Here is a 57,671-nt window from a genome sequence, read left to right as displayed (position 1 = left end):
AAAACAAGTTTACAAAGGACGCTCCGGACAAGCGCTTTAACCAGGTGCTGCTGGCCAAAAACAAAAACGGTTATCACAACATCGCCAAGCTCAGCTCGCTGGCGTTCCTGGAAGGTCTGTACGGGATCCACGCGCGGATCGACAAGGCGCTGATCGAAGAATATAAGCAGGACCTGATCGCTACCACGGGGGGCCTGTCAAGCGAGGTGCCCTACCTCATCCTGAACGTGGGTGAGAAGCAGGCCGAGGAGGCTTTCAAATGGTGGCACAACCTGTTTGGCGAGGACTTTTACATCGAGCTGAACCGGCACGGTATTCCGCAGGAAGATCACGTCAACAAAGTGCTGCTGCGCTTTGCGGAGAAGTATGGCGTGAAATACTTCGCGGCCAACGAGTCGTTCTACCTCGACAAAGAGGAGGCGAACGCCCACGATGTATTGCTGTGTATCAAGGAAGGCGAGTTCAAGTCGACGCCGATCGGTTACGGCCGGGGCACGCGCTACGGCCTGGCCAACAACGAATATTATCTGAAGTCGCAGGACGAGATGAAATCCATCTTCCGCGACCTGCCGCAAGCGGTCGAGACGATCAGCGAGATCCTTGACAAGATCGAGCCGTATACGCTCGAGCGCAGCGTGCTTCTGCCCAAGTTCGACATTCCACCGGAGTTCGAAAGCCAGGATGCTTACCTGCGCTATCTGACCTACAAGGGTGCTGAGAAGCGTTATCCCGAGATCACGCAGGAGATCCGTGAGCGCCTGGACTTTGAGTTGGATACGATCCAGAAGACGGGTTATCCGGGCTACTTCCTCATTGTACAGGACTTTACCTCGCGTGCGCGCGAAATGGGTGTATCGGTTGGGCCGGGCCGGGGTTCGGCCGCGGGGTCGGCGGTAGCGTACGCCATCGGTATCACTAACGTGGACCCGATCAAATACGATCTGCTGTTCGAGCGTTTTCTTAACCCGGATCGCGTATCACTGCCCGATATCGATATCGACTTTGACGACGAGGGTCGCGACCGCGTATTAAAATACGTGATCGATAAATATGGCAAGACGCAGGTTGCCCAGATCATTACGTATGGTACCATGGCGGCCAAGTCGTCCATTCGTGACTGCGCGCGCGTGATGGAGCTGCCGCTGGCGGATGCCAACCTGCTGGCGAAGATGATCCCGGAGAAACCGGGCACGTCGCTGGACATGGCGTTTGACGAAGTCAGGGAACTGGCAGACATCAAGAACGGCACCGACCTGCGCGCAGACGTTCTGAAGCAGGCGTTGATCCTCGAAGGCTCGGTGCGAAGCACGGGTACGCATGCGTGCGGTGTGATCATTACGCCCGACGATCTGACCAAGTTCGTGCCGGTGTCAACGGCCAAGGATTCTGAAATGCTTGTCACGCAGTTTGACAACAGCGTGGTGGAAAGCGCGGGGCTGCTGAAGATGGACTTCCTGGGGTTAACGACCCTCTCCATCATCAACACGGCCGTGCGGAACGTGAAGAAGAGCCGCGGCATCGACATCGTTGTCGACGAGATCCCGCTGGACGACCCGGCTACCTATCAGCTCTTTCAACGCGGCGAAACCACAGGTACGTTCCAGTTTGAAAGTGTGGGCATGCAGAAATACCTGCGTCAGCTCAAGCCCGACAAATTCGAAGATCTTATTGCCATGAACGCCCTGTATCGTCCGGGGCCGATGGAATATATTCCGGCGTTCGTTAACCGCAAGCACGGGCGCGAGCCGATCACCTACGACCTGGCCCCGATGGAGGAATACCTGGCAGAGACGTACGGTATCACGGTGTACCAGGAACAGGTTATGTTGTTGTCGCAGAGCCTGGCGGGCTTTAGCAAGGGTGATGCCGACGTACTGCGGAAAGCGATGGGTAAAAAGCAAAAGGCGGTACTGGACAAGATGAAAGACAAATTCATCAAGGGTGCCGGTGAACGCGGCCACGCCAAGGAGATCTGTGAAAAGGTTTGGACCGACTGGGAGGCTTTTGCGCAATACGCCTTTAACAAATCGCACTCTACCTGTTATTCGCTGGTTGCCTATCATACCGCTTACCTGAAAGCCAACTATCCGGCCGAGTATATGGCGGCGGTATTGACGCACTCGCAGAGCAACCTCGAGAACGTTACCTTCTTTATCGAAGAATGCCGCAGTTTGGGTATAAAAGTACTGGGCCCGCACGTGAACGAGTCGGGTATATTCTTTGAAGTAAACAAGGCCGGCGAGATCCGCTTCGGTCTGGGGGCTATCAAGGGTGCCGGCGAAGCAGCCGTGGATGCCATCATTCAGGAGCGCGACGCCCGTGGGCCCTTTGAAGACATTTTCGATCTGACCAAGCGCATGGCGCAACGGTCGGTTAACAAAAAGACGCTTGAATGCCTGGCGCTGTCGGGAGCGCTCGATTGTTTTGAAGGTGTACACCGCCGGCAGTATGTGTTTGCCAAAGACGGCGACATCAGCCTGCTGGAAAAGGCCATCAAGTTTGCCATCAAAACGCAGCAAGACGAGCAAAGCGCTCAAGCAAGCCTCTTCGGCGGCGGCAGCGGCACATCGATGCCCAAGCCGCGTATCGAGTACGTGGAGCCTTACAGCGAGATCGAAAAGCTCAACCTGGAAAAAGAGGTGGTCGGTATCTATATCTCCGGGCACCCGCTTGACAACTTCAAGTTTGAGATGGATCACTTCTGCACCATTACGTGTAATAAGCTGTCCGAGCTGGACCCGCTGCTGGGCCGGGAGCTGAAGCTCGGGGGCATTGTGTCGGTAGTCGAGCACCGCACGACCAAGACCGGCAAGCCTTTTGGCAAGTTTACGGTCGAGGATTACACCGGCAACTATTCGTTCGTGCTCTTTAGCGAAGATTACCTGAAGTTCAAGAACTTTATGAGCCTTGGCTGGTTTCTCTTTATAGAGGGGGCGGTGGTGAAAAACAACTGGGGCCAGCAGAACGTGGAGTTTAAGATACGCAACATCGACCTGTTGAACGAGATCGGTGTGAAGCGCAGCAAGGGGGTTAAGATCCGCATGAATACCCGGGAGCTGACCCGCGACCTGATCGGCAAGATCGAGACGGTTTGCCAGGAATTTTCGGGTAACACGCCGTTGTACCTGAAGCTGACGGACGACCAGGAAAGGATCAACCTGGAGCTGATGAGCCGAAAATTTCGTGTCAACCCGGTAAACGACATGGTCAAACAAATGAAAAAAGCGGGAGAAATAGACGTGGAAGTGGTTTTTTAACCGGTACGCAGGCAAGCCTGCCTGCCGGCAGGGGCAGGCACGAACTTTGAACTAAATAAATTACCTTTGTGTTGGGATAAGTGAATGTGAACCACCTTCTGATAACAAAAGAAGACGACACTTATTGAAAGAACATAATTTATAACACATAACTCTCATGGGAAAAGCAATTGAACTTACAGATGCTAACTTCGATCAGATCATAAATTCTGATAAGCCTGTATTGGTAGACTTCTGGGCCGAATGGTGTGGTCCCTGTAAGATGATCGGACCGGTGGTAGAAGAACTCGCCGGCGATTACGAAGGCAAAGCAGTTATCGGCAAATTGAATGTCGATGAAAACCCGACTGTAACGGCTCGTTTCGGTGTGCGGAGCATCCCGACCCTGCTGGTGTTCAAAGGCGGCCAGGTGGTTGACAAGCAAGTTGGTGCTGTGCCCAAGTCGGTGCTGAATCAAAAATTATCGGCTCAGGTGGCATAAGCTGCCGGCGGTGTATATATAGGAAGCCGTCCCAGTCGCTGGGGCGGCTTTTTTCGTTTCCCGTCTACCCTACCCATCCTGCGGCACATTAAACTTCTATTAACGTTTACGAGCTGGCTGCACGGGCCTGCCGGTTTTCCCTCGGGAAATGGTTTGCGGGGGATAACATTGGTTTAACACGCCGTGCGGCGTGGTTTGGGAGGTACGCAGGGCTGCAAGGATTGTTTATGTTTACCGCCAGGAAACCTCAACCGGGTATGATCGACAATGAAGTAGTGTCACGGATCGCTAAAAAGATACGGTCTGTACGGCTCGAAAAGAACTACACCATCCAACAACTCGCCCTGCGCTCGAACGTCAGCAAAGGGCTGCTCTCCAAAGTAGAGAATTCACGCACCATCCCTTCCCTGCCGGTCTTTATCATGATCCTGCAGTCGCTCGATATCTCCTTAAAGGAATTTTTTGAAGAAATGGTGCTGCTGAACGGGCGCGAATACCTGCTCGTGAAGAAGGGCGAATGCACGTCCATCGACCGCGAAGCCGGCGCCGGTTTTCACTATCAATATATTCTCTCGCAAAACATTCCCAACTGCGCCATGGAGGCGATGCTGCTGACGCTGGACCCCGGCGCGAAGGGTCGACCCACCACCACCGACGGCTATGCGTTTCAATATATCCTGTCGGGAAGCTGCGAGTATCAGATCAACCAGGAAACGATCCGCCTGGACGAAGGCGACTCGATCTACTTTAACACCTCTGCTCCTCACCTGCCGGTCAACCGATCGCGGCGCAAGGTGGTGATGCTGGTTGTGAGCTTCCTGCTGTCGAAATAGATTTTATCAAAAAATAGCCATATTGCACCAGGCGCCGGCGCGCCGGTATGTGTATGGCTTCTTCCCTTGTCGAACATCCGCTCACGCGCTGGCTCAAAAGCGCAAATACATTCTGGTTTACGCTCTACGCATCGGTAGCCGCGTTTTGTCTGTATACCTGCATCTTTGCATTTCGTAAGGCATTCACCGCCGCGACGTTTGAGGGGCTTGTCTTCGCGGGCGTCAGCTATAAGGTCTGGCTCGTCATCGCCCAGGTATTGGGTTATGCGCTCTCGAAGGTTATCGGCATCAAGGTTATCGCCGAGCTCAAGGCGCGTTCCCGCGCCTTTGGCATTCTGTTGATGACCGGGGTGGCCAGCCTCTCGTGGCTGCTCTTCGCCCTGGTGCCGCCGCCGTACAATATTCTCTTCATCTTTACCAACGGCTTCCCGCTCGGCATGGTGTGGGGCATGGTGTTCGGCTACCTGGAGGGGCGACGCACCACCGAAGTACTGACGGCGGCGTTGTCGGTGAGCTTTATCTTCTCGGGAGGTCTCTCGCGTTCCTCGGGGGCCTTTATCATGCGCGACTGGCACGTACCCGAGATGTGGATGCCCTTTGTGGCCTGTTTACTCTTTGCCATACCGATGCTCATCTTCTTGTGGCTTGTCGACAAGTTGCCGCCACCATCGCCCCTGGACGAGGCGTTGCGTACGCGCCGGCAACCGATGGATGGCGCCGAGCGCAGACGTTTTGTGCGCACCTTTCTGCCGGGCATTATTCTGTTTACGCTGACGTATATTTTATTGACGACGTTCCGCGATTTTCGCGATAACTTCTCGGCCGAGGTTTGGAAGACGCTGGGGTATGGGCAATCGGCCGGCATCTTCACGGCCACGGAAGTGCCGGTGTCCATTGCTGTGCTGATCATTATCGGCAGCATCATGCTGATCCGGAATAATGCGCGTGCGTTGATGATCAATCACCTCATCATTGCCGCAGGCATGATCCTGATCGGCGTGAGTACTTTTTTATTTGAACAGCATACCATCGGTGCGCCTGCGTGGATGATCCTGATCGGCCTGGGATTGTACCTGGGCTATGTGCCGTTCAACAGCATTTTTTTTGACCGTCTTATCGCCACGTTCCGTTACGCCGGTACGGTGGGATTTATCATGTACATGGCCGACTCCTTTGGTTACCTGGGCAGTATCAGTGTACTGTTCTTCAAGGAATTTGGCTACGCCGAAGTCAGTTGGGTACACGTGTTCATCCACTCCGGCTACATCGTATCCCTGCTGGGCGCAGTGCTCATCCTGGCGTCGATGCTCTACTTTCGTTCGAAGTATGCAGGTTGGGAGAACCGGTGATCTTTCCTATCTTGCCCACCTCCAAACGCCGCAGGAATGATTAGACGTGTTCATGGCTTCGTAAGCCGATTGATGTTGTACGTGCGTGAAAAACTCTCGGTACGACAGTTCTTTATACTTTCCAGCATCATTGTGGGACTTTCGTCGGGGCTGGCGGCCATCATTCTGAAATACTTCGTTCACTCCATCGAGCGGCTGGTGGTCTATTACTCGCACAACTATGAAGAGTTCTTTCTCTTCACGTTGTTTCCGATGATCGGCATTGGCCTGACTGTTTTTTACGTGCAGAAGGCGCTGAAGGGTGAATTCAAAAAAGGCACGGCCGAGATTGCTTATGCCATTGCCAAAAAATCAAGTGTGCTGCCTTCCAGCCAGATGTACACGCACCTGGTCACGGCTGCCCTCACGGTTGGCTTTGGTGGCTCGACGGGGTTGGAGTCGCCGATGGTAACAACCGGGTCGGCCATTGGCTCCAACTACGGGCGCACGTACCGGCTATCGTACAAGGAGCGCACGATCCTCCTGGCGTGTGGCGCGGCGTCTGGCATTGCCGCGGCCTTCAGCTCACCGATCGCGGGGGTGCTTTTTGCGATCGAGGTGTTGCTGACCGATGTGAGCGCCTCGGCGTTCATACCGCTGATCATCTCGGCGGCGTGTGGTGCTCTGCTCTCCAAGATCATCCTGGCACAAGGTGTTGTGCTTTCGTTCGCATTAACAGAACCGTTCAACTACTACAATGTGCCGTGGTACATCGCCCTGGGTGTTCTGACGGGGTTGCTCTCGCTATACTTTGCGCGCACGTTTGAGTGGGTGACCGGCAAGATGCGCGGTATCGGCAACAATACCGTGCGGGTCATCATCGGCGGTGTGTGTCTCATGCTCCTGTTGCTGATCTTTCCGCCGCTTTTTGGCGAAGGGTATGAAACGATCAAGGTATTGTCACAGCTGAAGCCGGCCGAGCTGGCTCAGAACAGTATCTTTCAAGATGCTATCTCGTCGGAATCTATCCTGTTGATCTTTCTGGGGGGCGCTGCGTTGCTGAAATGTGTGGCGGCCGCGCTCACGATCGGCAGCGGTGGCAACGGTGGCAGCTTCGGCCCTTCGTTGTTTATGGGGGCGTACCTGGGATTTATATTTGCCCGAGTGATTAACCTTTCAGGACTGACACATATTCCCGAGACTAACTTTGCGCTGGTCGGCATGGCGGGTTTGCTGGCCGGTGTGTTCTATGCGCCGCTGACGGCGGTGTTCCTTATTGCCGAGATCACCGGCGGCTATGAGCTGATGATCCCGCTGATGCTGGTAGCGGCTATCAGCACCGTGGTGACCCACTACGTCGAGCCGCTGTCGATGGAGGGCAAGAAGCTGTCGCTGAAGCTGCGGTCGCCGATCGAGGACCGTGACAAGTCGCTGCTGAGCCGCCTGGAGCTGATGGACCTGATCGAGAAAAACTTCTCGGTGATCCGTTCCAACGAGTCGTTACAAGACCTGGTGAAAGCCATCTCGATTTCTAAGCGCAACATCTTTCCGGTGCTGAACGATAACGAGCTGGTGGGCCTGGTCTATCTCGACAACGTGCGGAACATCATCTTCAAGCATGACCAGTATGAAAAGGTCTGGGTGCGTGACCTGATGAGCCCGCTGCCGGCAGTTATTTCGCCGCAGGATAACTTTCATACCATTCTCAAGAAGTTTGAAGAGACCAACCAGTGGAATTTACCGGTGGTCGACAACACGACGTACCTGGGGTTTGTATCGAAGTCCAGTATCCTGACCAAGTATCGTGAAGAGTTATTGCAATCTGTATAAGCCAACGACGTATGGAACCCGTAATGCCCCAGGCCACCGACCCCGATATATTAAAAAAGATCGTGACCATGCGGATGCCGTTCGGCAAATACAAGGACACGATCATCTGTGATTTGCCCGTGCACTATTTAGAGTGGTTTGCCCGCGAGGGTTTTCCCGCGGGCAAACTGGGCATGATCTTATCTACGATCTATGAGATCAAGATCAACGGGCTTGAGTACTTGCTGGTTCCGCTGAAGCGAGCGTTTCCCCCTACTTAGTAGCTGCCACCGACACTTCTGATTCTGCGTTCACCACTGGCTTGCCCTCGGTTTTAGACGAGTTTCGCTGAACGTAGCGATGCACCAAATACATCAGGGCGATCGTTATCAGCATGGAGATCGTTACCGCATAGCCCAGCCTGTTATAGTGTTCGAGGTAGCCATCCGGTCGCTTGACAATAATCTGTCCGGCGATGACCGCTGCAATCCCACCAGCGATGTACTGAACCGCTGAGTTTATACTCATGAAAGCACCCCGGTCTGCCGGCACAGGTACTGCCGAAATCAGTGCGGAAGACGAAATCATACGAGACGATACGCCCACAAACATGACCATGCTCAAGATGGTAACAACCCATAGAGGTGTAATGCCCAGGTTGCAATAGACGATGGCCATGATAATGCTCAGAATCGAACCGGCAACGAACACCGGGTATTTACCAACCGAGTCACTGAATTTTCCAATGAGTGGCCCTGTAATGATGGTACAGATACCTGTGAATATATATACCAGATAAATTATTTCTTTATCTATCTTCAGATTATGCTCCATGAATTCGGTTCCGAACGGCATCAGCATAAAACCGCCCGTGGCCAACAGCGTAGTCGCAGCAAATGTGCGTAGATAATGCGGCTTTTGTAGGGTTGAGACCAGGTGCCGGAAGGCGTTGACGCGCGCGCGTTCCTGTAGGTGATCCGCCACGGGTTTCAGATAAAGCGCGATGATGATACCGGCAACGATACTAATGCCTACAATCATGGTAAAGGGCACATGCCATTCAAACATGGTAGCCAGTTTTAATCCCGCGGGAATACCTAGTGCCTGGCTGGCGGCAAACGCCATTTGTACAAAGCCCATGACACGACCACGCACTTCCAGGCGAAAGAGGTCGGTAATGATGGCATATGTAATGGAACTGATTACACCACCGAATATACCGGTTACGATACGCGCCAGGAGCAGCGACGTGTAGTCTGTTGCCAGCGCACACAACGCTGTTCCGATCACAAAGCCTACATAAAAGAAAAGCAACATTTTTTTGCGATCGAACTTATCGGCAAAACTGGCCGTCACCAGGCCCGAGATGCCTGCACTTATGGCATAGCCTGCCACGACGCGGCTGAACTGGGCCGGACTCATTTGAAGCGCCGGCATCACGATGTTGCCCAGCGGCGACAACACCATAAAATCAAGAATAACGGTAAACTGGATGAACGCCAAGACGGCTATCACGAAGGATTCATATCGGGTGAAAAGTTTTTCTTTGGTCATAATTCTAGTCGAGTTTATACGGCCGGCTTAGTCGGGCAATTCTTCACACCACAGGCCGGCCTTTAAGACCATGTGGAAGATGTCTTCATACGTGAGCTCCTCGCACTCGATGCGCAACACATTGTCTATGTCCTGCTGGTCTACGTTCCACCGCAGAATGCGTTTGTCACCGCTCAACACGGGAGCAATTTTGTTGAGGCATGCCTGGTCGGCAATGTTGGTCTTCAACACCAGAATGGTCGGCGTCTCTTGCGGGTATCGTGTCATAGCAGAAGGGGTTAAGGATCTTACTCTCATGGCGTCAGCGCTTTAATCACAAGTTTGAGTGTTTGTTCCAACATCTTATCGTCGAGCGTAAACGGCTGACGACCTCCGAGTCCACGACCGGCCATGTGCATGCGCACCAGGTTATACAGGGGCGCGAATGCGACAGACCAGTATACTTCCATCGGCAGCTTCACGACCTCCTTGCGGCGAATGCCGTTGTGTACAAACCGTTGCATGGCGTCGAGGAACCGGGGATCCACCTTGTCGATGGAGACGTAATGATAGGGAGAATGTTTTATCTGTTCGAGAAATTCCGAGTTCAGGGGATTGTCGATGCTGTAGTGCGCCCGATTCATCCACTGTACGCGTAGTCCCTCGGCAAAGGGCGCATCGGGATCAAAATCTTTTAAGGTGGCGTCGATCATTTTATTCATTTCGTGCACCCACAGCTGCACGATCAGATCGTCGCGGTCCTTATAGTAGATATAGATAGTCGCCGGTGATACACCCGCGGCCTTTGCCAGCTTTTGCATGCTCAATCCATCGAACCCCTCTTCTACGATCATCTTGAGCGCTTCCTGCCGGATGGCCTCTTCCTTCTGTTCGTCGCGTGCTCGCATAACGGCACAAATATAAATGAATGTTCGTTCAGTTATATTTCCATATTCAATTATTTTCTTTCCGACCATTGCTCCTGCCTTTTCGCCGGTTGGTCACATCCCCTGAATTGCGTTATGAAAACGTTTGTTACCTTCGTTCGAACACAACCATCCGATTATGATGAAATTTTTCTCCTTCTTCTGTCTGCTGCTGGCCGGTCTGGCCACGTATGCCAGGACGGCTCCCAAGCGCGAATTCTATGAGATCCGCATCTACCATATCAACCAACCCGATCAGGCCGACCGCCTGCACCGGTTCCTGAAGGATGCCTACCTGCCTGCCCTGCACCGCGCCGGTATTGCCCGCGTAGGCGTTTTCACGCCCATCGCCACCGACACCGCTTATGCCGGCAAGCGCATTGTCGTGCTGATCCCCTACCAGACAGTAGAACAGTTCACGACCCTTAACGAAACCCTGGAAAAAGATAAACAATATCAAGCGGCAGGGCGCGACTACATCGATGCCCCCTACACCTCACCACCGTATAGCCGCATCGAGACGATCCTGCTGAAGGCGTTTGCCGACGCGCCGGTCATGACCTTGCCAAAGCTTACCGGTCCACAGTCTAACCGTGTTTACGAGTTGCGCAGCTATGAGGGGCATACGGAAAAAATCTCGCGTAACAAGATCCATATGTTTAACGAAGGGGGAGAGATCAAGCTCTTTCACCGTCTTGGCTTTAATGCAGTGTTCTATGCTGAAGTGCTGGCAGGCGCTAACCGGCCGAACTTCATGTATATGACCTCGTTTGATAACCGCGCTTCGCGCGAGGAGCATTGGAAGACGTTTACGGAGGACGCAGCGTGGAAGAAGTTGCTGGCGGCGCCGGAGTATAAGAATAACATGTTGAAGAATACGCAGTATCTGTTGAATGCTACGGCATATTCGGATATATAATAATTATACGGCAGGTGTGGACTAATGGCTGTTGCTTGTGGGGCTCGAAAACAATTTACCGGGCGGCCGGGGGTCGGAGACCCCCTCCATTGAGTGCACGAACTGTGCTGGGCACAAGTCGCCCTCCCTTCGGTCGGAAGACTTGCGCCAGGTCCCGTGTAGAGCTCCGCCCCTATCACCCCAAACTTTTTCGGTGCTCCGTAAAAATAAAGGCGGCCCTGAGAATTTCGGGACCGCCTTTATTACGTCTATACCTGAGTATTGTTAATAGTGCGGATAGGGTGCGCCCCAATACGTGTTTACGTCGTTGAAGTATGAGTGGTCGTTCGTGTCGGGCCAGTGGTTCTTGTCAAAGCCTGGGATCTGTTTCAGGTAGTCTTTGCTGCGCTTGAGGATGAACAGCTCGCGGTCTTCGTCGAGGAGCAGTTCGGAGAAAGGTATAGCAAAGAGCTTGCCGCCCATGCCGAGGAATGAGCCAAAGTCGATGACGGCGTATTCAATGCCTCCGTCTTCAAGGTTGACCATGAGGTTTTCGATCTTACCCAGGTTGTCGCCCTGTTCGTTTTCTACGCGGTCGCCGATAATAGACGTTGCCGTGAGACGGCGTACCGGCGTGTTTGCATCGCGTCCTTCGTGGTTTAACCCGGTGCGGTTATCCACTTCGTAATTTTTTTCTATCGTTGCCATAATGGTATCTTTTTAGTGTTATTTCCCGATGGGGGCTAAATTTCTGTGCCATCAAAAATGCCGTCCAAAGTACCTCCAAGTGCCTGTAAAACAATATCTTAAAAGCACCCCTCACATATTCCCCGTGGGGTCCGTATCCAATCTTCCACAGCTGGTGTCAGGCGAACCCAAATTATGTTTACTTTGGCTGTATTCGTCAACACCCTGTATATGTCTATCTTCAAAAAAATAAAAGCCACGGTAGGACTATTCCAGCAGCTCGACCTCGACAAGATCGGTGTGCTGGCCGAAAAGGTAGACCTGAATAAAATGGTCGGGCTGGTCAGCTCGATGAAGCAGGAAGACCTGCAAAAGCTCATGAAGTTCATGGAAGGCGGGAAGAAGAAACACGCCTTTCCGGAAATAGACGGCGACTTCTACGACCTGCACCAGTGGCTTACGCCCGAAGAACGGGCCATCCAGCTCCAGGTGCGGGAGTTTATGCGCGAGCATATCGCGCCCATTGCCAACGAGTACTGGCTCAAGGATGAATTTCCGCATCACATCATTCCCGAGATGGCCAAGCTCAACATCTGCGGCCTGACGTACGAGGGATATGGTTGCCCGGGGAAGTCCAGCTTGTTAGAAGGTTTTCTGGCAATGGAAATGGCGCGTGTCGATTGTTCTACCTCCACGTTCTTTGGTGTTCAAAGCGGTCTGGCGATGGGCTCGATCTATTACTGCGGTTCGGAAGAACAAAAGCAGCAGTGGCTGCCGCCGATGCAACGCATGGAAAAGATCGGCGCCTTTGGTTTGACCGAGCCAGAAGTGGGCTCGGGTGCGGCGGGCGGCCTGACGTGTACGTGTAAGCGTGAAGGTGATACGTGGATCCTCAATGGCCAGAAGAAATGGATCGGTAACGCTACGTTTGCCGACCTCGTGGTGATCTGGGCGCGTGACCTCGATGATGGAAACGTCAAAGGTTTTATTGTTGAAAAGGGATCAGAAGGCTTTCAGGCTGACAAGATCCGTGGTAAGATGGCGCTGCGCATTGTGCAGAACGCGCTCATTACGCTTACAAACTGTGCCGTACCTGAACGTAACCGCTTGCAAAACGCCAACTCGTTCAAAGACACTGCCAACGTACTGCGCATGACACGCGCCGGGGTTGCCTGGCAAGCCGTGGGCTGTGCGCGTGGCGCATATGAAAGCGCGCTGCGTTATACGAACGAGCGAAAACAGTTCGGCCGCACGATCAGCAGCTTCCAGATGGTACAAGACTTGCTTGTACAAATGCTGAGTAACCTTACGGCTATGCAGACCATGGTGTGCCGGCTTTCACAACTGCAGGACAATGGCAAGCTGACGGACGAGCAGGCTTCTTTGGCCAAGGTGTTTTGCACGTTACGTACGCGCGACATCGTGAGCCATGCCCGCGAGCTGTTTGGCGGTAACGGCATCCTGATCGAATACGACATTGCCCGCTTTGTGGCCGATGCGGAAGCGATCTATTCGTATGAGGGCACGAAGGAGATCAACACGTTGATCGTAGGCCGCTCGATCACCGGTCAGAGTGCTTTTGTTTAGTGTATACCAATATCCTTTTATATCCTATGAAATCAAGTATCCTTATTATGCTGATGGCGCTGCTGGCTGCGCCTGCCTGGGCTCAGAAGGGCGGAGAGAAAGACGTGGCGGCTGCGGTGGAAGCACTGCGCGCGGCCATGGTCAATGCAGACCGTGCTGCGTTAGAGAACCTGACGGCCGACGATCTCAGCTACGGCCACTCCAGTGGTAAGATCGAAAACCGGGCTTCGTTTGTAGAGACGATTGCCGGTGGGCAGTCGGATTTTGTTTCGATCACTTTATCGGAACAGAAGATCACGCTATCGGATAATACCGCGCTCGTGCGTCATAAATTCCAGGCAGAGACCAACGATGGTGGAAAGCCTGGAAATGTATCACTGGGAATCTTGCTGGTGTGGCAAAAGCAAAAAGGCGCCTGGAAGCTATTGGCAAGACAGGCTTATAAGCTTTGACTGCTTGTTGGTGTATAGACTGGCTACGGCGGTGGGCACTACCGGCTGCGTTGTGCGCTTGTATAAGAAGACATTGTGGGCGCGTTATAAATACCTGTGATGGCAACTGATGGCTGTTGCCCGTGGGGCTCGAAAACAATTTGCGGGGCGGCCGGCGGTCGGAGACCCCCTCCCTTGCGCACATGAACAGTGCTGGGCACAAGTCGCCCTCCCTCCGTCGGAAGACTTGCGCCAGGTTTGTGTTTGTAGGGGCTACGCCCCTACTCCCCCTTAGCTCTTTGTTTTGTATCCGACTTTTAAGAATCTTTTTTGGCGTCTTTGGCCAGGCGTAGCGTCATGAAGCCGAGTATGGCAATAATTGCTACGATTGCTACCCAGACGATGTTGCGATTTGTAAAGATCGTGGGGGTGGAGTCCTCTGCCTGTGGTTTGTGTAGGGCGGTAATGGGACCGACGGCCATCAGGCCGGGGTTGTTGGGGATGCTATCGCGGAAGTATGCGAGGTCGTAGCCGGGCATGCCCAGGTCGTCGGGACCGAACTTCATGGTGTATGCTTCGCCCTTCTTTAGCCAGGCGATCAAATACCGGTTCAACTGGCTGGCTTTGACGGTCGCCACGGTCAACGGCGGGTTGTTTTCATTGTCGACGGCTATCATGAGCTCGGTTGTCTTTACGGCCTCCAGGTATACCTCCGATGCTTGCTTCGAGCTGACTTCGAGCTTTGTTACGGGTGTGTAATAGGCTACGTCGCCTTTCTTCGTGGTACGTGTGTGCCGTGCATAAACCGTTGCCTGGCGCAGAAAATAGGGTGCATTGGTCATTGTCAACATGACCTTATCCACTACGTGCAGCGTATCGAACATCAACCGGATATACGTTTGTTTTTTGGCGGTCGTGTCGGTCACGAGCATTTGTCGTACGGGAACTTCCGCGTACGCGCCTGTATAGGTCAGCACGTCATAATACCCGGCCTTCAGAATATTCAGGGGGCCGCTGGTCGAGTCGGCGATCTGCAACCGGTAGTATGCGTAGTCGCTCAGCGGAAAGTTTACGGCTTTGACCTCTGCGGTGCCATTCGCGTTATCCGACGCCGTCAACCTAAACCGGTCGCGAATCACAAACCAATTCGTACGATCATCACTGCCTGACAATATAGCCTCTTTGCTCACATCGGCATTGCGGATCTGCAGGCTGATGTTATTGATGGGGCGGCGATCGGGATTGCTCAGCACAAGAGAGGTGCAACACTTCGGCTCCTGTGTTTTTTCGACGATGGTATATTCGCGGAATTGCTGGTGCGCATATAACGGCTGTTCTTCCTGGAAGACATAGGGCACTTCCCGTCCCTGAGCGTCGTAGATGCGCGCGTTGGAAAACGTGCTGTTGAGATACGGTGTTACCGCGGGTGACAGCTGTACCCGATAGAAACCGTCGGCGGCTACTGAAGGCAGCGTAGCCACGGCGTGAAACTCCTGCGCCTGGGCGGCGATGCCGATCAGCCACCCTGCTATCCATGCGCCTACAAACTTTCTCATGCGTTCTCTCCTTTTATTTCCGTACCCGGTATCTCTTCATTCCCTGTCGGTAGTGTGGACGTTTCCGGCGCTGCGGGCTCGTCGGTCAGCAACAGTTTTTTAAGACGCTGGTACATGAACGATACGACCAGCAGCAATACTCCCAGCGAGATAAAGGCTGCGATCTTGCCGCCTTCGGAGATTCCTTTCAAGTCCATAATAAACAGCTTGAGCAGTGTGACCAGGAGCAACGTGAGCGAGATGATCCGCAGGTGTTTCCTGCGTTGGCGCAGGCCGATAAAGATCAGCAGGAATGCTGCCAGTCCCCAGAGGATGGGGAAGCCGATCTTGTGGTTCTGGCGGAGTATGTGGTCGAGGGCATCGCTATCTGCCGGTCCTGCCAACAGCAGAATGCCGTGATCCAGCTCGGCGCTGGCCAGGAATACAAAGAAGAATACGTAGAACCAGGCGTACAGATTGCCGGTGGAAGCGTTAAAGGCTTTCATCTCGCGTACCTGGCGCAGGGTTAGGATGCATACCACCAACAGCAATACGACATATATGTAGTGGAACGCAAACCCGGTGCCGGATATATCGCCCATCAGGTAGCCATCGCGTGCGTCGATGATCTGACTATGATAGAATAACAGGAAGGAGAACATCGCCACGGGTCCCGACAGCGCAAAGGCTTGTTTTATGCGATCGGGATATGACGTGCGTTTTACTGCTATCAGCAGGCCGGCGATGAACAGCATGTTATAGGCGCCGATAATGATCAGCCCGGCGCTCCCGGCTTCTACAAAGCGGTAAATCTGATATTGTAATTCGAGGTATTGTGATGCATACAGGACCAATACGCCCGCAACAATCAATGTCTGACGGTACGGGCCCATGTAGTCGGCGTCGCGTTCATCCGTTTCAAACCGGAGGAAGTACACGGTTAAGGCGATGGAGATGAGCGATACCACGCCGGTGATATAGGCTTTGTTCAACACTACCGGCATGTATTCCTGCGCCGGCCGGTAGAGTTGTTCCCAGTCCATGATCAGGCTGCAGCCCATGAGCATCATGACGAGCACGGAGCCCACTTTCATCAGGCGAATGCCTGACTTTTGCGACAGCCACAACAGCAGTACGCCTTCGGCTGCCCAGAAGAGTGTGATATAATTCCCTTCCAGCTGCACCGGGGCTGCCAGACTGATGAAGGTCAGCACCAGGCCGATCAACAGGAAAACCAGGTTGCGGTCGACACGTGTGTTTTTATACAGACTGTATGCAAAGACGAAGTTGAAGACTGCCAACGTTGCCGTGAACAACCCGCGGAAGTCGCTGGCGGGGGCTTCGCGCAGGATGATCATGCCGGCGGTGTAATACAGGAATGTATTGCTGAGCAGCAGGCTGATCTCGATAGCCTTGAAGGTTGTGCGCTGGCGCAGGTTGTTGATGACGTTCATGAGGAAGAACACGATATAGAACAACGTGGCAAATATCAGCGCGCCCGCCACCATGCCCATGTTCTCGCTGTCGAAGCGACCGGCGAGCCAGGTGAAATACAAGATCATCGTGAATACGTATGACACGATGTTCACCAGGTTCCACTTCTTGTAATATGCCAGGACAAGCATGCCGATGTCCAGTATGAGGATGTAGGTGAACAATACGACGTAATTGCCTTCGCCGGTGCTGACCATGATGGGTGTGGCAAAGCCGCCGAGGATGGCCAGTACGGCCAGCTCGATGCGGTTATAGCCCAGGGACAACACAATGGCAAAGCCGGTGATCACTACCATGAGTAAAAACGCGGCGGTCTGTGAAAAGAGCTGATAGTCGTGGAAGGCTATTCCTATCGTAAAGTATAACACGGCGATACCGCCGCCTACGAGCACGGAGCTAAAGGGCGCGAAGGTCTTGCGCAGGCGGTGCGCGACGCCCAGCAGGATGCCGCCGCAGAGAATGCCGATGAACACGCGGCCGATCTCGTTGATCCATTGCTGGTCAATGGCATATTTCACAAAGAAACCGATGCCGAGTACCAGGATGCCGATACCGATCTTGTTGGCCAGGTTCTCGCCGATGAATTTTTCCAGGTCGGGGTTGCGTTCGAAGAACCCGGGTTTGGCCGGTTTGGGGGCCGGGGGCACGTATGCCGGCGGGGGCGTGATGGTTTCCGACAGTGGCCGGACCGTTATTGCAGCGGCTTCCTGCCGCACCGGGGGTGCTACGGTTTTGGGTTTGGGTGGCGCCGGGGCCTGTACGGGCGGCACAACCGGTGGTGGCACCGGTGTGGGTATGGGCGGCGGCGTAACGGGCCGCGATACGGGCACGGGCGGTACCGAGGGGATGGCTGGCTGTGGCTTTACCTCTTCGCGGGGGGACGTGGGTGCCGGTATGGGGCCTTCTTTAAACCGGACTTTACCAAGCTCGGCTTTGAGATCGTCGATCTTCAATTGCAGGACGGTGATCTGGTTTTGCAGCTTGGTGCGCAGGTTGGCGATCAGCACAACAAGAATGACCAGGATAATAAAGATCAGGAAACTAAAAAACTCTTCCATGGGCAGGAATTCGTGTTTTTATTGGTTAGACAGGGCAAAGGATTAGCAATTTAATCATTTTCAGGAAACGGTTGATCCATAAAAAAGGCCACTCCCGCAATGGAAGTGGCCTTTTGTGCCGATGGGCCTGGTGAAGGTTATTTACGGCGTTTGGTGACGAAGGTCATTACCGGGCGTCTGGAGTGGCTCACCACGTCTTCGGCAATGCTGCCGGCCAATACATGAGCGAAGCCTGTGCGGCCGTGTGTCGCCATGGCGATCAGGTCGGCGTTGATGCTGTCAGCAAAGTATACAATGCCTTCTTCTTCGGTCAGGTCGTTGAACACGTTGATGGTATAGTTCTTCAGTTGCAGTTTCTTCGCGAAGTCTTCCATATACTTTTTCACGACGGTGTCGCGCTGGAAGTTGCCGGGGGTATTGATGCGCACCAGGTGGATGGTGGAATCGTACATTTGCTGTGTGCGGCGTACAAAGCGCGAGAAGATCTCTTCGTCTTTTTCCATCGCGGTAGCATATACAATGTTCTTAAATTCCTTGCGGGCGGGTTTGTTGCGTACGGTCAGTACGGGGCAGTGTGAGTGGCGTACTACTTTTTCGGTGTTCGAGCCGATGATCATGTCTTCCAGCTCGGTGCGGCCGGCAGTACCCATCACAACGAGGTCAACCTTGCGATCGGTGATGATAGCATTCATGCCGTGAAAGGGCGTACCCACGCGCAGTTCCTGACGCACTTTTACACCTTCGAACTTGGCGTCGCCGGCAAGCTTGGCCATTTGCTTTTTGGCTTTTTCAATGAGCTTCAAGGTAAACACCTTATCCTCCCAATTTCCTTCGTAGGTTGCTTCGCCTTCTACACTGAAAGAGCTTTCGCTGGCTTCTTCGATTACGTGCAGCAGGATGAGCTCGGCACCGGAACGCCGGGCGATGTCGGCGGCGACGTCAGCACTAAGATTGGCTTCTTTGGAAAAATCGGTTGGAACAAGAATTTTTTTCATACCGGTAGGTTTATCGTTTGTGATAGGGTAAAAGTAGCGATTTCGGGGAAAAATAAAAATGTAGGAAGTCAGGTGGGGTCGTGCCTGGGGCGAGGCTATACGCCGTTCGTCCCCTTATAAAACACAAAAGCCCCTCCGAACGAATCGGAAAGGCCTTTGTTTCATACCGGGTATGAAACCGCGTGACGGGACCGGTGCTTAGAAGCGTACGGTCTTGGTGTTACCGGCGTTGTCGGTCACTTCGAAAGTCAATGCACCGTTTACATTTTTCACTGTATACAGTTGCGCGAAGTTACCGTCTACGTTTTTGGTTTCGCTGTGCACCAGGTTGTTGGCTGCATCATAGATCTTTACGCTGATCTGCTCGTTACCTTGAGCAGCGATCGACACCAGGTACTTGCCGTTTTCTTTAGCCAGTTTCGAGATGTGTACGTTTTTCGCTGCGGCGGCTACTGCGGGCTTGTAGCTTACTTTCTCAGTTCTCTTGCCCGTAGCGTCGATCAGTTCGATGGTATAATCACCGTAAGCCAGGCCTGTGAAGTTCAGCGGGCAGATGAAGCCATCTGTACCGGTGAATGATTCTGTGAAGACCAGTTGTGATTGCGTATTGTAGATATTCAGTTTTACCTTACCGGCTGTTTCGCCTTTGTAGATAACTTTGAATACTTCAGAGCCTTTAACAGGTACTACAGCCAAACCTCGGTTGCTCGGCTCTTCCTTTCCAAAAGCTGCTAAAGACGCTGCTGCGAAAAGTGCTGCGATGAAAAGTGATCTTGTTTTCATAATTGTATGTGTTTGTGTTTTGATTACGATACAAATATACGGGTGGGTTATGCGGATGGTTGGAGTTTGTAAGGAAACCTCATTTAATTCTACAAACAACGTTTGCATAAAATTTCCTTCGCGAAATGCTCAAAATGCTCGTACAAACCCGGGTGCAAACGCTATCAGGAGAAAATTATTTAATACAACGTTTGCAATAGGCTATTTTGCAGCCTGGCGGTAAAAACACAAAAGGCGTCCCTCGTAAAAGGACGCCTTCTATATAATTCTGCAATCTACTATTCTATCCGTATTTCATTAGCAGTAGCGTGGTCGTTACGAAATATTATTGCAACAACAAACGTTACCTGCTTGCTGCGGCGATTAGATGGTTACGTGCTCGAGCTCGCGTACAGCGCCGTCGATCACTTCGACGGTATAGTTGCCTTTGCTCAATTGAGACAGGTTGTAAGGTCTGATAAAACCGTCAACTTTCCGGATCGTCTCTTTATAGATGAGGCGGTTTGCCTCGTCATAGATAGAGACCTTTACATCATTAGACTCCACTCCTTTGTAGAACACCTTCAAAGTAGTACCGAATTGCATAACACCTACACGTTCAACAGGAGCCGGATTTTCTTTTGCCAATACAACGCCCGCTACCAGAAACATACCAAATACCAGTGCCAATTTTTTCATGACTCGTTTTTTAAAAGTTTGGTGCTAACACGTAGTAGGGTTGCTAAAAGTTTCGTTGCAAACGTTATTGAATCGTTAATGGGGGCCTTTTGCACAGGGGCTTACAACCTTCACGCTTCTTTTTATTCCGTGGCATGCAGGCCTCACCGAACAAAACTATTCTGCGCCCGACGGGGCAACGAATAACTCCCTGCCGAACGCCCGGTTGGCCGATGTAAGGGTTTTAACAATAAATTAATAAGAAAAATTAATTGAGGTGGTAAAGATCCTTGCTCTTCTCCTCCTCTTCGAGCAACTGCTCCTGGTAATGGATGCGGTTCTGTAGAAACATTTCCTGGCGGCTTTCTGGCAACTGTAAAAACTTATAGCGGTCGCGCAAGTCGAGGCTCAGCTCCTGCGCAATATGATATATGCTAAAAGGGGCAATCTGCCGGGTAATATTCCGGCGCTGCATGTATAGCATGAATATATCGTATAGTATGGTGCTGGGCCGGCGTGCGGCGTCTACATGATGGTAGCGCACGTAGCCCCCGGGGTACAACTTATCGGCATCGAAGGTGCGTTGTAATTTTTCGGTGTCGAAGGTGTCCAGGCACCGTACGATGATATCAGACTCGCCGCCGGGATATTGTTTCAGGATGCTTTCCAGGCGCACGAGCGAACCGATCTGGGCCAGGTTCATGTGGTGCGAAAGGTAAATACCGAAGGAAACATCTTTTGCAGAGGCATCTTCCAACAGCTGGCGGTAACGAGGCTCAAAAATATGCAACGGTACCCACTCGCCAGGCAGGGGTAGAATGGATAGCGGAAACATCGGAATATGGACGACATCCTCCATAAAGCACGGTACCTGGGGGATTCATCCCACCTCGCCGTCAATAGGTCACCAGGTATTGAGGCTTAACTCCAAAATGGTGCAGAAGGTTTAGCTCTCCCGGCAAAAAGCTCAAATTAATAATGAAGGAAAAACCTGCCAGCTCGGCGCCGGAATGCCGTACGAGGTTGGCGGCGGCCCCGGCGGTACCCCCGGTGGCCAGCACGTCGTCGTGCACGAGTACACGCCAGCCGGGCTGCAGGGCATCTTCGTGCATTTCGATGGCCGCGGTGCCATACTCCAGGCTGTATTCCTGCTGTACGGTCTTATAGGGAAGCTTTCCGGCCTTGCGGATGGGAATAAACCGGCAGTTGAGCGCATGGGCCAGGATGGCGCCGAAAATGAAGCCACGGGCCTCTACGGCGGCGATGGCATCGAGCCGAAGGTCTTTCAGATCGGTTTTGAGCTGGGTGATCATTTCATTCATCAGCAGCGGATCGGCCAGGATGGGGGTAATGTCTTTAAACACGACGCCCGGTTTGGGATAATCGCGCACATCGCGGATCGTATGTTTGATCTTGTCGGATAGTTGCATGCCTGCGGGTTTGAGGCACTAAAAATAAGCGCTTTCGCGAGGAATCCTGGGGTTAGGTTAGATTTTCCGGAAGGCCGCCGGCAAATATCGGATGAGATCGGAAGCAATCAGTGAATCTACACCCAACTTATGTGCTGCCAGGTCTCCTGCCAGACCATGCAAATACACCCCTAGAATAGCAGCATCCAGGGACGGATAGGACTGAGCCAGGAGGCCCGTCAGAATACCTGTGAGTACGTCGCCCGTGCCGCCGGTAGCCATGCCCGGGTTGCCCGTGGTATTGAAGTAGACCACACCCTCGGGGCTGGCAATGGATGAATACGCACCCTTTACCACGACCACAGACCTTAGCTGCCGTGCCAATGCCTTTTGTTTCTCCAATCGCTCAAACTCGTTGGCGGTCTTGCCCGCCAGGCGCTCAAACTCTTTGGGATGGGGTGTCAGGATGCTGCCGGGCGGCACCAGCGACAGTAGCTCGCGATGCGCCGCCAGGATGTTAAGCGCGTCAGCGTCGATCACCATCGGCTTGCGGTAAGCTTCTAAAATCTTATGCATCATCTTTACCGTGACGTCTGCCTGACCCAGGCCGGGCCCTATGCCTATGACGGAATACCCGTCTGACGATGGCAACGCGCTGGCATAATCTTCAAGGGGGTCAATGCTCACCATAGCCTCAGGCACGGCCTGCTGCAAAATAGCGTAACCACGTGCGGGCGTGTGAATCGTCAGCAACCCTACTCCTGCTCGTAGTAACGCACGTGCCGCCAGGATCGCAGCTCCCATTTTACCGTAACTGCCCGCCACCAGCAATGCATGACCATACGTGCCTTTATGACTAAACTTCTCGCGATGCTTCTTCAGGTGGTAGACATTGTCGACCACGTGGTGATCGGTTTCTGTCTTTTCAAAAAAATCTTCGCACAGATTCCATGGAACTATATTAACCGTATGCCAGTCGCCGATATACCGAGCGCTGGACGCAAAGAAGAACGCTAACTTAGGCACCTGAAACGATATCGTATCCGTGGCACGAACGATAGCACCTTGTGACGGACCATCGGCGCGTAACCCGGAGGGTATATCTACGGCTACACACAACGCCTCTGCTGCATTGATGCAATCGATCACATCGGCGTATATACCTTCCAATGGCCGCGAAAGGCCGGAACCGAAGAGTGCGTCAACCAACAAAGTACACCAATCGAAAATTCCCGGAGCCGGGGTCCCGGTAATCATGTGTACTTCAACTTTCTCTGGCAAACGAGCCCGATTGATTTCGAAGTCTGCGCTGGGTTTGCCTCCCTCCACGATCCATACCTTTACGTCATAGTCGAGTTCCACCAACAAACGCGCGATGGCCAGGCCGTCACCTCCATTATTGCCGGTGCCGCAAACAATTCCATAGCAGTGTGCGTCACCCGCGTTATCCTCTAACCAATCCACGAATTGCTGGCTTGCACGCTCCATGAGGTCAATAGATGCGATGGGTTCATGCTTGATAACATAGGCATCGAGGGCACGGATCTGGTCGGTTGTCAGAATCTTCGTCATGCGGCGGTTTTGTATGTTACGAGTGGCGAAAACATCATGCCTGCCGGTTATGCTTAGCGGTCTACTTCGCCCATGACGACGTCGATCGACCCGATGATGGCGATGAGGTCGGCAATGAGTATGCCCTTGGATATTTCCGGCAATACCGACAGGTTGACGAAGCTGCACGAGCGGCACTTGCACCGGAACGGTATATCGTTGCGCCCGTCGGCGCGGAAGAAGAAGCCCAGTTCTCCTTTAGGGATCTCTGCCCGTACATAAAAGTCCTGCGCTTTGGGGCGGATCTTTTTGGGTACCAATGCCTGCGGGTCAAAATCGCGTGTGCGTTGATGATCGCCGGTAAGCTGCACGAGGCACTGTTCGATGATGCGAATGGATTCGTGCAGCTCGCGGTAGCGTACATAGGTGCGGTCCCAGCAGTCGCCCACGTTGCCCATTTTTCCCTCTCCCACCGGTACGTCAAATTCCAATTCCGGATATACGGAATATCCGTCGACGCGGCGCAGGTCGAAGCGGAGGCCGGAGCCCCGCAGCACGGGACCGGTAACGCCCGCGTTGATGGCCAGGTCGAGTGGCAGCACGCCGACGTTGGCGGTACGATCGATGAAGATCTTGTTCTGCAGGAGGACATCGTCCAGTTCCTGCAGCTTGGGTTTTATATACTGTACAAATTCGCGGCAGCGTTCTTCAAAGCCCACGGGCAGGTCGTAGAACAATCCTCCGATCCAGATATAATTATATAACAATCGCGCACCCGACGCCCACTCCAGCAAGCGCAGGATGTGCTCGCGGTCGCGCATGATCCAGAAGAACGGTGTAAAAGCGCCGATGTCCATGCCGTACGTGCCTATGGCGATGAAGTGCGAGGCGATGCGGTTCAGTTCGGCTACCAGCACGCGGATATATTCTACGCGCTTGGGGATCTGGTCGGCGATGCCGAGCATGCGCTCTACGCCCATGGCATAGGCATGCTCGTTGTTCATCGACGCCACGTAGTCCAGGCGATCGACGAATGGGATGATCTGGTTGTAGGGCAGATTTTCGGCGTGCTTTTCAAAGCAACGGTGCAGGTAGCCGATGTGGGGCACGACGTCCTGGACGATCTCGCCGTCGAGCAACACTTCGAGCCGAAGCACGCCGTGCGTGGAGGGGTGCTGCGGGCCGAGGTTGACGATCATTTCTTCCGAGCGCAGGTTCTCGGGCCGCAGCTTGTTGGGCTCCGAGCGCGACAGGTTGCCTTCTTTGTATTTGTATTGTACCGTGTTTGTTGTCATGGGCCTGCGCTGCGGTCAGTATTCTATTTTAATGTCGCGGTAATATTGCGGATCCTGGTAGTCCTTTCGCAACGGATATCCTTCCCAGTCTGCGGGCATCAGGATGCGGCGCAGGTCGGGATGGTTCGTAAAGTGAATGCCGTACATATCGAACGCTTCGCGCTCATGCCAATCGGCGGTACGCCATACGGACGCAACCGAGTCTACCTCGGGGCTTTCGCGCGGCAGAACGACCTTTAGCATCAGGTGCAGGTTGAAGGGTATGGAGTATAAATTATAGATCACCTCCAGGGTGTTCGCTTGCGGGCCGTTGTCCAGCCCAGTGACACACGACAGCATGTCAAAATATAGCTCGGGATGTTGATGCGCCGTTTTACAAACGGCCAGTATGTGTGCACGTTCCACGATCAGCGCTTGTGGGGTGGCGTTGGCGTCGGGCTGCAGCGGTATATCGCCGAGTGCACTTTTGAGTATCGAAGCGATGGTATCGAGGGTCATAACGGTCAGGCTTGTACGTTTTCTTTTTCAGCCAGCAGCCTGGCTACGGCCGTCGGGGCCATGAGCGTTTCCTGGCGGATCTTTTCCTGTAGCTTCAGGAAGCCGCCGATAAGCGCTTCGGGGCGGGGCGGGCAACCCGGTACATATACATCTACCGGGATGATGCGGTCTACACCTTTCACCACGTGATAGCCATGCTGCCAGTATGGGCCGCCGCAGTTGGCGCACGAGCCCATGGAGATGACGTAGCGGGGCTCGGCCATCTGTTCGTACAGGCGCTTGATGCGATCGGCCATTTTAAAGGTTACGGTGCCGGCGATGAGCATCACGTCTGCCTGGCGCGGCGATGAGCGCGGGGCCATGCCAAAGCGCTCCATGTCGTATACGGTTGTGCCAGTGCTCATAAACTCGATGGCACAGCATGCTATACCAAAGGTCATCGGAAACATGGACGACAGACGTGCCCAGTTAAGCAGGTCGTCCAGGCGTGTAACGATCACCCCTCCTTGTTCAAACTTCTGATCCAGTAGTCCCTTCATACACGCTATTTTTCAGTTGACGCGGCGTTGCCCGGTGTGGTGCTGTGCGAGGAGCGGTAGCGTTCGTTTACGCGGTCGTACAGCGCACCCGGCACCGGCGATTTATACTCGGTTGGCCGCGGGTTGGGTTTGATCCAGTCCAGGTGCCCGTTGACCCATGCGTAGGCCAGGCCGAGCGCCAGGATGGCGACAAACACCACCATTTCTATGAGTGAAAACCACGCCCACGCGCCGTTGGTTTGCGCGGCGAGCGCTTTATTGGCAAATACTGTTGCCCAGGGGAATAAAAAGACGATCTCTACCTCGAAAAGCAGGAAGATCAGTGCTACGACATAGAAGCGCATGTTGAACTGCGTCCACGCGGCCGTGATGGGCTCTTCGCCGCTTTCGTAGGTGGTGAGTTTTTCGGGGTTGGGGCGATGGGGACGTACGAGCCTGGATACCAACAGGGTTACTACAATAAAGATGATCCCCGCGAGGGTATAGAGCAGGATTTCTCCGAATGCTGATAGATAATGATCCCGATCGGCCATAACGGAATCAAAGATAGGAGAAGATGTGTATTTCTATGGAAGAAAACGGCAAAAGGATAGGCTTGGGGTAACGTTGCCATGGCTAATCCCTGCTTTAAGTATGGCTTTGGTATGGCTGAATATCGCTATAAGGTCGCTATAAGGTAGCTATAAGGTCACTGTAAGGTCGCCGTAAGGTGGGCATTTGAAACGAGAACGGACTTTTGACGGCAGTTACAAACTGCCTACAGTAACAGGCACAAGTGACCGCACCCGCGCTGACGCTTAGTGCTAGACACTTGCGCCAGGTGTTCAGCCAGAGGTTTATGCTACGCGGAGCTTCAGTTTTTTGCCGAGCTCTTCTACGGAGCCGCGGAAGTTGGCGTCGGTTTTCATCATGTCTTCTACGGACTCCAGGGCGTGGATGACGGTGCTGTGGTCGCGGCCGCCAAAGTTCTCGCCGATCAGGGCGAGGGTGAGCTGGGTGAAGCGTTTGCAGAAATACATGGCCACCTGGCGGGGGATCACGATCTCGCGTTTCTTCACTTTGCCTTTCATGGCGTCGAGGTCGACTTTAAAGTACTCGGCTACAGTCTTTTGGATGAAGTCGACGCTGACGTCGGACTGTATTTCCTTGATGATATTCTTTAACACCTCTTTGGCCAGGTCGAGGTCGATCTCTTTTTTGAGCAGGGTGGCGTGGAAGATGAGCGAGTTCAGAACGCCTTCCATGTCGCGCAGGTTGGTGTCGACGCTATAGGCCAGGTACTCCGACACTTCTGTCGGGATCTGGATGCCGTCGGCCAGCATTTTGCGGTTGATGATCGCCAGCTTTGTTTCGAAATCGGGCTCTTGCAGGTCTGCGGTAAGTCCCCATTTGAAGCGGGACAGCAGGCGTTCCTGGAAGCCTTTCATGTCGCGGGGCGGGCAGTCGCTGGTCATGATGATCTGCTTGCCCGACTGGTGCAGCTGGTTGAAGATGTGGAAGAACATCTCCTGTGTTTTCTCGCGGCCTGCGAGGAACTGCACGTCGTCCAATATGAGGAGGTCTACCTGCAGGTAGTAGTTCTGAAATTCCTGGACCTTGTGATTTTGCAGGGCGTTGAGGAACTGCGTGGTGAAATCGTTCTGGTCGATATACAGGGCTACTTTGCCCGGCATGTTGTTTTTGATCTCGTTGCCGATGGCCTGTACGAGGTGGGTCTTGCCTACCCCTACTCCACCGTAGAGCATGAGCGGGTTAAACGAGGTTACGCCGGGCTTTTTGGCTACGGCGAGTCCTGCGGAGCGCGCCAGGCGGTTACAGTCGCCTTCTACAAAGTTATCGAATGTATAGGCTGGGTTCAGCCGTGAGTTTACGGTTTGCGGGTTAAGCGCTTTAAAGGTAAACGGTGAATAGTCGCTGTTTTCAAAGCCGCCGTTCACACCGCTGCGGCGGTTGGTGATGGTACCGTGTACAGGGTAGTTTACGGACACGGCGGGTGCCTGCTTGTTACCGCTGTCTACTACCACGGAATATTCGAGGCGGCCGGTGGGGCCGAGTACGGTGTGTATGGCTTTCTTTAATACGGGCACATAGTGCTCTTCGAGCCATTCGTAGAAGAACTGCGAAGGTACCTGTATGGTCAGTATATCCCCCTCCACGCGAAGTGGAACGATGGGCTTGAACCAAGTGCTGAAATTCTCTTCGCCAACATTCTCGCGAATGACTTCCAGACAATCGTTCCATACTGTACCACAGCTAACTTCCATGAGATCTGAATTTGTTAGGATTTTGAGTTCCCCGCCGGGGAAAGGGAGACAAAGATGTGAAAAAAGAGATTAAGAAAACAAGCGCCTTTCGTCTTGATTTTCCGGAAAAAAATGTGCTTCCAAATTTTTAAAATAAAAACGCAAACGGTTGAAAAAAACTTAGCTAAAATTGAGTTGAATTGCACAGCATGGCTGAAAAAACGTTCCAGGAGTTGTTACAGGAGGCCTTTCCGAAAACCACGCAGGCCGACTGGTATCGCACCGCGTCACACGAGCTTGACGGAAAAAACCCGGATGAAACTTTGGCCTGGGCCACGGAAGACAATCTATCGTTTGGTCCTTATTACGGTCCGCATAATCGCCCGAACGGCGCTCCATTCACGCTTCCGCCTGCTTCCGATCCGTATGCCGGCGCCCGGCATTGGTGGAATCAGCCGTTGATCACGGTTTTTGATGTCCGTATCGCAAACCAAACTGCCCTGGAACACCTGGCCCAGGGCGCTGATGGAATTTTATTTAAGCTGCCGGAGGCGTCGCCGGTTGACATGGCCGCTTTGCTGGCGGGTGTCGACTGGCCTTACTGCAGCGTAAGCTTCTGGTTATCAACACCCGTTCACCTGGCGGCGTTAACTTCTTATATAGAACGGCAGGCCTATCCCGCTGATTCCCTTTCGGGCGCGCTCTTTCTACCCACTTCTGTTGCGGTGACGCCTGTTGCGAATCAAAGCAGGCTTCGCACGCTGGGTATGATCGTTCACCGCACAACGCCGGTACAAGAGGTTGTCGAGTCGCTGACGCGCGCCGCGGCGGCCATCGATGCGACGGTACGTGCCGGGAGCACGACGGCCAGCGCTGTGCGTCAAGTAGCCATCTCGGTAGAGACAGAAAATGACTTTATCCTGGAGGTGGCCAAGCTCAAGGCGCTGCGGTATTTATACCTGGAGCTGGTCGATACGTACGGTATACAGGATCTGCCGCTGGACGCCCTACATATTCATGTGAGGTCGGAGGCGTTTGCGGCAGAGGCCTATGCACCGCATGGCACGATGCTCAAGGCTACGGCGGTCTCGCTGGCTTCTATACTCGGGGGCTGTAGTGCCTTGTCGGTGCTTCCCGAAGACGAGAACAATGCGACGCTGCGCCGCATTGCCCGCAATGCGGGCAGTATCCTGCGTGAAGAAAGTTACCTCGACAAGGTTGCCGACCCGCTGGCGGGCGCATATACCGCGGAGGCGGCGATCCAGGCGATCATTGCTGAAGTCAAGCGGCTGCTGCCGCAAAAGTTGCCGGCGCGTGTATATCCTCCGGTCACACCCCTGCCGGAAGGTAAAGATCTTCCCTGGCTGAGCCCGGAGAAGATCGCGGTGCTTCCGGCTTACGCGCCGGAAACCGTGGACGACCTGGTCCACCTCGATTATCCTTCGGGGTTGCCGCCTTATCTGCGCGGGCCGTATGCCACGATGTATACCACGAAGCCGTGGACGATCCGCCAGTATGCGGGCTTCTCGACGGCCAAGGACTCCAACGCCTTTTACCGTCGCAACCTGGCGGCGGGGCAGCGAGGCCTGTCGGTCGCGTTTGACCTGGCTACGCACCGTGGCTATGACTCCGATCATCCGCGTGTAACGGGCGATGTGGGCAAGGCCGGGGTGGCGATCGACTCGGTGCTGGACATGAAGATCCTCTTCGACCAGATCCCCCTTGACAAGATGTCGGTGTCGATGACGATGAATGGCGCCGTGCTTCCAATCATGGCCTTTTATATTGTGGCCGCGGAAGAGCAGGGTGTCGCGCCAAAACAACTGAGCGGCACGATCCAGAACGACATCCTGAAGGAGTTTATGGTCCGTAATACCTATATCTATCCGCCGGGGCCGTCGATGCGCATTGTAGCGGATATCTTTGCCTATACTTCGCGCCACATGCCTAAGTTCAATTCCATCAGCATCAGCGGCTACCACATGCACGAGGCGGGTGCGCCGGCGCATTTGGAGCTGGCCTATACCCTGGCGGATGGATTGGAGTATATCCGCACAGGGCTTGCTGCCGGTATCGCCATCGACGACTTTGCGCCGCGCCTGTCGTTCTTCTGGGGCATCGGTATGAACTTTTTTATGGAGGTAGCGAAGATGCGCGCGGGCCGGTTGTTGTGGTCGTACCTGGTAAACCAATTCCAGCCAGCCAATCCCAAGTCGATGGCGCTGCGAACGCATTGCCAAACGTCGGGGTGGAGCCTGACCGAGCAAGACCCGTATAACAATGTAACACGCACGTATATCGAGGCGCTGGCGGCTATCTGCGGCGGCACGCAATCGCTGCACACCAACTCGCTCGACGAGGCCATTGCCCTGCCGACCGACTTCTCGGCCCGCATTGCCCGTAATACGCAACTGTTCATTGAAAAGGAAACGGGAATCACCCGCACGGTCGATCCGCTTGCTGGATCGTATTACCTGGAGAATCTCACGGCGGAGCTTGCCGAGAAGGCATGGGAGCTGATCCAGGAAGTAGAAAAACTCGGCGGGATGACAAAGGCCATTGAAAGCGGTTTGCCTAAGATGCGCATCGAGCAGGCGGCTGCGGCCAAGCAGGCGCGGATCGATGCGGGCAAAGATGTGATCGTCGGTGTAAATAAATATACTGTTACGGACAAGACTGACTTTGACATCCTGGAGGTTGACAACGTTGCTGTGCGACAAGAGCAGGTTGACCGGCTGGCGGCGCTGAAGGTTTCGCGCGACAATGGGGCCGTGGAGGCTGCGCTGCATGCGCTGACCACATCGGCTACGACGGGTGAAGGTAACTTGCTGGCGCTGGCGGTCGACGCGGCGCGTGCACGTGCAACGTTGGGCGAGATCTCGACGGCGTTGGAAAAAGTATTTGGACGTTACAAGGCCAGTGTACGTTCTATTGCAGGTGTATATGCAGGCGAAATGAAGAACCAGCAAGTATTTGAAGATGTGCGTGCGCTGTCAGATCAGTTTGCCGCGCTCGACGGCCGACGGCCGCGGATCCTGGTGGCAAAAATGGGACAGGATGGTCATGATCGCGGCGCCAAGGTGATTGCGACAAGCTTTGCCGACCTGGGCTTTGATGTCGACATCGGGCCGCTGTTTCAGACGCCGGACGAAGTTGCCATGCAAGCCGCCGAAAACGATGTGCACATTGTGGGGGCGTCCAGTTTGGCGGGTGGACATAAGACATTGGTACCTGCGCTGATCGAGGCGCTGGGTAAGATCGGGCGGCCGGACATTATGGTTGTGGCGGGAGGGGTTATACCGCAGCAGGATTATGATTTTCTCTATAGCGCCGGTGTCTCGTTTATCTTCGGGCCGGGAACTGTTATTACGGATGCGGCGAAGGAAATACTAGGGAAGCTTATGAAGTCGTAGCGACCATAGTCTACATCTGTAGAGAATAATACACACGGGTGATTTTCCTGTTCCCGTCAGCACATTCGTGATTTCATCTTATCTTTGCTACAACCGGTGGACAGTACTATCTATCCCGTACCTGTCGTGCGCGTATTTCTGCCGGATGTGTGTAAGCGTTTTAGTCTGTAATCGCTTGTGTGATGCGTTTTGCATCCATTCTATCGCAGCGATTCCGGGTGAACCCTTGTGACTACTAAGTACGAATCTGAGTTGGTGGCCCTGCCGTGCGCATGGAATGTGCGCGTTTGGGGAAGTATGTCGCAGCGCGTAGTGCGCGGCACGTGTTTAGTATGTAACGTAACCAAAAACAACCCTTACCCCCATGTTGACGGAAGCCCAGTTTGCTGAAGGTGTGGCCTACGCCCGGAACAATTTTCAAGCAGAAGATTCTCACTTAATTCTCGATAAAGCCCTGATCAAAGAAAAGTTCGACCTGACCGGTATGAAGGTGTTGGACTTTGGCTGTGGCATGGGCGGCATGACGTTGTGGTACGCCAAGCATTGGAATTGTGAAGTGACGGGCGTAGACATCGATAATCACCATATCACTATCGCCAAGCACTTGCAGCAGGAATTGCATATTGAAAATGCCCGGTTTGAAAAGCGTAATATTCTATTAAACCCGTTTCCGGAGAAATTCGACCTGGTCTTTATCAACGACGTGGTCGAGCATATTGAAATCAACTTACTGCGCCGATTGCTGGCCAGCGTTAAAAAATCACTTGCGGCCGGTGGCAAGATCTTTATCAGTTATCCGCCGTGGCGCAGTCCCTATGCGTCGCACCTTACGCATATTATTAAGATTCCCTGGTGCCAATTCCTGCCTAAGCCTATTCTGAACAAGATGCTGGAGGAGCGGAATCATACCATCGTGGGTGAGGAAGAAGGCACGATCAAAGAGGTCTATGCCGGGCTCAATCACCTTACACACGCCAAGCTGCAGGAGATCCTGCATGCCAATGGGCTGCGTACGTTGTTTCGCAAGAGTCATACGATCCTGAATCGCGCTACGCTGCTGAAGAAATACAACATCAATTTCTTTCCGTTCGACTTCCTGGTAACAAAGGAGTTCCTGCTGGTCGAGCCGCAGGCATAATGTCGTGTACTTTGAGGGGTTAATGTACCACCGGCGTGGTGTCGCACGCCGCATAGCCTTTTATTTCAAATTCAATCGTGGCATGCTGAATGCCGAGGGTTTGCAGTTGTTTTTTGATACGCGTCTTTAGTGCTTCGAGGGGCTCGGGCTCCAACGGCTGCCGCAGTACGATGTGCGTTGTCAGAATATTGAACGTGCCGTCGAGCGTCCAGATGTGCAGGTCGTGCAATGCCTCTACTTCTTCGAAGGTAGCCAGTTCTTTGCGCACCGACGCCTCGGGTATATTCCGGGGCACGCCTTGCAGCATGATCTGGAATGCTCCGCGGATGTTGCGGTATACGTTGAACAGGATAATGCCGCCGATAATCATGGACAGCAACGGATCGATGATGGGTACGTCGGCAAACTTCATGACGATGGCTCCGATCAATACTGCTACCCAGCCCAGTACATCTTCCAGAAAATGCAGTGACAAGACCCTTTCGTTGATGGAGTCTCCGCGTTTGAGACGCAGCATGGCTGCTCCGTTTACGAGTATACCAATAACGGCAAATACGAGCATGCCGGTGGCATCGGGCTGCTCGGGATGCCACAGTCGTTTAAACGCTTCTACCAGAATAAAGATGGAGCCGACAGTAAGCACTACGGCGTTGATAAACGCGCCGACGAGCGAGAACCGTTTATAGCCGTAAGTATAGATGGCATCGGGTTGCTGCCGCGACTTCCGTTCGAAGAACCACGCCGTGCCCAATGACAAGCTATCGCCGAGGTCGTGCAGCGCGTCGGACAATATAGCCACCGAGTTGGTATAAAGGCCTCCGACCAATTCCAGCAACGCAAAGCCCAGGTTCAACCAGAAGGCTACAGCAATGTTATTACCGCTGTAGTGGTGATGGTGGCCGTGCGCATGGCTGTGTCCGTGGCGATGCCCGTGATCATGTGTATGATCGTGGTCGTGCGGATGGTCGTGATGATGATGCCCCATGGCTCAAAAGTCGGCACAAAACGGCTGCAACAGGAGTGCAGATACCGTATTTTTACCCTTTCTGCAAGGGTGCTGCACAAACTGCTTCCGTGGGCGTACGATAGTGTCGGGGAATTCGTAAATTTATACGCCCAAAAATATCTAACATCCCCTATCATGAAGAAAAACGGGATCCTCCTGTTGGTTGCGCTGTTCCTGGCGTGTGCCCAACCTGCATTCACGCAAAATAAAAAGTATGACAAGTCGCTCGCCAAGATCGATGCGTTGTATGCCGGGGGCAGCTTTGAGAAAGCCGAAAGCTCGCTTGCGAAGCTCAAAAAGACGATTGTGGCCAAGATGGGTCCGCAGAACGCCTATATGCCGGGGCTGTACCTGCGCGAGGCCCGCATTGGCCTGGCGTTGGGTATGTTGGGTGGCTTTGACAAAGCGCTGGAAAACGCGCAGGCCTCCAGCCTGGCCGTGTTTGGCGAAAACAGCGCCAGCTATGCCACGACACTGATCGACGTTGCCGAAATCTATAACGCTTACGGTAACTATCACATCAGCCGGGAATACATCACGAAGGCCAAAGAGCAACTCGTCCGCACGGGGCAGATGACCGACCTGCTGAAAGGCGATATTGCTCTGATCGAAAGCGAAGCCATGATCGGCCAGGGATTCTGTAACGACGCCCTGGAAATCATGCGCGAGCAGGAAAGTTTCTTTGCCGGTCGTGCGGTAGATAAGGAAACCAAGGTTGAGGGTGGTACCATCAAGACTCAACGTGTGCCGGAAACAGAGCTGGTGCAACGGTACGGCGACTATGGACGCCTGCTGACACAGATTGCCATAGCCTACAGCAAAAAAGGGAGCCTGATCAGCGCCGATTCGGCCTTTACCGCGGCGAGCACGTGGCTCAGAAGCCAACGGCGCTTCCTGGGTGAGACCGACATCTCGGCGGAACGCAACAACTATCAGTGGGCACTCTACCTCATCGAAAACGGTAACTTTACGCTTCCAAAGTCCCTTGAGCTCAACCGCACGCTGGACGATCTGAAGAAAAAAGTAAATCCCACGAATACCCTTGCTCAAGATCTCTATATCACTTATCTGCACAAGCTGCTGGTAGATGAAGAAAAAAATCGTTATGTCAATACCAAGGTGGAATTCGAAAGAGTACTGAGCAAGTATTTTTCAAAAGGCAGCGTGGTACGCATCAATCTGCAGGCGGTAGAGTTCGATACCAGAATCGGACGTGATAAAACCAAGAACCTGGAGGGCGAAGCACTGGCGGTGTTAAACGCGAAGACCCTGCCGCGCAATCACCCGACCGCGCTCAAGATCCTGAGTTTTTTGTACAACGGTGCGCTGGCGGAAAAACGCTATTCCAACGCGGAAAATTACCTGAACCAGCGCCTGGAGATCGAGAAAGAGCTCTATGGTGAAACTTCGCCGGCCTATCATCTGTCGCGCATTTCGATGGCTAATTTTTTCCTGGACTACACTGATAAATTTGAAGAAGCGGGCAAGATCTATGAGGAGAGCTATACTAAAATAGTCGCGCAACAGATCGGTGACCGCCACAAGGACTTGCTCGATATCCTCAACCACGTCGCTACCTACTACGAGGCCGTGGACTCGTACGCCCGCGCCTCCAAGACACTGAAGGCGGCGCTGTTCGCGGCCCGTGAAAAATATCGTAACGAAGATATCCTCTACGCTGCGGAACTGAACAAAATTGCGGAGCTGCAGCTCAAGCTGGGTGAATATGAGGACGCCGAGAAAGGTTTGATCAAAGCGCTCGAAATCATCGATCTGAAAGAAAACCGTGATTACAAAGAGTGGCGTCCCACCTATATCAATGCGTTGGAGACGCAAGCCAAGTTGTACGGTATCAAAGGTATGTTTGATGAAGCGGAGAGCAACCTCGAGCGTTCCAACAAGCTGATCACACGTTCGAAGACCGACCTGAACAGCGAGCTTTCGGCCGAAGAAGAGCTGTCTGCGCTCTTTATCCAGCTGGGCCGTTTCTCGGAAGCAGACCGCCTGGTGAGCGACCAAATTCCTGCATCCGAAAAGCTCTATGGCAATACGTCCCGCCGCCTGATCGATCCGCTGGTGAACAAGGGGCGGCTATTGCTGGCCAAGGGCGACTATACCGAGGCCGAGCGCACGGCCATCCGCGCCAATCAGATCGCCGTCAGGACATACGGCATGACCTCTACCAAAACGGCCCCTACCCAAAAGCTGCTGAGCGATATATACTATACGCTTGGTGACTATGACAAGGCCGAAGAGAACATTACCAAGGCACTGAGCAGCCAGGAGAAGCAATTCAGCCGTAACCATATCGAAGTAGCCCGTTCGCTGGCGCAACTGGCGCTGATCAAATTCTACAAAGGCGACAACAGCAAGGAGGTAGAAAAACTGATGCTGGAGGCCCGCACGATCATCGAGAACCGCCTGGGCAAAGACAACCCGCAGTATGCAGAGATCCTGAAGAGCGTAGCCGTGCTGTATATCTCGGAAAAGAAGTTCGACATCGCCTTCCATGCACTGACGGTGGCCGAAACCATCTGGCGTACCAAGACGGGTACAAAAAACAACATCAACGCAGCCGGCATATATACGCTGACGGGCGATGTGTACTACCAGCAGAAGAACTATAAGAAGTCGGAAGAATTTTACAACCAGGCCAAAAACCTGTACGAGAAGTTCTTCAGCCGTACGCACCCCGAGTATGTGAAGGTGCTTTCCAAGCTCAGCAAGGTGTATTACATGCAGCAGGACTACAAGCGATCGAAGAATATGATCGAAGAGTCGCTGAACAACTACGAGAAGTTCATCAAGGAATTCTTCCCGGCGTTGAGCGAGCGCGAAAAGGCCAAATACTGGAATACCATCAAGGGCGATTTTGAGTTTTACAATACGCTTGCTTTCAGCAACCTGGAAGACTTCAAGGACCTGGCGGGCAAGATCTACAACTACCAGTTGCTGACCAAGGCGCTGCTGCTGAGCTCCTCCATCAAAATACGCGAGCGCATTCTCAACAGCACGGATGAAGCGTTAAAAAACCAGTATACTACCTGGGTGCAGAAGAAAGAGCTGCTGACGCTGGCGCTCTCGATGAGTCCGGCGCAGCTGGCAGAGAACCAGATCGACCCGATGGGCCTGCAACAGGAAGTGGAGCGCCTGGAAAAAGACCTGAGCCAACGGTCCGAGCTGTTCGGCCAGAACTTTGACGACAAGCGCATCACCTTTGAGGACATCAAAAAAATCCTCAAACCAAACGATGTGGCGATCGAGATGGTGCGTTACCGTCATTTCAACCACACGTTTACGGACTCGATCATCTATGCGGCGCTGTATATCAAGAAAGATATGGCGAAGCCCAAGGTGGTTATGCTGAAAGACGGCAAGAAGCTGGAGACCCGCTTCTTCAAGTTCTATCGCAACGCTATTATCGGCAAGGTGCCCGACACCTACTCGTATGGAGTCTTCTGGGAGCCTATTGCCCGTGAGATCGGCCAGGCGGCCACGGTATACCTGAGTGCCGATGGGGTCTATAACCAGATCAACCTGGAAGCCATTCCCACTCCGGATGGTAAATACGTCATAGACAATGCCAACATCGTATTGGTGAGCAACACCAAGGATCTATACCTGCGCAGCATCAAGACGCGCCCTACGACCAACGAAAACACGGCCACGATGTTTGGCAACCCGTCGTTCTATCTCACGGCTTCTGCCGATCAGCGTATCTCGTCACTGCCCGGCACCGAGAAGGAAGTAACGCAGGTGCAGTTTATGCTGAAACAAAAGGGCTGGCTGACGGCAGAGTACATGGAAAAGCTGGCGTCGGAAGAAAAGATCAAGGAGCTGAACAATCCCAAGATCTTCCACATCGCCACGCACGGTTTCTACCGCCCTTCGGTGCCGGTGAACCTGGAACAGGAGATCGAAGGCAACGAAGCGGTGCTGACGCAAAATCCGCTGATGCGGACGGGCTTGTTGCTGCGCGGCGCCGGCGACCTGATGGACAAGACCCAGTATAACTTCAACATGGAGAACGGCATCCTGACGGCCTATGAGGCGATGAGCCTCAACCTCGATAAAACCGACCTGGTGGTGCTCAGCGCCTGTGAGACGGGCCTTGGCGATATGGAAGCCGGTGAAGGGGTATACGGTCTGCAACGGGCCTTCCTCGTGGCCGGTGCAAAGATTTTGATCATGAGCATGTTCAAGGTAGACGACGAAGCCACGCAGAAGCTGATGCTGAAGTTCTACCAGAAATGGCTTAACACGGGCAACCTGCGCGAAAGCTTTATCGGTGCCAAGAAGGAGTTGCGTGCGGACTATCCCGAGCCTATCTACTGGGGTGCGTTCATCATGATCGGATTAGAATAACCTTCCTACGCCAAGACTTCGGAGCGCGAAGCAAATAGCAGATACTCTGCGTGGGGTTTTGTAACCGCTCCGCGCAGAGTCTGTTCTTAGAATATCTTCTTTAATCTTTCCGTCATTTCCAACACCGCAGGGCAGACCAGCGTGTTCTTATAGGTCAACTCCAGGATCTGCACCATCTTCTTTCGGTCGGTGTGCGGGTATTCGCGACACGCTTTGGGTCGGTCTTCGTAGATGCTGCAATAGTTATCGTGGTCCAGAAAGGGGCATGGGGCCGTTTGCAGCACGTAGTCTTTGTCTTCGTCTATGCGCAGGTACTTCTCCACGAAGTCGCCCGGCTTCATGCGCAGGGCCCTGGCGGCGCGCTCGATGTCGTGCTGGTAGAATATGGGGCTGGTGGTCTTGCAGCAGTTCGCGCAGGCCAGGCAGTCGATCTCTTCGAAGACATCCTCGTGGGCCTGGTGGAAACGGTCATCCACCACGCGCGGATCCTTGCGTTTCAACCCTTGCAGAAACTTCTTGTTCTCGGGGGCGCGTTTTTTTGCCTGCTCACGAAACCGGTCTACATCCATTCCGCAAAGTTATTATTTTTACCGTCCATGAACACGGCCACGATCCTTTCCGCCATTGGGCGTCACATCTCCCTGACGGATGATGAGACGGCCTTTTTCACTTCCCTCCTGCTGCCCCAGCGGGTACGCCAGGGCGAGATGATCGAGCGGGAGGGTGAGCTGACACGGTGTTTTATCTTTGTCAATGCCGGCTGCCTGATGACCTATTTTACGGATAAGGAGGATGTCGACCACGTGATCCAGTTTGCCACCACGGGCTGGTGGACGGGCGACCTGCACAGCTTTACCAAACAGATCCCGTCCATTTACACGACCAAGGGCCTGGCCGACAGCGAGGTATGGTTGCTGCCCAAGGCCAGCATGGAGCAGCTGCTGGAGCGGATACCGCGTTTTGAGCGGTATTTCCGCATTATCTTCCAGAATTCACTCATCACCCAGCAGCACCGCATTATTCAGAGCTATTCGGCCACGGCCGACGAGCGTTATCAGCAATTCCGTGAAAAATACCCATCTTTGGAGCAGTACGTGCCCCTGAAATACATCGCCTCCTACCTGGGCATTACACCGGAATTCCTCAGCAAGGTGCGTCGCCGGCTGATGGAAAAGTCCTGATTGCAGGGCCGGTCTTAACCTAGTTCAATAAACTATCTAATCTTTCTTGTTCTATGTCAAGCGATCCCGGTGGGGTGAGCGGCTACTTTTGTATTGTCAAAACGACGAAAAACATTCTAACACAATAAAAACTTTAAAGATTATGGCAACTATCTGGAACATCGACCCTACCCACAGCGAGGTACAATTCAAAGTAAAACACCTGGTGATCTCTACCGTTACGGGAGCGTTCAAAAAGTTCTCGGGCAGCATCGAGGCTGATGGTGAGAACTTCGACGGCGCCAAGGCTTCGTTCAGCCTGGACGTGGACAGCATCGATACCAACCAGGCCGACCGCGACGGCCACCTGAAGTCTGACGATTTCTTTGCAGCGGCTCAACACCCGAGCATCACTTTTAAGAACGGTGTGCTGAAGAAAAAATCTGCCGACAGCTATGCGCTGACCGGCGACCTGACGGTACGCGGCGTAACAAAGTCTGTTACCCTGGATGTAGAATACGGTGGCATCATGAAAGATCCCTGGGGCAACATCAAGGCCGGTTTTGAACTGAACGGTAAGATCAACCGTAAAGATTTCGGCCTGAGCTGGAGCGCCCTGACAGAAGCGGGTGGCATGGTTGTCGGTGACGACGTGAAGCTGAACCTGAACGTAGAAGTGGTGAAGAGCTAATCGCTTCTTTGCAATAGAACAGCAGAGGCCTTCCCCTATTTTCGGGAAGGCCTCTGTTTTTTGTCTGCTTCCTGCCTTTTAATAACTGAGCGGTACCGCTCAATCAGTCGCCCGGTGTTGGTGTGGCTATTCCCTTAGCTTTACGGAGTACCCGAAACACACAACATCTATGAACACCCTACTTTACCGCAGGTGGAATTTCCGCCTGCCGGCGATCATTGCTATCGCCTTCGTGCTTTATGCCAGTCAGGCCTGGAGCCAGCCTACGATACCCTTTACGCTGCAAAACAGATCGGCCTATACCGACGCCAATGTGTATGTAGCAGTGGTTGGTATCATCAACGATAACCACGTTTGGATCGATACGCGCACCGGCGCGGTGCGGACCATGAGCACGGCCGACAATACCGTGCAGGGGCCGGTATACAACGGTGACCAGGGCCCCGGTGGCAATGGCCGGTATGCCAACTGTTTTGCACGCCTGAGTGAAATTCCCAATAAAACGATCCAGATACCGGGTATCGTCGGATGCCGGATCCTGATCGCATTCAACTCGCAACTTTATTTGTATTTCTTCGGCGCCACGGGTGGTTATGCCGCGCCGAACCTGGCCAACCCCAACGACCCGAACCAGGGCGTTCGCTATGAGATCATCGAGCTGGCCAACGCCACCAACGGATTATGGGCCAACACGACGCGTGTCGATGCCTATCAATATCCGATGGGTCTGGAAGTCTGGGGTAATAACAACTTCTATAAAAAAGTGGGCGAGATTAAAACGCATGCTGAAGTCCTGGCCCTGTGGCAGTCTACGGCCCCGTCGCAATTTGCGAGCTGCTATGATGTTGCTAAAGGCATTATCCATTGCCCGTCGAAGACACAAGCCTTCTTACCCGGCGGCGCGCAAGCCAATTATTTTGGCGGCTATATTGACGCCATCTGGTCGAAATATACTTCCGGCGACCTCGTGTTCAACGGCGGCGATGTCGGCACGTGGCGCGGGCGCGTATCCGGACAAACCTTTACGTTTACGCGCGCCTCTGACGGGGCGATCGCGACGATCACACGCAAGCCCACCACCATCGAAGCGCTGGAAGGCAGCGGCGTACTGGCCGCCGGCAGCGGTATAGACAAAGCCGTGCAGACGCAAATCTGTGCTGCTATTAACCGCCACGCCATCAACCTCAACCTGGCCACCGGCGCAACGCAGAACTTCGGACCTGCTACGGGCTATTACGGCACATCGCCCTATAACTGGTATGCTAAATTCTGGCACAACACTGCCCTGAGCCACGAGGGCTTCTCGTACGGCTTCTGCTACGACGATGCGTTCGACCAGTCATCGACCGTCAATGCTTCTTCGCCTATACGGGCGACTGTTACGATCGGGGGCTTTGCCGGTACAACCGGTGGCAACGGGTTCAGCACGGTGATCCAGGCGGAGTCGTGGACCTATATGGCAGGCGTGCAAACCGAAGCCACTACCGACACCGGTGGCGGACTGAACGTGGGCTGGATCGACGCGGGTGACTGGATGGCCTATGACATTACGATACCGCAGGCTGGCACGTATCGCGTCACGTATCGTGTGGCGTCGCCGAATGGCGGCACAACACTGCGGCTGGAGAAAGATGCCGGCGCCACCCAGCTGGGTAGCGTGACGATTCCCAACACCGGCGGCTGGCAAAACTGGACGAATGTATCGCACGACGTAACGTTGCCTGCCGGTACGTACTCCATCGGGATTGCGACCTCCACCGGCGGATTCAACCTGAACCACATAACCGTGGCGAGTACCGCCGCCGCCAGCGCGCGTAGTCAATCTGAAAACAAGACGGTCGCTGCGGTAACGTTACAGGAAGAGAACGCCGTGGTGCTTTCGCCGAACCCTGTGCGGGACCAGCTGTCCATACACGCTGCGGAGCATGTGAAACGCGTGAGCATTTACACCATCGGCGGTCAGCGAATGATGACGGTGGAAAACCCCGGCAGCGCTATCTCTGTACAGCAGCTGAAGCCTGGTGTGCACATTGTGGTGGTTGAGAGGCATGACCTGACTATCCGCAAAGAGAAAATCATAAAGGAATAAATCTACGCTGAAATAAAAAAAAGGCCGTCCCGGCAATATCAGGACGGCCTTTTTCGTCAGATCTTGTTTCTGCCCGCCAGTTGCAAACTGGCGACAGTATAGGCACAAGAGACGCGCTGCGCGCTAACTCTTGCGCCAGCAATGGATACGACTTACATCCGCTCGGGTACGTCGATACCCAGCATGTACATGGCACGCTTTATGGCGTCGGCAATAGACCGGGACAAGGCAATGCGGAACTTTAATTTATTTGCATCTGTCTCGGGCAAGATCGGAACACTTTGGTAGAATTTGTTGTATTCCTTCGCCAGGTCGTAGGCATAATTAGCAATGATGGAAGGGGCGTATTCCCGCGCTGCTTCCTGCACTTTGGTTTCAAATATGCTCAACACTTGCAGCGCTTCACGCTCTGCGGGCTCCAGCGCGATCACACTATTCAGATCGGCTGCAGATACCCGCAGCCCCATGCTGTCGGCCTTGCGAAGGATGGAGCGGATGCGTGCGTGGGTGTACTGTACAAACGGACCGGTAAAGCCTTGCAGCTGGATCGACTCCTGCGGGTCAAATAACATGCGTTTTTTGGGATCTACCTTCAGCAGGAAGAACTTCAGCGCGCCGAGTCCGATCATATTAAAAAGACGCTTGGCCTCTTCGCCACTCATGTCTTCTAACTTGCCCAGCTCACGGGTTTGCTTTTCTGCCTCCTCGTACATTTCCTGCATGAGGTCGTCGGCATCTACCACGGTTCCCTCACGCGACTTCATCTTGCCGGTAGGCAGGTCGACCATGCCGTAGGAAAGGTGGAAGCAACGCTTGGCCCAGTCGTAGCCCAGTTTGCCCAGGATCAGGAACAACACCTTGAAGTGATATTCCTGCTCATTGCCCACGGTATATACCTGACCGGTGATCTTCGGGAAATCGCGGAAACGCAAAATGGCCGTGCCGATGTCCTGCGTCATATATACCGATGTGCCATCGGAACGCAGCAATACTTTTTGGTCCAGACCGTCGGCTGTCAGGTCTACCCAGACGGAGCCGTCTTCCTTCTTAAAGAATATACCTTTCTCCAGGCCTCTCAGCACTTCGTCGCGGCCCAGCAGGTAGGTGTCTGATTCGTAATACAACTTATCAAAATCTACACCCATGCGGGCGTAGGTAGCGCCAAAACCATCGTACACCCAACCATTCATGGTTTGCCAGAGGGCCACCGTGTCGGGGTCCTTCTGCTCCCACTTGCGCAGCATATCTTGCGCTTTTGTAAATATAGTTTCCTCGCTCAGTACAGGCTTCAGCCATTCATACATCAGTGAAGCACCCTTCTTTTTTCCTTGCACCAGCCTGGAAATATCATCGAATGTTTTCACTAATATCTTCCTGAGCGCTTCCCACTCAACATATTGCACAGAAGTATTGCTACGCTCTACAACGAACGGCGCGTCTCCCTCATAGTCGAAAACGAAATTAGTTGCAGTTGGATTTTCACGGAAGAAAATACTCATCACCTCAATGAAAGGTTGTTCTGCATTGCGCTTATCAATCAACTCTCCGATCTCTTTCCGGAACTGCGACTCGAACAGCACATAGTACTTGCCCACCAGGTGATCGCCCTTCATGCCGCTGCTCTGCGGCGTCTCGCCGTCGCCATACAGCTTCCAGGCAGCCATCGACTTACAGATGTGGATACCGCGGTCGTTGATGATCTGTACTTTACGTACGGTATAGCCGTTGTTCTTGTAAATCTCGCTTACGCTCCAGCCCAGGAAGTTGTTGCGCAGGTGGCCGAGGTGCAAGGGCTTGTTGGTATTGGGCGACGAGTATTCGATCATGATCTCCTGCCCGTTGTCCGGCAGCTGACCGTAGTGCGGGTTGGCAACAATCGCGCGCAGTACATCTACCCATACCTGGTCGCTCAGGACAAGATTCAGGAAGCCCTTTACCACATTGTATTTGCTGACAATGCCGGCATGCTGCACCAGGTAGTCGCCTACCAGGCGCGCTGTTTCTTCGGGGCCCTTGCGCGACAGTTTGGTCAGGGGGAAGCACACCACGGTATGCGACCCTTCAAACTCGGCGTTGGTGGGTTGGAGTTGTATGGTTTCCAGCGGTTGTCCAAACAGGGCCTCGGCCGCTTGTTTGACCGCTGTGCGAAGTGACTGATCTACGTTCATAAAAAAGATACCCGTGCTACCACTCGAGTATGTAGGCAAACATCAGGGGCGCGACGATGGTCGCATCCGATTCAACAATAAATTTAGGCGTTTCGATGCTCAGCTTGCCCCACGTAATTTTCTCGTTGGGTACCGCGCCCGAGTACGAGCCATAGCTGGTTGTCGAGTCGCTGATCTGGCAGAAGTAGCTCCAAAATGGAACATTGTCGCGTTCCAGGTCCTGGTGCAGCATCGGCACCACGCAGATCGGAAAGTCACCGGCAATACCGCCACCGATCTGGAAGAAGCCGATACCGTCCTTGCCGGAGTTTTCGGTATACCAGTCTGCCAGCCATACCATGTATTCGATACCGGACTTCATGGTGCTGGCCTTCAGCTCGCCCGTTAATACGTACGATGCGAAGATATTGCCCATAGTAGAGTCTTCCCAGCCCGGCACGACCATCGGCATGTTGCGCTCGGCCGCTGCGATCATCCAGGAGTTCCTGGGGTCGATCTCGTAATATTGTTTCAGGTCGCCGCTGTTCAGCATGCGGAACATAAACTCGTGCGGAAACAGGCGCTCGCCGGCGTCTTCGGCGTCTTTCCACACCTGGAACAGGTGCTTTTGCAGACGGCGGAACGCTTCCTCTTCTGGAATACACGTATCGGTTACACGATTGAGGTGGTTCTCCAGCAGGCCCCACTCCTGCTCAGGGGTGAGGTCGCGGTAGTTGGGAATGCGCTTATAGTGCGAGTGCGCCACCAGGTTCATGATGTCCTCTTCGAGGTTGGCACCGGTGCAGGAAATGATGTGCACCTTGTTCTGGCGGATCATTTCGGCAAAGCTGATGCCCAGCTCGCCTGTACTCATGGCGCCGGCCAGCGTTACCATCATTTTCTTGCCTTCGGCAATGTGTTGCTTGTAGCCTTTTGCGGCATCTACTAACGCAGCAGCGTTAAAATGCAGAAAATTCTTTTCAATAAACGACGATATTGGTCTGTTCTGGCTCATGACTTGTGTTATTCAAATTCCGGGGCGAAATTAAGAAAAACTAAAGATTGCGCGTTATCAAAACCAGCGCGCTTATTGGTAAATTATTAAAGATCTATGAAGATGTACGTATGGGTGTTTTGTAGTTTCGCGGCCCTTGCCACGAAAGCACAGGACAACGAGGGGTTTGAACTGGTAAAAAAAGACGGCGATATCAGCATCTACGAGCGCTGGATCACGTTTCCGAAGACCACTCCACCGCTGGATGCGCGGGAAGTAAAGGGCGAATTTTTCTTTAACAACACCATTTACGAGGGACTACACCTCATTCAGAACGAAGCGCTGATCGAGCGCTGGCAAAGCCATGTATCCGAGTTTGAAGTGTACAAACAACCCGATACAACCACGTGGTTCGAATATTCCTATCACGACATACCCTGGCCGGTCAGCGACCAGGACCATTACCTGATCTACCGCCTTGTTCGCGAAAACCCAGGCAGCCTGTTCATCACCTTTGAATCGTACGTCGACGCCGTGCGTGCGCCCGTGCGCAAGGGCGTTACGCGCATGGAGCTGGCCGGCAGTTGGCGCCTGGAACGACTCTCGCCCCACCGCACCAAAGCCACCTACCGCATTTTGTCCAAACCCGCGAACATACCCAAGTTTGTGACCGACCCGATCATCCGCGGCAACATGATGACGACGATCCGCGAGTACATTGCCTTACTCGAGGAACCGTCGCCTAAATGATAAAAAATCTGATTATTCAGCCAGTACCGGGCGGCTGACGATGGCCTTGGCCGTCGCCTCCATGATCTCGAAGGCACTCTCCGCCATCCGGTTCTCTGTATCCAGTGTGGGGTTGACCTCTACGATCTCCCAGGCGCAAACCTTCGGGTCGCGTGCCAGCTCGGTGTTAAGCGTTTTCGCTTCTGCAACAGTCAGGCCGTTGGGCGACGGTGTGCCGGTGCCCGTGGACACGTGGCTGTCGAGGCTGTCGACGTCAAACGACACGTAGATAAAATCGCAGTGGTCGAGCATGGCCAACGCCTTGCGGGCAATGGCTTGCGCGCCTTCGCGCTGTACATCTTCGATCTCGATGAAGTTGACGTTGTATTTGTTCAGCAGGTAGTTCTCCGGTTTCTCCAGCTCGCGTACGCCGATGTACACAATGTCCTCGGGATAGATCTTCGGACCGGGCATGCCTACGTCCTTGATCTGTTCCCAGTACTCGAGGGTCTCGCCGAGCGGGTCGTTGACCTTACACTCAAAGTTGTCGATACCACAGGCCATGGCCAGGGACATGCCGTGCATGTTGCCCGACGGCGTGGTGAACGGTGTGTGGATGTCGGCGTGGGCATCGATCCAGATCACGCCCAGGCGCGCCTTGGGGTGTGCTTTCTTGATGCCGGCGATGGTTCCGTAGGCCGTGCTGTGGTCACCGGCCATGACCAGGGGGAAGAATTCGTCGAAGATGGTTTCGTATACCTCCAGGCAAACGCGCTCTTCCATGATCATGACACCGTCGATGAACTTGGCGTGCACGTGCTTGGCACCGTCAAAGAGAAGCTCGTTGACATTTTCTACTTCTACGGAATCGTGTTGTTTAAAAAAATCCGACTGCAGATCGAGGCTGGCGATCTTCATGGCTTCTACCCCCAGGCTGGCGCCGCGGGTTCCGGCACCGATTTCGGACTTCACTTCAATGATCTTTAGCTCTTTCACGACAATGTCTATTAAGGTTTGATGAATAAATGGTTAACCGCAGGATTCAGTTAAAAAAACGCGCTTCCGTCCGCCCTTAGAGGTCGGGCTGACCGGTGTGGGCCGGGACAATGAGATCGGAAAAGCGATTAACCATGGGTTCCAAATGAATTATTGCAAAGATGGCAAATTTATCCCAATATTGCACCCTTTGCCAGAGCGTTCGTCACTATCTGTTCGCTGCAACAGCCGCAAGCGACCTGTAGTAGACTACTGACAATAAAAAGACCGGCGCAGGAAGCCCTCCGCACCGAATTAAAGCCATTACCTTTAAAGACGTTCAACAGACTAACAGACAACGGAGTAAATGAAGAGCTACCGCGAACTGATTGAGCAAACTTTTGAGTTTCCTCAAAAAGAATTTAAGGTCCGCGACCACGAATTGCTGTTTAACGATGTCCCCGTGATGGACATCATCAAAAAATACGGAACCCCCCTCAAGCTGACCTACCTGCCCCGAATAAGCGAGAATATTCGCTCGGTACAGGCTCTTTTTAAGGCTGCCCTGGAGAAATTCAAATACAACGGCAAATACACGTATTGCTATTGCACCAAGTCTTCGCACTTTTCCTTTGTCCTGGAAGAGGCTGTAAAAAATGAAGACGTGCACATGGAAACGTCGTCGGCATTCGACATTCCCATCGTACGATCCCTCTACGCCAAAGGCAAGATCACCAAAGACACGTACATATTGTGCAACGGCTTTAAAATGCCGCTGTACACACAATACATCTCCGACCTCCTCAACGACGGTTTCCACAACTGCATTCCGATCCTGGACGAGATGGGTGAATTCGAGGAATACGAAAAGAACGTTAAGAATCCCTACCGCGTGGGCATTCGCGTGGCGGCCGACGAAGAACCCAAGTTCGAGTTTTATACTTCGCGCCTGGGCATCCGCTATAGCGACATTATTCCGTTCTATCGCGAAAATATCGAGAAGAGTGAAAAGGCATCGCTCAAGATGCTTCACTTCTTCATCAACACCGGCATTAAAGATACCGCATACTACTGGAGCGAGCTGAGCCGCTTCGTCTTTAAGTATTGCGAAATGAAAAAGATCTGCCCCTCACTCGACTCGATCGACATTGGCGGCGGCTTCCCGATCAAAACATCGCTCACATTCCATTACGATTACAAGTACATGATCGAGCAGATCGTGGAAAACATCAAGTGGATCTGCGACAAGAATAATGTACCGGTACCGAATATCTTTACCGAGTTCGGTAGCTATACCGTAGGCGAAAGCGGTGCCGTGCTGTACAGCGTCATCGACCAGAAGCTGCAGAACGACAAAGAGCTGTGGTATATGATCGACGGCTCGTTCATCACCCACCTGCCCGATGCATGGGGCCTCAACCAGAAATACGTATTGCTGGCCGCCAACAAGTGGGACGATCCATACCACAAAGTGAACATGGGGGGGCTGACGTGCGACAGCATGGACTACTACAACTCCGAAGCCCACACGGGCGAGGTGTTTTTGCCGATGATCAATGACGAAGAGCCTTTATACATCGGTTTCTTCCACACGGGTGCTTACCAGGAATCACTCGGTGGCTACGGCGGCATTCAACACTGCCTCGTACCGGCCCCGCAGCACGTGCTGATCGACCGCAACGAAGACGGCGAGATCACGACCCGCCTGTTTGCTGCCCAGCAGACGGCCGAGAGCATGCTGAAAGTATTGGGATACTAATTCTATATTTCCTTTTACAGGTATAAGGACCCGGGATCTAACGTTCCGGGTCTTTTTTTGTCGCTGATAAATAAAAAAGGATCGGTATACCGAAGGGTAAGCCGATCCTCCTCTCACGATAACACGCCGTATTACCGGCCAAACATCGAAAGCGGTGTCTCTTTATACCCTGCCGGTATAGCAAAGTCGGCAGCGGGTAATGCGTGACGTTTCACAGAGGTAACTTCCATGGTCATGTTCCCTTCGGGAACTGTCATCTCGATGCGCAGCGGCACGCCGTCGATCTTCTCATAGAACAAACGTTGCGGATTGTTGCCCAGGCGCTGTTGTGACATGCCCTTCATATCGAAGTCTTTGATGTCGGTGGTGGTCCAGAAGATCTGCGTGCTCTTTTTGCCCTGGTAGGTGCTTTCGGCAACATACTTGGTACAGGTATAGTCCAGGATCCTTTTGGTTTCCGCCGTCTTGGTAACTTTCACCTCGGGGGTCTTGGTCTTATCGTCCTGGTGTTCGTCTCCTTTCGGCAATACCGAGTAGGTTTTGCTTTCGCGGTCAATGCGGTACGATTGGTTCTTGTCCTTCAGGTAGAGTACCTCCATATTGGCCATGATCCCGCCCTCCATTCTGGTCAGGGCGTTGCCATTTTTGGTCTTGAGCTCGAAGCCCGTCGGTATGAACGACTGAATGCTGCCTCCTTTCGCAGCCTTGATCATCGCCTCCATTTGCGTTTTCATCTGGGGGTTGGCTTCCATCATGGCCTTAAACTGGGGGTCGTTCATTTTTGCCTCCAGCTCCTTCATCTGCGCCTGCGTGGCGGGATCGTTCATTTTCTTTTGTGCCTCTTCCATCTTGGCTTTGGTAGCGGGATCGGTGATCTCAGCTTCCATCTTCCAGTGGATCGTGCCTTCGAACAGTTGCGCGTATCCCGGCAAAACCAGGACCAGCAACACGGCGGCGAAGAATAGTTGTCTCATACGATGTTTATAAATGTTTAAGGGTTTTTATGTCAGCGTTCTGTAGTACGATTACCGTGCCAGCCAGGTTATCCGTTGGGCGGTGGCGGCGGGCCGAACGTTGCCAAAGTAACGGATTCTTCGCCAATGCAAAAATAGACCCCGGCGAGCCGCACACCGTATGTTAAATTTTACCGGGGCGCGTTCGGTGAATAAAAGGGAAAAACTGGGCTCACGCGACACAATCGCGACATAAGCGCCGTCGCAAACGACCACACACGGCAAAAAATCGACCTTTGGCCCCGCGAATGAATTGTATAAACGCAGTCTTTTTTTAGTTTTGCTATAATCCAAAATCAGTCGTGAGTAACGCTATCGTCATTATTCCCACGTATAAGGAACGCGAGAATATCCGCGCGATCATCGATACCGTATTTGCACTGCCCAAGGATTTTGACATTCTCATTGTAGACGACAACTCTCCCGACGGCACCGCCGAAATTGTCGAGCAACTTCAGATCACCTACAACACGCAAGGCACCCGCCTGCACCTGTTAAAACGCCCGGGGAAGCAGGGATTGGGAACCGCCTATATCGCAGGGTTCAAATTCGCGCTCGCCAAAGGCTATGAGTACATCCTGGAAATGGATGCCGACTTCTCGCACGATCCGAAGGACCTGGTACATCTATACCTCTCGTGCGCCGAGCACGGCAGCGATGTATCGATCGGCTCGCGTTATGCTACGGGGGTAAATGTTGTGAACTGGCCCATGGGGCGGGTGTTGTTGTCGTACTTTGCCAGCAGCTATGTGCGCATGATCACGAGCATTCCGATACACGATACAACGGCGGGCTTTGTTTGCTACCGGCGTGTCGTGCTCGAGACGATCGCGCTCGACCAGATACGTTTTGTGGGATATGCCTTCCAGATCGAGATGAAATTCCTTGCCTGGAAATTCGGCTTCAAGCTGGCAGAAGTGCCGATCATCTTTACCGACCGCACACGCGGTGAGTCAAAGATGTCTCCGGGCATCTTCAAGGAAGCCTTCTTCGGGGTCTTGCAAATGACCATTCAAAGCTGGTTCAGAAAGTATATTCCCAACCCAGCCGTTACGGCGGCACGCTAAGCGTTCAGGACAACTCACATCCAACCCGCTGGTTCGCGGACAAGCTGACCTGCCCGCGAACCAACGGATCAAATCACGTCAGCTAATCCTCCAGGCCGACAAAAGTGATCGGACCGACGTGTGATTTCACCAGCTCGAGATCGGGCTCGGTAATTTCCACTTCGTAACCGTCCTCTTTCAGCATGTTGAGGATGTCTTCCGCAGCTTCACGCTGTTTGTAAATGTGGTAGTCTTCACGGGCAAAGACCGGATACCGGCCTAATTTCTGCTCGCGGTCAACAAAGTTGAAACCACATAAAAACAGCTTGCTACCTGCGTGCTGGATACGATACAAAGGCATTTGCGGATACTGCTGCAGCCATTCTACAACATCTTCGCGTGTACCTTGTACGATCTCTGTCAGCTTAAAGATGCGCATAACCTCTCCCTGGTTGGGTTTGTCCAACATACGCAGGTCAAAGTTGTGAACATAAGCAGACAGTCCTACGCATCCGCACAATACCATGAGCGGATTTTGAGCGTCGCCGTGCAACCGCACATCCAGATTCTTGGCGTTAAAGAACGCCTGAAGCCGGCGGTTGCGCTTCTGGATAGTTGAGGTCAGGTCAGGCCTGACCGGATTTTTGAATTTTAATTGCATAACATTAAAACATTTCGATATAAGGTGGGCTCCTTACATCAACAAAAATAGGAAATTATTTGAAGTTTAAACGCTTATAACCACGGATTAACTAATCAAAACGAATAGCCTTAATGGGCCGGATACGGACAATAACCTCGGTAGGGATAATCAATACTGCGGTAACAACCATGAGTGTCAATAAATTAAGCATCCCTACGGTCTCCCAGTGCCAGCTAATGGGCACAAAACTCATGTAATAGTCATGAGGATTCAGTTTAGCGATTTTAAAATAATACTGCAAGCTACAGAGGCCCAATCCGATCAAATTGCCTAAAAACAGGCCTTTTATTACAAGACTGAAACCCTGGTATATAAAAATCGATCGTACCAGGCGATCGTTACCTCCCAACGCTTTCAACATACCTATCATTTGTGTACGCTCCATCACCAAAATCAACACGATCGAAATCATGTTTACACATACCACGGTGAGTATAATGCATAACAAAATTACCACCTGTCGGTTTACAAGCCCCAACCATTCAAACACCTGTTGATAGCGCTCGCTGATCAGGTCTATACGCATATCAAAATCGGTCGACTCCGCCAGCACCTCGCGCGCTTCTTCCGCATGCTCCGGATCATACACGAACACTTCCAGCCCACCGCTGACGCCCTCAGCCCAATCGTTCAACCGGGCGATCAGGCGAATATCACCCAGAATTACTTTGCTGTCAAAATACTCCGACAGATTTGTCTCATAAATACCGGCGATCTTCAGCTTGCGAAAGCGTGGCGGGTTTTGGAAAAAGTGTACAATTATAAAATCGCCGACCTTCGCCCGTAACTTGTCGGCGATGATCTGGCTGATCACTACCTGGTTGGAATGACTGGAGTCTGGAAAGTCGATGAACTCACCCGCCACCAGGTTTTCGCGAAAGGCCTTTTGATCAAAGCTTTTGCCGACACCTTTAAACACGACCCCCAACACTTCATCCTCGGTCTTTACCAACCCGGTCTTGTGTGCATACTCCTGCATGTGGCGGATATAGGGATATTGCTCGGGATGATCATACGCGTCGATGTGAAAATCCATCGGCTCTTCATCCACGGAGTTGCTGGGGGTAAGCTTGGTGATGAGCAAGTGGCCGTTGAAGCCGTATATTTTATTCTGGATGGTTTCCTGAAACCCCTTCATGATCAGGAACGAGACGATGGCAGCACCCAGCCCAATGCCGATGCTGACAATGGCGATCTTGTGGATCGTCGAGGCAAAACCCGACCGCTGCTCCCGGCTGATTCTTTTAGATATGAAATACGAAAGGTTCAAGCCTAATTATTACCTTTTCAGCTAAATATGGTCGTAAAAGTAGGACTTGAACGGTCCATAATCAACTGTCCGCAAAACAACCGCCCGTTCTTATGAAAGTACGTACTACAGCCATCCGAACCGCTCTTTTGCTCCAACCCGGGCTGTTAGCCCTCTGCCTGCTGGCCCTGGTCCGGTGCCACGCCGGCCCCCGTACACCGGCAACGGAACCTCCGCCGGTCGCAACCCAGGCCCCTGCCCCGCCTCCGGACGTGGTTGTCGGCGCGGCCCGGCTCGACGTATTGCTGCCCAAACTGGCCGGCAAGCGCGTGGCCCTGGTCGTCAACAACACCGCCCTGGTGAACAAAACCCACCTGGCCGATACCCTCAAAAGCCGGGGCGTCAACCTGGTCAAGATCTTTGGGCCCGAGCACGGTTTTCGCGGCAACGCCGCCGATGGCGAGCATGTGAACGACAGCATCGATCACCAAACCGGCGTGCTGGTCGTATCGCTCTACGGCAAAAACCGTAAGCCCACACCCCGGCAGCTGGCCGATATCGACATCGTTATCTTTGACATCCAGGACGTCGGCGCCCGCTTCTATACCTATATCAGCACGCTGCATTACCTTATGGAGGCCTGCGCCGAAAACAACAAACACCTCATCATCCTCGACCGGCCCAACCCCAACGGCAGCTATGTCGATGGCCCTGTACGCAAGCCCGAGTTCAAGTCCTTCCTGGCCATGCACCCCATTCCCTTCACCCACGGCATGACGCTGGGCGAAATGGCCGGCATGATCAACGGCGAAGGCTGGCTCGACGGCCAGCGCAAATGCGACTTCGAAGTGGTGCCGCTCCTGAACTGGAAACATACCGACGACTACTCGCTGCCGGTCAAGCCTTCTCCCAACCTGCCGAACGACCAGGCCATACGCCTGTACCCCTCGATCTGCCTCTTTGAAGGTACCGACATCAGCCTGGGCCGTGGCACGCAGATGCCCTTTAACATACTGGGCAGCCCGGCGCTGAAAGACGTACCCAACATGACATTCCGGTTCACCCCGGTAGTGATCAAGGGCATGTCGGTCGAGCCACCGCACAAGAATGAGACCTGCTACGGCATGGACCTGCGGCAGGTGCCGGTAGCCCGTAAGGTGGACCTGCAATACCTGCTGAAGATCTATAAACTGTATCCTCATAAAGAGAAGTTCTTTATCAAATCTTTTAACGTGCTGGCCGGCACGGAAGAGCTGCAGCAACAGATCAAAGCCGGGATGACCGAAGAGCAGATCCGCGCCAGCTGGCAACCCGGCCTGGATGCTTTCAAAGAAAAACGCAAGAAGTACCTGCTGTATCCCTGATCGTATCGTTCCATGACCAAAGCCGAAAAAGTGGCGGATATACTCGCCATACTCGAACATCATTTTCCCAACCCCGAAATCCCCCTGCATCACAAAGACGCCTATACCCTGCTCGTCTCGGTGTTGCTCTCGGCACAGTGTACCGACGAGCGGGTAAACAAAACTACGCCCGCCCTCTTTAAGCAGGCCGACAACCCATACGACATGGTGAAGATGAGCGTGGAGGAGATCCGCGAGATCATTAAACCGTGCGGCCTGTCGCCCATGAAGTCAAAAGGTATTCACGGCCTTTCGCAGATCCTGATCGACCAGTACGACGGCGAAGTGCCGGGCACCTTTGAAGCGCTCGAAGCATTGCCGGCCGTAGGACACAAAACAGCGTCCGTGGTCATGACCCAATGGTTCGGGCTGCCGGCCTTCCCGGTCGATACGCACATCCATCGCCTGGCCTACCGGTGGGGCCTGACCAATGGCAAAAGTGTCGAGCAAACCGAGCACGATCTGAAACGGCTCATCCCCCAGGAGAAGTGGAACAAAGCTCACCTGCAGATCATCTACTTCGGGCGAAAGTTCTGCCCGGCCCGCGGCCATCGCTGGACGGAGTGCCCTATCTGTTCCAAATACATGCGCAAAGACCTGCGCGACTAAACGGCTAAAAAACAAATGCCGGACGTGGTCAACGTCCGGCACTGCCTTGCGCGCATCTGCTGAATAAAAAGCTGCAGACAAAAAGTGCGCGCTATTCTACAGTTAAAAAATTGGCATCCGGTGCCGGCAAAAAATATTTACCACCAACAACCACTACGAATGGAGTAAATGACCTGTCGCGCCGGAATGCCATATCTTTCTCTACAGGCAAGTGCCTGCAGCGTTTGTTAATCTACATTGTCATGTAAAAACTTATTGTTACCCAGAATGCTGTTGTCATCATTCAGGTTATACTTTGAAATGAACGGCTCAGAAGAGTGCGGCACGTCCTGCATCTTTACACCGCGACGCAGGTAGGCGGGCAATGCCCACTTTTCGTTGAACTCTTCCTTGGTCATTTCGCTCTTGCGCACTTGCTTGAGCTTGTCCTGACGCTCGCGCGCTTGCTGCTGCAGGCGCTGCTTGGTATTGCGCAGCTCCATCATACCGTCGTCGTTGATGATCTGGTCGCCATACTTTACTGAGACGTCGTCAAACTCGTCGTCGCGAAACAGGCCTTCGTCCCCCTCGTCGTCATGACGCACGGTGGGCTCTTGCTTATTGTTATTGAACGGGCCGGTAAAGGTAAACTCACGCTCGGGCGGACGGTTCTCTTCCGGACGCTCGGGCTTGACCTCTTGTTTGGCCTTTACTTCAAAGTTGCGTTCGTTCACCGAGTTGTCGCTGTGCGTTTGGGCACCGTTGCCGTTAAACAACCAACCTTGTTGGCGTTCTGTGCTGCGATCCAGGTCGTGCACTTTCTTCGCGTCTTCTACCTTCTTCGCGGCAGGAACGGCCATGCCTACCTTCGGCGACTCGTGGTTAAAACCCGTCGCGATCACCGTTACGCGGATGCGGTCACCCAGGTCGGGGTCCACACCGTGGCCGAAGATCATTTCGGCTTCTTCGCCGGCCTGCTCCTGGATATATTCGGTGATTTCGGTGAGCTCGTCCATCTGCAGCTCGGCTTCCACACCCGAGATGATCGACAGGAGGATTTTCTTCGCTCCCATGATATCGCGGCTGTCCAGCAACGGCGAGGCCAGGGCACCTTCGGCCGCCTTCTTGGCGCGGTCGTCGCCGCGGGTTTCGGCAGAACCCATGACGGCGGCACCGGCGTTCAGCATCACGGTGCGCACATCCTGGAAGTCTACGTTCACGTAGCCGGCCAGGGTGATGATCTCGGCGATGCCTTTGGCACCGGTAGTCAATACGTTATCGGCCTGGGCAAAGGCCTGGTTGATCGAGAGGTTACCGTAGATCTCGCGCAGCTTGTCGTTCAGTATGACCAGTACTGTATCACAGCTTTGACGCAAGGCTTCGATACCCAGCTCGGCCTGTGCCATTTTTTTCTTTCCTTCGAATGAGAACGGCGAGGTAATGATGCCGACCGTCAGGATGTCCATATCCTTGGCGATCTTGGCAATGACGGGCGCCGCGCCGGTTCCCGTACCACCCCCCATACCGGCGGTGACGAAAACCATTTTGGTTCCTGTCAGCATCTCGCGAATGTGCTCTTTGCTTTCGAGCGCAGCGTTCTTCCCTACTTCGGGGTTCGCACCGCAGCCCAGCCCTTCCGTGAGGTTGAGGCCGATCTGCAGCTTGTTCGGTACCGGGCTCAGGTTCAGCGCCTGGGCGTCGGTATTGCAGACGACAAACTCGACATCTTTGATGCCTTGCTTGTACATGTGGTTTACAGCATTGCTTCCGCCGCCACCCACACCGATCACCTTGATGATCGACCGCGTCGGGCTGTTCTTCGGAACATCAAATTTGTAGGATCCTGTTTCGAACATGTTTATTACTTTTAGTGGTTGTTGCTTTTTTTGTGACCGGCAAAAATATCGTTCCGAATCTCAAGTCCCAATACTCTTCTGCCAGTTCCCTGTATTTAATATTCGTTCTTACCGTCCAGGTCATCGATCAACAGGCTCTTGGTTTTGTTCAAGATGTCGTTGAAGAAATTCCTCGATGCGACGGGCTTCTTCGCTTTGGGGGCTACTCTCACCACCTCGCGAGCTTCCTTGTAGCGCGCTTCCCGCTCGTCCAGCGAACGGAACCCCGATAACACCAGCCCTACGGCCGTCGCATACATCGGGCTCTTCACAGCCTCGATCTTGGTCTTGCCCAGGTGCTCGTTCGGGTAACCTATACGGGTATCCATACCCGTCATATACTCCACCAGTTGTTTCAGGTTGGCCAGTTGCGAACCGCCGCCGGTGATCACGATACCACCCGCCAGCCGGTTCTCAAATCCCGACGCGATGATCTCGGCGTGCGCCATCTCGATGATCTCCTCCATGCGGGCCTGGATGATGTTCGACAGGTTCTTCACAGAGATCTCCTTGGCCGCACGGTTGCGGATACCGGGGATCGACACGATCTCGTTCGGGCTTGCCTCTTCGGCGATCGCCTTACCGAAACGGGTCTTCAGTTGCTCCGCCTGCTGCGGCAGTACCATCAGCCCCTGCTTGATGTCGTTGGTAATGATGTTACCACCGAACGGAATCACCGCCGTGTGACGGATGATGTTGTCGTAAAAGATCGCGATATCCGTCGTACCACCACCGATGTCGATCAGGCAGACACCGGCTTCCTTCTCCTCGTCGTTCAGCACGGCCAGGCTGGACGCCAGCGGCTCCAGGATCAGGTCTTCGATCTCCAGCCCCTTACGGCGTACGCACTTGTTGATATTGTTGATGGCGTTGGTTTGGGCGGTAATAATGTGGAAGTCCGCCTCCAGGCGTACACCCGACATACCCACCGGCTCCTTGATGCCGTCTTCATAGTCTACCATATAATCCTGCGGCATGACGTGGATGATCTGGCTGCCCGGAGGCACCACCATGCGATACATATCCTGCGTCAGACGCTCCACGTCGTCGATCGTGATCTCGTCTTCTTTGGAAGAACGGGTAATACCACCATGTTGGATAAAGCTGCGGATATGCTGACCGGCAATACCCACGTTCACCACACCGATGTCGATACCGGCCTGATCACCGGCGTCGCGGATCGCCTTTTCGATCGCATGCACGGTCTTGTCGATGTTGAATACGATCCCCTTCACCACGCCCTCCGACTCAGCCTTGCCCATACCGAGGACTTCCAGCTTCCCGAATTCATTCTTACGACCGACAATCGCACAGATCTTGGTTGTGCCTATGTCCAGTCCGACGACTATTTTCTCGTGTTCCATGGTAGTAAATCTTTATTATAGTGGTTGTGTTGTTCTTTTTTATTACTCCGCGACGATCTGCCCCTCGTACTCCAGGTTTACCCGGTCGTACCTGTTCCATCCCATGCGCGGCAGGAT

Annotated in this window: 48 protein-coding genes and 1 pseudogene (2 of these 49 cut by a window edge); 21 read left to right on the top strand and 28 right to left on the bottom strand. The window is 53.4% G+C overall.

From position 1 onward, the window contains the following. From dnaE to KK078_RS14960, 6 genes are all read left to right on the top strand, one after another. A protein-coding gene (dnaE, locus tag KK078_RS14985; RefSeq protein ID WP_254091098.1) for a DNA polymerase III subunit alpha crosses the window boundary here: on the top strand, positions 1–3,257 show its 3' portion. It extends 937 nt beyond the left edge of the window; only the last 3,257 of its 4,194 coding nucleotides appear in the window; the start codon falls outside the window, past its left edge; it ends in the stop codon at positions 3,255–3,257. A 157-nt stretch (positions 3,258–3,414) separates the two neighbouring features. Further along, positions 3,415–3,738 (top strand): thioredoxin, encoded by a 324-nt coding sequence (gene trxA, locus KK078_RS14980; RefSeq protein WP_254091097.1) that lies wholly within the window; start codon positions 3,415–3,417, stop codon positions 3,736–3,738. 257 nt (positions 3,739–3,995) lie between these two features. Beyond that, on the top strand, positions 3,996–4,571 hold the full coding sequence (locus KK078_RS14975) for a helix-turn-helix domain-containing protein (RefSeq protein WP_254091096.1): 576 nt from the start codon (positions 3,996–3,998) through the stop codon (positions 4,569–4,571). A gap of 53 nt (positions 4,572–4,624) precedes the next feature. Next, positions 4,625–5,920 (top strand): DUF5690 family protein, encoded by a 1,296-nt coding sequence (locus KK078_RS14970; protein ID WP_254091095.1) that lies wholly within the window; start codon positions 4,625–4,627, stop codon positions 5,918–5,920. Between the two features lie 36 nt (positions 5,921–5,956). Further along, positions 5,957–7,729, top strand: a complete 1,773-nt coding sequence (locus KK078_RS14965; RefSeq protein ID WP_254091094.1) for a chloride channel protein — start codon at positions 5,957–5,959, stop codon at positions 7,727–7,729. Between the two features lie 11 nt (positions 7,730–7,740). Further along, a complete protein-coding gene (locus KK078_RS14960; RefSeq protein WP_254091093.1) occupies positions 7,741–7,989 on the top strand; it encodes a DUF3820 family protein in 249 nt (82 codons plus the stop codon). Here the strand turns inward: KK078_RS14960 and KK078_RS14955 are convergent. Genes KK078_RS14955 through KK078_RS14945 form a run of 3 tightly spaced genes read right to left on the bottom strand, consistent with a single transcriptional unit; the run spans position 7,982 to position 10,149 of the window. After that, positions 7,982–9,262, bottom strand: a complete 1,281-nt coding sequence (locus KK078_RS14955; RefSeq protein WP_254091092.1) for an MFS transporter — start codon at positions 9,260–9,262, stop codon at positions 7,982–7,984. The two genes, KK078_RS14960 and KK078_RS14955, sit on opposite strands and share 8 nt — an antisense overlap. A 27-nt stretch (positions 9,263–9,289) precedes the next feature. Then, entirely contained in the window at positions 9,290–9,529 is a 240-nt protein-coding gene (locus tag KK078_RS14950; RefSeq protein ID WP_254091091.1) for a hypothetical protein, read from the bottom strand. A gap of 26 nt (positions 9,530–9,555) precedes the next feature. Further along, positions 9,556–10,149, bottom strand: a complete 594-nt coding sequence (locus KK078_RS14945) for a TetR/AcrR family transcriptional regulator (RefSeq protein WP_254091090.1) — start codon at positions 10,147–10,149, stop codon at positions 9,556–9,558. Between the two features lie 157 nt (positions 10,150–10,306). Here KK078_RS14945 and KK078_RS14940 point away from each other — a divergent pair, with 157 nt between their 5' ends. Continuing rightward, the gene (locus KK078_RS14940; protein ID WP_254091089.1) at positions 10,307–11,086 is read left to right on the top strand and encodes an NIPSNAP family protein; all 780 of its coding nucleotides are present in this window, start codon (positions 10,307–10,309) and stop codon (positions 11,084–11,086) included. 264 nt (positions 11,087–11,350) lie between these two features. Here the strand turns inward: KK078_RS14940 and KK078_RS14935 are convergent, their stop codons facing one another. Then, entirely contained in the window at positions 11,351–11,773 is a 423-nt protein-coding gene (locus KK078_RS14935) for a PRC-barrel domain-containing protein (RefSeq protein ID WP_254091088.1), read from the bottom strand. A 210-nt stretch (positions 11,774–11,983) separates the two neighbouring features. Here KK078_RS14935 and KK078_RS14930 point away from each other — a divergent pair, with 210 nt between their 5' ends. Together KK078_RS14930 and KK078_RS14925 are read left to right on the top strand one after the other, a co-directional pair. Further along, a complete protein-coding gene (locus KK078_RS14930; protein ID WP_254091087.1) occupies positions 11,984–13,339 on the top strand; it encodes an acyl-CoA dehydrogenase family protein in 1,356 nt (451 codons plus the stop codon). Positions 13,340–13,365: 26 nt separating this feature from the next. Continuing rightward, positions 13,366–13,791: a nuclear transport factor 2 family protein gene (locus KK078_RS14925; RefSeq protein WP_254091086.1), complete on the top strand. Its 426-nt coding sequence runs from the start codon at positions 13,366–13,368 to the stop codon at positions 13,789–13,791. A 296-nt stretch (positions 13,792–14,087) separates the two neighbouring features. On the opposite strand, the gene KK078_RS14920 is transcribed toward KK078_RS14925, so the two are convergent. From KK078_RS14920 to dnaA, 13 genes are all read right to left on the bottom strand, one after another. Next, complete coding sequence (locus KK078_RS14920; RefSeq protein ID WP_254091085.1) at positions 14,088–15,326, bottom strand: DUF3999 domain-containing protein; 1,239 nt, start codon at positions 15,324–15,326, stop codon at positions 14,088–14,090. Further along, positions 15,323–17,857, bottom strand: a complete 2,535-nt coding sequence (locus tag KK078_RS14915) for a DUF2339 domain-containing protein (protein WP_254091084.1) — start codon at positions 17,855–17,857, stop codon at positions 15,323–15,325. Before KK078_RS14915 ends, KK078_RS14920 begins: the two co-directional genes overlap by 4 nt. Positions 17,858–17,994: 137 nt before the next feature. Then, positions 17,995–18,852, bottom strand: coding sequence for a universal stress protein (locus KK078_RS14910; protein WP_254091083.1), 858 nt, complete (start codon positions 18,850–18,852; stop codon positions 17,995–17,997). Positions 18,853–19,050: 198 nt separating this feature from the next. Continuing rightward, positions 19,051–19,635 (bottom strand): hypothetical protein, encoded by a 585-nt coding sequence (locus KK078_RS14905; RefSeq protein ID WP_254091082.1) that lies wholly within the window; start codon positions 19,633–19,635, stop codon positions 19,051–19,053. A gap of 363 nt (positions 19,636–19,998) precedes the next feature. Next, a complete protein-coding gene (locus tag KK078_RS14900; protein ID WP_254091081.1) occupies positions 19,999–20,313 on the bottom strand; it encodes a hypothetical protein in 315 nt (104 codons plus the stop codon). A 247-nt stretch (positions 20,314–20,560) separates the two neighbouring features. Next, on the bottom strand, positions 20,561–21,151 hold the full coding sequence (locus KK078_RS14895; protein WP_254091080.1) for an LON peptidase substrate-binding domain-containing protein: 591 nt from the start codon (positions 21,149–21,151) through the stop codon (positions 20,561–20,563). Positions 21,152–21,188: 37 nt separating this feature from the next. Further along, positions 21,189–21,722 (bottom strand): adenine phosphoribosyltransferase, encoded by a 534-nt coding sequence (locus tag KK078_RS14890; protein WP_254091079.1) that lies wholly within the window; start codon positions 21,720–21,722, stop codon positions 21,189–21,191. A 57-nt stretch (positions 21,723–21,779) separates the two neighbouring features. Continuing rightward, complete coding sequence (locus tag KK078_RS14885; protein WP_254091078.1) at positions 21,780–23,273, bottom strand: NAD(P)H-hydrate dehydratase; 1,494 nt, start codon at positions 23,271–23,273, stop codon at positions 21,780–21,782. 53 nt (positions 23,274–23,326) lie between these two features. Continuing rightward, entirely contained in the window at positions 23,327–24,547 is a 1,221-nt protein-coding gene (locus KK078_RS14880) for an NADH-quinone oxidoreductase subunit D (protein ID WP_254091077.1), read from the bottom strand. A gap of 15 nt (positions 24,548–24,562) precedes the next feature. Beyond that, positions 24,563–25,045 (bottom strand): NADH-quinone oxidoreductase subunit C, encoded by a 483-nt coding sequence (locus KK078_RS14875; protein ID WP_254091076.1) that lies wholly within the window; start codon positions 25,043–25,045, stop codon positions 24,563–24,565. Positions 25,046–25,050: 5 nt separating this feature from the next. Then, complete coding sequence (locus tag KK078_RS14870; protein ID WP_254091075.1) at positions 25,051–25,584, bottom strand: NADH-quinone oxidoreductase subunit B; 534 nt, start codon at positions 25,582–25,584, stop codon at positions 25,051–25,053. Positions 25,585–25,589: 5 nt separating this feature from the next. Continuing rightward, positions 25,590–26,117 carry an NADH-quinone oxidoreductase subunit A gene (locus tag KK078_RS14865; RefSeq protein ID WP_254091074.1) on the bottom strand — a complete coding sequence of 176 codons (528 nt, stop codon included), beginning with the start codon at positions 26,115–26,117 and terminating at the stop codon, positions 25,590–25,592. A 303-nt stretch (positions 26,118–26,420) separates the two neighbouring features. After that, entirely contained in the window at positions 26,421–27,848 is a 1,428-nt protein-coding gene (dnaA, locus tag KK078_RS14860) for a chromosomal replication initiator protein DnaA (protein WP_254091073.1), read from the bottom strand. A 188-nt stretch (positions 27,849–28,036) separates the two neighbouring features. On the opposite strand from dnaA, the pseudogene KK078_RS30940 reads away from it, so the two are divergent. The 3 genes and pseudogenes from KK078_RS30940 to KK078_RS14845 form a co-directional block, all read left to right on the top strand. Next, positions 28,037–29,107, top strand: a pseudogene (locus KK078_RS30940) (methylmalonyl-CoA mutase family protein); the annotation flags it as partial. A 57-nt stretch (positions 29,108–29,164) separates the two neighbouring features. Beyond that, on the top strand, positions 29,165–31,240 hold the full coding sequence (scpA, locus tag KK078_RS30935) for a methylmalonyl-CoA mutase (protein ID WP_449508539.1): 2,076 nt from the start codon (positions 29,165–29,167) through the stop codon (positions 31,238–31,240). Positions 31,241–31,604: 364 nt separating this feature from the next. Beyond that, the gene (locus tag KK078_RS14845) at positions 31,605–32,378 is read left to right on the top strand and encodes an SAM-dependent methyltransferase (RefSeq protein ID WP_254091072.1); all 774 of its coding nucleotides are present in this window, start codon (positions 31,605–31,607) and stop codon (positions 32,376–32,378) included. 19 nt (positions 32,379–32,397) lie between these two features. Here the strand turns inward: KK078_RS14845 and KK078_RS14840 are convergent, their stop codons facing one another. Further along, the gene (locus KK078_RS14840; RefSeq protein WP_254091071.1) at positions 32,398–33,363 is read right to left on the bottom strand and encodes a cation diffusion facilitator family transporter; all 966 of its coding nucleotides are present in this window, start codon (positions 33,361–33,363) and stop codon (positions 32,398–32,400) included. A 156-nt stretch (positions 33,364–33,519) separates the two neighbouring features. Here KK078_RS14840 and KK078_RS14835 point away from each other — a divergent pair, with 156 nt between their 5' ends. Next, entirely contained in the window at positions 33,520–37,749 is a 4,230-nt protein-coding gene (locus KK078_RS14835; RefSeq protein WP_254091070.1) for a CHAT domain-containing protein, read from the top strand. 86 nt (positions 37,750–37,835) lie between these two features. Here the strand turns inward: KK078_RS14835 and KK078_RS14830 are convergent, their stop codons facing one another. Beyond that, entirely contained in the window at positions 37,836–38,318 is a 483-nt protein-coding gene (locus KK078_RS14830; protein WP_254091069.1) for a YkgJ family cysteine cluster protein, read from the bottom strand. 27 nt (positions 38,319–38,345) lie between these two features. Here KK078_RS14830 and KK078_RS14825 point away from each other — a divergent pair, with 27 nt between their 5' ends. The 3 genes from KK078_RS14825 (at position 38,346) to KK078_RS14815 (ending at position 41,689) form a co-directional block, all read left to right on the top strand. Next, positions 38,346–38,930 carry a Crp/Fnr family transcriptional regulator gene (locus KK078_RS14825; RefSeq protein ID WP_254091068.1) on the top strand — a complete coding sequence of 195 codons (585 nt, stop codon included), beginning with the start codon at positions 38,346–38,348 and terminating at the stop codon, positions 38,928–38,930. A 142-nt stretch (positions 38,931–39,072) separates the two neighbouring features. Then, the gene (locus KK078_RS14820; RefSeq protein WP_254091067.1) at positions 39,073–39,600 is read left to right on the top strand and encodes a YceI family protein; all 528 of its coding nucleotides are present in this window, start codon (positions 39,073–39,075) and stop codon (positions 39,598–39,600) included. A 169-nt stretch (positions 39,601–39,769) separates the two neighbouring features. After that, the gene (locus tag KK078_RS14815) at positions 39,770–41,689 is read left to right on the top strand and encodes a beta-1,3-glucanase family protein (RefSeq protein WP_254091066.1); all 1,920 of its coding nucleotides are present in this window, start codon (positions 39,770–39,772) and stop codon (positions 41,687–41,689) included. A gap of 152 nt (positions 41,690–41,841) precedes the next feature. Here KK078_RS14815 and argS read toward each other — a convergent pair whose 3' ends face one another. Together argS and KK078_RS14805 are read right to left on the bottom strand one after the other, a co-directional pair. Next, a complete protein-coding gene (gene argS / locus KK078_RS14810; protein WP_254091065.1) occupies positions 41,842–43,857 on the bottom strand; it encodes an arginine--tRNA ligase in 2,016 nt (671 codons plus the stop codon). Positions 43,858–43,873: 16 nt separating this feature from the next. Further along, positions 43,874–44,851 (bottom strand): deoxyhypusine synthase family protein, encoded by a 978-nt coding sequence (locus KK078_RS14805; protein ID WP_254091064.1) that lies wholly within the window; start codon positions 44,849–44,851, stop codon positions 43,874–43,876. A gap of 96 nt (positions 44,852–44,947) precedes the next feature. On the opposite strand from KK078_RS14805, the gene KK078_RS14800 reads away from it, so the two are divergent. Beyond that, on the top strand, positions 44,948–45,580 hold the full coding sequence (locus tag KK078_RS14800; RefSeq protein WP_254091063.1) for an SRPBCC family protein: 633 nt from the start codon (positions 44,948–44,950) through the stop codon (positions 45,578–45,580). Between the two features lie 12 nt (positions 45,581–45,592). Here KK078_RS14800 and KK078_RS14795 read toward each other — a convergent pair whose 3' ends face one another. Continuing rightward, the gene (locus tag KK078_RS14795; RefSeq protein ID WP_254091062.1) at positions 45,593–46,555 is read right to left on the bottom strand and encodes an arginase; all 963 of its coding nucleotides are present in this window, start codon (positions 46,553–46,555) and stop codon (positions 45,593–45,595) included. A gap of 346 nt (positions 46,556–46,901) precedes the next feature. Here KK078_RS14795 and KK078_RS14790 point away from each other — a divergent pair, with 346 nt between their 5' ends. Then, complete coding sequence (locus tag KK078_RS14790) at positions 46,902–48,293, top strand: type III PLP-dependent enzyme domain-containing protein (RefSeq protein ID WP_254091061.1); 1,392 nt, start codon at positions 46,902–46,904, stop codon at positions 48,291–48,293. Between the two features lie 131 nt (positions 48,294–48,424). Here KK078_RS14790 and KK078_RS14785 read toward each other — a convergent pair whose 3' ends face one another. Next, the gene (locus KK078_RS14785) at positions 48,425–49,267 is read right to left on the bottom strand and encodes a DUF4412 domain-containing protein (protein WP_254091060.1); all 843 of its coding nucleotides are present in this window, start codon (positions 49,265–49,267) and stop codon (positions 48,425–48,427) included. A gap of 341 nt (positions 49,268–49,608) precedes the next feature. Here KK078_RS14785 and KK078_RS14780 point away from each other — a divergent pair, with 341 nt between their 5' ends. Then, positions 49,609–50,373, top strand: a complete 765-nt coding sequence (locus tag KK078_RS14780; RefSeq protein WP_254091059.1) for a polyprenol monophosphomannose synthase — start codon at positions 49,609–49,611, stop codon at positions 50,371–50,373. 82 nt (positions 50,374–50,455) lie between these two features. Here KK078_RS14780 and KK078_RS14775 read toward each other — a convergent pair whose 3' ends face one another. Together KK078_RS14775 and KK078_RS14770 are read right to left on the bottom strand one after the other, a co-directional pair. Further along, positions 50,456–51,013: a hypothetical protein gene (locus KK078_RS14775; RefSeq protein ID WP_254091058.1), complete on the bottom strand. Its 558-nt coding sequence runs from the start codon at positions 51,011–51,013 to the stop codon at positions 50,456–50,458. Positions 51,014–51,104: 91 nt separating this feature from the next. Further along, complete coding sequence (locus tag KK078_RS14770; protein WP_254091057.1) at positions 51,105–52,325, bottom strand: ABC transporter permease; 1,221 nt, start codon at positions 52,323–52,325, stop codon at positions 51,105–51,107. A gap of 92 nt (positions 52,326–52,417) precedes the next feature. Between KK078_RS14770 and KK078_RS14765 the strand changes: the two genes are divergently transcribed. Further along, a complete protein-coding gene (locus KK078_RS14765) occupies positions 52,418–53,668 on the top strand; it encodes an exo-beta-N-acetylmuramidase NamZ family protein (protein ID WP_254091056.1) in 1,251 nt (416 codons plus the stop codon). Between the two features lie 12 nt (positions 53,669–53,680). Further along, complete coding sequence (nth, locus tag KK078_RS14760) at positions 53,681–54,316, top strand: endonuclease III (protein WP_254091055.1); 636 nt, start codon at positions 53,681–53,683, stop codon at positions 54,314–54,316. Between the two features lie 227 nt (positions 54,317–54,543). Here the strand turns inward: nth and ftsZ are convergent, their stop codons facing one another. The 3 genes from ftsZ to KK078_RS14745 form a co-directional block, all read right to left on the bottom strand. Further along, on the bottom strand, positions 54,544–56,151 hold the full coding sequence (gene ftsZ / locus KK078_RS14755) for a cell division protein FtsZ (protein WP_254091054.1): 1,608 nt from the start codon (positions 56,149–56,151) through the stop codon (positions 54,544–54,546). A 95-nt stretch (positions 56,152–56,246) separates the two neighbouring features. Next, the gene (gene ftsA, locus KK078_RS14750; protein ID WP_254091053.1) at positions 56,247–57,554 is read right to left on the bottom strand and encodes a cell division protein FtsA; all 1,308 of its coding nucleotides are present in this window, start codon (positions 57,552–57,554) and stop codon (positions 56,247–56,249) included. A gap of 42 nt (positions 57,555–57,596) precedes the next feature. Next, positions 57,597–57,671, bottom strand: the 3' portion of a protein-coding gene (locus tag KK078_RS14745) for a cell division protein FtsQ/DivIB (protein ID WP_254091052.1). Its footprint extends 690 nt past the window's final position; only the last 75 of its 765 coding nucleotides appear in the window; its start codon lies beyond the right edge, outside the window — the gene reads right to left on this strand; the stop codon is at positions 57,597–57,599.

This window comes from Dawidia soli, from assembly GCF_018598185.1.
Taxonomy (GTDB): domain Bacteria; phylum Bacteroidota; class Bacteroidia; order Cytophagales; family Cyclobacteriaceae; genus Ohtaekwangia; species Ohtaekwangia soli.
The sequence above is the reverse complement of the archived record's forward strand: the minus strand, read 5'-3'. Positions and strand labels throughout refer to the sequence as shown.

Excerpts from the sequence above, each read along its gene's own strand:
- trxA (WP_254091097.1), top strand. The coding sequence starts at position 3,415 with ATGGGAAAAGCAATTGAACTTACAGATGCTAACTTCGATCAGATCATA.
- KK078_RS14975 (WP_254091096.1), top strand. The coding sequence starts at position 3,996 with ATGATCGACAATGAAGTAGTGTCACGGATCGCTAAAAAGATACGGTCT.
- KK078_RS14970 (WP_254091095.1), top strand. The coding sequence starts at position 4,625 with ATGGCTTCTTCCCTTGTCGAACATCCGCTCACGCGCTGGCTCAAAAGC.
- KK078_RS14965 (WP_254091094.1), top strand. The coding sequence starts at position 5,957 with ATGATTAGACGTGTTCATGGCTTCGTAAGCCGATTGATGTTGTACGTG.
- KK078_RS14960 (WP_254091093.1), top strand. The coding sequence starts at position 7,741 with ATGGAACCCGTAATGCCCCAGGCCACCGACCCCGATATATTAAAAAAG.
- KK078_RS14955 (WP_254091092.1), bottom strand. The coding sequence starts at position 9,262 with ATGACCAAAGAAAAACTTTTCACCCGATATGAATCCTTCGTGATAGCC.
- KK078_RS14950 (WP_254091091.1), bottom strand. The coding sequence starts at position 9,529 with ATGACACGATACCCGCAAGAGACGCCGACCATTCTGGTGTTGAAGACC.
- KK078_RS14945 (WP_254091090.1), bottom strand. The coding sequence starts at position 10,149 with ATGCGAGCACGCGACGAACAGAAGGAAGAGGCCATCCGGCAGGAAGCG.
- KK078_RS14940 (WP_254091089.1), top strand. The coding sequence starts at position 10,307 with ATGATGAAATTTTTCTCCTTCTTCTGTCTGCTGCTGGCCGGTCTGGCC.
- KK078_RS14935 (WP_254091088.1), bottom strand. The coding sequence starts at position 11,773 with ATGGCAACGATAGAAAAAAATTACGAAGTGGATAACCGCACCGGGTTA.
- KK078_RS14930 (WP_254091087.1), top strand. The coding sequence starts at position 11,984 with ATGTCTATCTTCAAAAAAATAAAAGCCACGGTAGGACTATTCCAGCAG.
- KK078_RS14925 (WP_254091086.1), top strand. The coding sequence starts at position 13,366 with ATGAAATCAAGTATCCTTATTATGCTGATGGCGCTGCTGGCTGCGCCT.
- KK078_RS14920 (WP_254091085.1), bottom strand. The coding sequence starts at position 15,326 with ATGAGAAAGTTTGTAGGCGCATGGATAGCAGGGTGGCTGATCGGCATC.
- KK078_RS14915 (WP_254091084.1), bottom strand. The coding sequence starts at position 17,857 with ATGGAAGAGTTTTTTAGTTTCCTGATCTTTATTATCCTGGTCATTCTT.
- KK078_RS14910 (WP_254091083.1), bottom strand. The coding sequence starts at position 18,852 with ATGAAAAAAATTCTTGTTCCAACCGATTTTTCCAAAGAAGCCAATCTT.
- KK078_RS14905 (WP_254091082.1), bottom strand. The coding sequence starts at position 19,635 with ATGAAAACAAGATCACTTTTCATCGCAGCACTTTTCGCAGCAGCGTCT.
- KK078_RS14900 (WP_254091081.1), bottom strand. The coding sequence starts at position 20,313 with ATGAAAAAATTGGCACTGGTATTTGGTATGTTTCTGGTAGCGGGCGTT.
- KK078_RS14895 (WP_254091080.1), bottom strand. The coding sequence starts at position 21,151 with ATGGAGGATGTCGTCCATATTCCGATGTTTCCGCTATCCATTCTACCC.
- KK078_RS14890 (WP_254091079.1), bottom strand. The coding sequence starts at position 21,722 with ATGCAACTATCCGACAAGATCAAACATACGATCCGCGATGTGCGCGAT.
- KK078_RS14885 (WP_254091078.1), bottom strand. The coding sequence starts at position 23,273 with ATGACGAAGATTCTGACAACCGACCAGATCCGTGCCCTCGATGCCTAT.
- KK078_RS14880 (WP_254091077.1), bottom strand. The coding sequence starts at position 24,547 with ATGACAACAAACACGGTACAATACAAATACAAAGAAGGCAACCTGTCG.
- KK078_RS14875 (WP_254091076.1), bottom strand. The coding sequence starts at position 25,045 with ATGACCCTCGATACCATCGCTTCGATACTCAAAAGTGCACTCGGCGAT.
- KK078_RS14870 (WP_254091075.1), bottom strand. The coding sequence starts at position 25,584 with ATGAAGGGACTACTGGATCAGAAGTTTGAACAAGGAGGGGTGATCGTT.
- KK078_RS14865 (WP_254091074.1), bottom strand. The coding sequence starts at position 26,117 with ATGGCCGATCGGGATCATTATCTATCAGCATTCGGAGAAATCCTGCTC.
- dnaA (WP_254091073.1), bottom strand. The coding sequence starts at position 27,848 with ATGGAAGTTAGCTGTGGTACAGTATGGAACGATTGTCTGGAAGTCATT.
- KK078_RS14845 (WP_254091072.1), top strand. The coding sequence starts at position 31,605 with ATGTTGACGGAAGCCCAGTTTGCTGAAGGTGTGGCCTACGCCCGGAAC.
- KK078_RS14840 (WP_254091071.1), bottom strand. The coding sequence starts at position 33,363 with ATGGGGCATCATCATCACGACCATCCGCACGACCACGATCATACACAT.
- KK078_RS14835 (WP_254091070.1), top strand. The coding sequence starts at position 33,520 with ATGAAGAAAAACGGGATCCTCCTGTTGGTTGCGCTGTTCCTGGCGTGT.
- KK078_RS14830 (WP_254091069.1), bottom strand. The coding sequence starts at position 38,318 with ATGGATGTAGACCGGTTTCGTGAGCAGGCAAAAAAACGCGCCCCCGAG.
- KK078_RS14825 (WP_254091068.1), top strand. The coding sequence starts at position 38,346 with ATGAACACGGCCACGATCCTTTCCGCCATTGGGCGTCACATCTCCCTG.
- KK078_RS14820 (WP_254091067.1), top strand. The coding sequence starts at position 39,073 with ATGGCAACTATCTGGAACATCGACCCTACCCACAGCGAGGTACAATTC.
- KK078_RS14815 (WP_254091066.1), top strand. The coding sequence starts at position 39,770 with ATGAACACCCTACTTTACCGCAGGTGGAATTTCCGCCTGCCGGCGATC.
- argS (WP_254091065.1), bottom strand. The coding sequence starts at position 43,857 with ATGAACGTAGATCAGTCACTTCGCACAGCGGTCAAACAAGCGGCCGAG.
- KK078_RS14805 (WP_254091064.1), bottom strand. The coding sequence starts at position 44,851 with ATGAGCCAGAACAGACCAATATCGTCGTTTATTGAAAAGAATTTTCTG.
- KK078_RS14800 (WP_254091063.1), top strand. The coding sequence starts at position 44,948 with ATGAAGATGTACGTATGGGTGTTTTGTAGTTTCGCGGCCCTTGCCACG.
- KK078_RS14790 (WP_254091061.1), top strand. The coding sequence starts at position 46,902 with ATGAAGAGCTACCGCGAACTGATTGAGCAAACTTTTGAGTTTCCTCAA.
- KK078_RS14785 (WP_254091060.1), bottom strand. The coding sequence starts at position 49,267 with ATGAGACAACTATTCTTCGCCGCCGTGTTGCTGGTCCTGGTTTTGCCG.
- KK078_RS14775 (WP_254091058.1), bottom strand. The coding sequence starts at position 51,013 with ATGCAATTAAAATTCAAAAATCCGGTCAGGCCTGACCTGACCTCAACT.
- KK078_RS14765 (WP_254091056.1), top strand. The coding sequence starts at position 52,418 with ATGAAAGTACGTACTACAGCCATCCGAACCGCTCTTTTGCTCCAACCC.
- nth (WP_254091055.1), top strand. The coding sequence starts at position 53,681 with ATGACCAAAGCCGAAAAAGTGGCGGATATACTCGCCATACTCGAACAT.
- ftsZ (WP_254091054.1), bottom strand. The coding sequence starts at position 56,151 with ATGTTCGAAACAGGATCCTACAAATTTGATGTTCCGAAGAACAGCCCG.
- ftsA (WP_254091053.1), bottom strand. The coding sequence starts at position 57,554 with ATGGAACACGAGAAAATAGTCGTCGGACTGGACATAGGCACAACCAAG.